The following is a 57,671-nucleotide window of genomic DNA, read 5'->3' as shown; positions in this document are numbered from 1 at the left end:
AGTTGCCGCTGGCATCCACCGTCGCGGTGTACAACTTGCCGCCGAAGGTGATGGTAACGGTCTGGTTTTCTTCCACGTTGGTGGTCGAGCCAGACAGCACCAGATCCGCGCCTTTCTCAGCCGCGTTGATTACGTCGTCCGAGGCAATCGGATTAATGCTGATGGCGACTGCCGCCAGATCCACTTTCACGTCGTGGCTGATGGAAACCGGGTTACCCGCCGCGCTCTGGCCGTCAACGGTCATGGTGATCGTGCCTGCGCTCAGCGCGCCGACGTCCGCCGCCGGAATAGCCGCCGTCCAGGTGCCGTCCGCCAGCACGGTTGCCGCGTAGGTTTTGCCGTTGACGGTGACCGTCAGCGCCGATCCGCTCGCCAGCCCGTCGCTGGAGCCGGTGATAATCAGGTTTTGACCATGTTCGATGCTGTTGATCACATCGTCGCCTGCTACGGTATCCACGCGCAGGCCCGGCAGGCTGGCATCAATCGTGATGTCGCGTTCGCCGGTGCCGGTGTTGCCGTGGCCATTGGTCACGCTCGCAGTTACCGATAGCTGTTAAGACGTCAGACGCCACGTTAACCGACCAGCTCAGGTCGTCCTGAACCGTCGCGGTATAGGTGTTGCCCCCGATACCGATCGTGACAGTGTCACCGCTCGCCGCGCCGCTCACTTTCCCGCTCAGGGTTTGTCCGGAAGCCACTTCCGCCGCGTTAATCACGTCGTCGGTGGCAACCGCATTAATGGTGACCTGCGGCAGCGCGCTGTCGACCAGCACGCTATGGCTGGTATTCGCGCTATTACCCGCGGTATCGGTCACGCTGGCCGTCACGCTGTAGCTCGCTTCGCCCAGTACCGAGACGTTTGCCGCCGGAACGGTGACGCTCCAGTTACCGCTGGCATCGGTGGTGGCGGCGTAACTGATACCGTTCAGGGTTACGGTGATGCGGGTCCCGTCCGGCTGGTTGCTGGTGCCGGAGATCAACAGGTCCTGGCCTTTTTCGGTCGCGTTGATCACGTCGTCAACCGCCAGGGTATTGATGGCAATCACCGGCGCGGTCAGGGAGACGTCAAACGCGTGCGTCGCGCTGGTGCTGTTGCCCGCTTTATCGGTGAGTGTCGCGGAGATCGTCTGATCGCCGTTAGCCAGCGCGCCCACGTCCGTCGCCGGAACGCCCACGCTCCAGTTGCCGGACGCATCCAGCATCGCGGTGTAGTCTTTGCCGTTCAGGGTCAGGGTAATCACATCGCCCGCCTGCGCGCCCGTCACCTTGCCGGTGACAATCAGCGCCTGGCCGTGCTCGGCAATATTAACAATGTCGTCGCCCGCCACAATGTTGAAGGTAATCTGCGGCACGGTAGTGTCGACCAGCACGGACGCCCCCGCGCTGGCCGGGTTGCCCGCTTTATCGGACACGGTCACCGTGACCGCCGCGCTGCCGTCGGCGATCCCCGCCAGATCCGCCGCCGGAACGTCCAGCGTCCAGCTGCCGTTCGCCTGCACCTGGGCGGTGTACTGATTGCCGTTGAAGGTCACGGTGACCGTCTGGCCTGCTTCGGCAGTAGACGTCCCGCTCAGGGTCAGATCCTGCGCCGCCTCTGCCGCATTCAGCATGTTGTCGCCGCTGATGGTGTTGATGGTGACCGCTGGCGCGGCGGTATCGACGCTGAATGCCTGCGAGGAAGAGGCCGCGTTGCCGTTCACGTTGGTGACGCTGACCTGTACGCTGGCGTCGCCGTCCTTCAGGCCGCTCAGATCGGCAGCCGGTACGGTGCAGGTCCAGTCGCCGTTGGCATCGACCGTCGTGGTCCAGGTTTTACCCGCAAAGATAATGGTAACGGTCTGGCCCGCTTCAACGTTCGAGGAGGAGCCGGACAGCACCAGATCCTGGCCTTTTTCTGCCGCGTTAAGCACGTTGTCGTCCGTCACGCTGTTGATGCTTATCGCCACCGGGGCGAGATCGACATCCACAACGGTACCGATATTCACCGGGTTGCCGGAGGTATCCTGCGCGCTGGCGCTGATGATGAGCGACCCGTCCGCCCACCGGGAGACGTCGGCAGCCGGAACCGCAGCCTGCCAGGTGCCATCCGCCAGTACCGAGGCGGAATAACTCTTGCCGTTGATGGTCACGGTGACGGTGCTACCCGCCGCCAGGTCGGTGCTGGTGCCGGAGATAACCAGGTTCTGCGCGTGTTCAATAACGTTAATGACGTCGTCACCGGCGACGGTATCAATGCGCAGGCCGGGCAGCTGGGCGTCAATGGTGACATCCAGGGAAGACGATCCGGTATTGCCGTGCGCGTTCGTCACGCTGGCCGATACGGTCAGGTCGCCGTTGCCGAGCGCGGTTAACTGACTCTGGGTTAACGGCAGGCTCCAGGTGAGATCGTCCTGTACGGTGGCCGTGTATGTCTGCCCGCCGAGGATAATCGTGACGGTATCGCCCGATGCCGCGTTAGAAACCTTTCCGGTCAGGGTTTGCCCTGCGGCCACTTCCGCCGCGTTGACGATATTGTCGCCCGCGAGGGTGTTGATGGTGACCACCGGCAGCGAGCTGTCCACCAGCACATCGTGCGTGGCAGCGGCGCTGTTGCCCACATTATCGGTGACGCTCGCCGTCACGGTGTAATTGGCTTCACCCAGCGCGCTCACCGCAGAGGCGGGGACGGTAACGCTCCAGTTGCCGCTGGCGTCGGTGGTGGCGGTGTAGTTGATACCGTTCAGATTAACGGTGATGGTGGTTCCTTCCGGCTGGTTGCTGGTACCGGAAAGCAGCAGATCTGCGCCCTTCTCTGCCGCATTGATCACGTCATCCGCGGCCAGCGTGTTAATACCGATAACGGGCGTCACAGTATTGACCACCACATCCACTGAACTGCTGCCGGTGTTGCCGGATTGGTCGGTCACGGAGACGTTAATGGTCCAGGTGCCGTCCGTCAGCCCCTGAACGACGGACGCAGGCAGGCCGAGGCTCCAGTTGCCTGCCGCATCCACCACGGTGGTGTAGTCCACGTTATTGATGGTGATGGTGACCAAATCGCCCGCCGCCGCGCCGGTGACGGAGCCGCTCAGGATCTGCGCCTGAGCATGGGCCAGCTGGTTAACGGTGTTGGTGTCGGTGACGAAATCGTTGATGGTCACCTGCGGCACGGTGGCATCCACCAGCCCAACGCGGTCCGCGCTGCTGCTGTTGCCCGCCACGTCACTGACGGTGGCCGTCACGGTGACATTGCCATCGGTCAGCGCGCCTACGTCGGCGGCAGGCACGTTCAGCTGCCAGCGACCGTCCGCCTGTACCGTGGTCTGGTAAGATTTACCGTTCAGCGTCACGGTGACCGTCTGGCCCGCTTCAGCGGTTGTGCTGCCGCTGAGCACCAGATCCTGCTGCGCTTCTGCCGCATTAATGATGTTGTCATCGGTCAGGTTATCAAGCGTAATGGCTGGCGGCTGCGTATCGACGATCACCACGCGTGAGGCGTCCGCGCTGTTGCCGTTGACGTTAGTCACGCTGACGCTCACCTGCGCACGCCCGTCGATCAGCGTTTCCATCGCGCTCGCCGGAACGGTCAGGTGCCAGGAGCCGTCCTGCTGCACCTGTGCAGTAAAGGTTTGATCCGCGAATTTCACCACCACGGTCTGCCCGGCCTCCACGCCCTGCGTCTGACCAGAAAGCGTGACATCCGCGCCTTTTTCCGCCGCGTTGAGCATATCGTCAGTGGTTACGGTATCGATGGTGACGGCCACCGCATTCAGGTCAAGCTCGATCGGGTGTTCAGCCGCCACAGTGTTGCCCCAGGCATCTTCCGCGCTGACGCTGACGGTCATGCCTCCCGCCGTCCATGCCTGAAGGTCCGCCGCCGGCACGCCAATCTGCCAGTTGCCGCTGGCGTTAACCGTGGTGACGTATTCGACATTATTGATGGTAACGGTGATCTGTGTGCCTTCGGCCAGATGAGTGCTGGAGCCGGTTACGGCCAGATCCTGCTGCTGCTCGATGGCGTTAATCACGTCATCGCCAGAGATCGTGTTCACGCGCAGGCCCGGCAGTTCGGCGTTGATGTTGATATCACGTTCGCCGGTGCCGGTATTGCCGTGCGCATTGGTGACAGAGGCGCTGAAGGTTAAATCGCCGTCGCCAAACGCCTGGAGGTCGGCCGATGGGATTGTCACGCTCCATTTCAGGTCGCTGCCAACCGTCGCGGTATAGCTCTTGCCGCCCACGGTGACAGAGACGGTATCGCCCGCCGCCGCGCCGGTGACGCGTCCACTGAGGGTTTGGTCAACCGCCGCTTCGGCGTTATTGACCAGGTTATCCCCGGCAAAGGTGTTGACGATCACCTGCGGCAGCACGGTGTCTACCAGCAGATTCGCCTCGGCGGAGCCGCTGTTACCCACGCTGTCGGTGCCGCTGACGCTGACGGTGTAAAGGGTATTCGCCAGATCCAGCACGTCGGAAACCGGCACCTGAACGGACCAGCGACCGTTCTCAACGGTGGCCTGATAGTTAACGTTGTTCAGCGTCACGGTGACAGCGCTGCCGTTCGGCAGATTACTGGTCCCGCTCAGGCTCAGGGGCTGCATGGCCTCCTGCGCATTCAGGACGTTATCCTGGCTGATGGGGTCAAGGGTAAATTCCGGCGGGTTGCCGCTCAGCGTAATGCCGTGCGTCGCGCTGCCGGTGTTGCCCGCCGCATCGGTCACGGAGACCGAAATGCTGTGGCTACCTTCCCCCAGCGCGCCAATGACGGAGGCAGGCACACCGACGCTCCAGCTGCCGTCCGCCTGGACGGCACCGGTAAAGGTCTTGCCGCCAACGGTCACGGTGACAATGTCGCCCTCCGCCGCGCCGTTCGCCTGGCCGGAAATAATCTGCGCCTGCCCCTGCTCGCTGGTGTTCAGAATGTCGTCGCCCGCGACGGTGTTGATAGTGACCACTGGCGCTGCGGTATCGACCGTGAAATCGGCGGTGGTGGATGACCCGTTACCCGCTTTGTCGCTGACGTTTACCGTCAGGGTGTGCTCGCCGTTAGCCAGCGCCTGTACTTCACTGGCCGGAAGCGTAACGGACCAGCTGCCGTCGCTGCCCACGGTCGCCGTGTGATTTTTGCCGTTCAGCGTGACCGTCACAATCTGGCCCGCTTCCGCATCGGTTTTCCCGGTCAGCGTCAGCGGCTGATTATGTTCAGCCGCGTTGATGATGTTGTCCTGGGCGATCGTGTCGACAGAGATCACTGGCGAGGCGGTATCCACGCCAATCGTCTGGCTGCCGGACACGGTGTTGCCCGCCGCGTCTTTTCCGCTGACGTTGACCGTCCAGGTACCATCGCCCAGCGCCTGTGCGTCGACCGCAGGGACCTTCACGCTCCATGCGCCGTTTGCCCCCACTTCTGCGGTATAGGTTTTACCGTTGAGCGTGACGGTAAGCGCCGTTCCCTGGGCCAGGTTTTTGCTGGTGCCGGACAGTGTAAAGCCAGCGGCCTGCTCGCTGGCGTTGATCACGTTATCGCCCGCCGTGGTGGCGAGCGTCACGCTGGTATCCGCTGTAGAAACGGTTACGGTAATACTGCCCGCAGAGGTCGTTTTACTGCCGTCGATCTGTACGACGGACCAGGTATGTTCCCCGTCGGCCTGGGTCGGGAGTGTTACCGTCCAGGTGCCGTCCTTCGCGACCATGGTGCTGGCGATAGTGCTGCCGCTGCCGTCTTTAACCTGAATGGTCGCGCCCGGCTGCCCGGTACCGCTGAAGGTGGGGGTGTTGTCATCCGTGACCGCTTTTGCACTCAGCACGCCCTGCTTGTCACCCGCGTTGTCCGTCAGCAAAAATGTCGGCGTGGCGCTTTCGACTTCTTTTGTATTATCAATAACTTTGGTTTTGGTTTCACCATCGCCGCCGTGAGCCAGCAGTGCGCCGATCGCACCGCCCCCTAACGCCGCACCGGCAATCCAGCCCCACGGCGCATCGCTTAAGACGCTTCCCTGCTCCAGGAAAGGTTCAATGCTGCTAATGGGTGCAGCCTGGGCGGTTAATTCGGTGGCGGCAACGCCTGATGCTTCCCCGGCATCGGCAAATGAAATATGCGTCAACGCCTGGTTATCGTTAAATACCAGCTCGGAATGATTATGGGTTTCCGTGTCTTCGACAAAATAATTATTGCAGCGGATCACGCTGCCATCTTTCATATAAATGAGGAGGTCATTCCCCTGGCGGACATAACGCACCACGTCCTGAGCAGAACCCTGAATTTCAATCACGCTCGGCGATGAAATAGAGACCGAGAGATTCCCTTCACCGGTTAATTTCGTCTTCTCTGCCGTTTTGCGAATGATGACATCAACAACTTTTGCGGTACTCATATTCTTCTCCTTGCAGGTGCGCGTATTCCTGTGGATATGTCCACCAGAGGGATGTAGCTATCCTTGGGAAAAATCACCCATTATTGTCTGACTTATTTCGCGCAGAAAGGCGCGCCTTTTTTTAACTTAAATCAGGTAATTTCGCGGCAGCGTTTTTCTCTATTCCGATAAGCGGCATGAGATTATCCACCGCGGAGGCGTAATTAATCGCCGCACTCCAGCCATCGTATTCAGCCATTATTTTCGCTGAGGTGGCAGACCAGACATCCTGCTCCACGCTGAGCAGATCGTTAATGCTGCGCTTGCTCAGGGTATATTCATTTTTGTAGACATCGCGGGCGCGCAACGCATTTTCCAGCTGACGCTTCCCGGCTTCCATTCGTCCACGCGCCCCGGTCCAGTCGGCCTGTGCGACGGAGGCTTTTTGCAGGACATCAAAACGGGCCTGATCGACCTGGGACGATGCCATTGCCCTTGCGCCCTCGGCCTGACGGACGCGCGCCGAGACCGCGCCGCCCTGATAAAGCGGTGCGTCAATATTGAGCTGGATCTGATCATCCCAGTACGCGCGATTATCAGACTCATAGCGGGTGCGGCCCCCTTTCAGGCTTAAGGTCGGCCAGTGCTGAGACCTGGCGGTTTCTACGCCGTACTGGGCTGAACGCTCCATGTTCTGCGCGGCCATCACCGTTGGGATCAGTGAATAATCAATCCGATTGAGAGAATCCGGCTCCACGGCCAGACCTCCCGGAACCGGTGAATAGCGTTCAGCCTGTATGCCAGTTAATACCGCCAGCCGCGCGCGGGCGCTGTTCAGAGACGCATTATACTGCTCTACCGTCGCCTGCATCCCGGCGATACGGGTGCGGGTCTGAAGCTCATCAGAGGTGGAGCTTACGCCAGCATCGGCGCGGAGTTTTGCCAGCTGCTCAACGTTTTTAAGCGCCTTCACGTTCTCTTTTGCCGCCTGCAACAGATCACTGTAGCGTTTTACTTCCACATAGCTGAGGGCCGTTTTTTCCGCGACGGCAGACATCGTGCTCATCAGCTGGTAGCGATAGCTGTCACGCTGAGCTGAAGACTGGCTGATGCTGTTATTGGTCTTGCCAAAATCGTACACCAGCTGCGTCAGGCTCAGGCCCCAGGCTGCGGAATTTCGCAACGAGCCGCTTGAATCGGTGGTCTGGCTGTGACCCGTACTCCCGTTCAGGGCTATTTGTGGCATCCAGCCACTGCGCGCTTCGTCTATTTGTGCCTGGCCGATCCCCAGTTGCGCTGCCTGCTGGCTCACTGAGGGGTCGCGATCGAGAGCGAAAAGAATACTTTCTTTCATCGTCATTGCCGCAACGGGAGATATCCCCGCCTGGCCGTTATTTGCATTAGCCGCAGTCACCACCAGCGAAATTAAGGTCAGGGAGACAGATAATCTGAGCAACCTGTTATTGCATTTCATCTTCATAATATCCCCCGACTCCAGGTGATAGCCAAATAAATACCCAGGAAGAGGTACAAATAATCCTTCAGAAATCCCTCACCTCTTCTCGATTAATTTGGGTAATAGTTCCCCAAGCCCATTTCAATTGAGATGAGAGCCGTTCAATCTCCTTTTTTCTTTTAAGAATTTACTTAAATATTTATTGATTCGCAGCATAACAAAATGTGATATGAGCAACCACACCCGCAATGTTAATGCGGTGTTACAAATAAGAAAAAAGATGGGGTTTCTGGACAAAACGTTATAAAAGGCCTTTCAGATGAAACAAATAAACCCCCTGTAATATAAAGAAAATTCTAAAATGCCCTGGTGTACATTTTTGCGTTAATTTCACCCCGAATCAGACACAAAGATTTTCAAAGAAATGTCAACTTAAGTAATACACCGAATAAAATTGAATTATTTTACTTTAAAAATAGAAACCAATAGATATATGCACTAATTTATAATTACAAATTAGCTAAACATTCTGGTTAGAGCCAATAATCCGGCAGCTTAAGCCAAATTTTCAAGTAAAACATAGCGATAACAACATACCTAAAAGATACATACATGTTTTTGATGACTGATTAATGCGATATCAATAATCACATCATTAAACTGTTTTTGGATAACATCCCGCACCTGTCGCGATTCCCTTTCCTGCAAAATGCTGTAAACTGCGATTTATTGCGACATTTTGCAGGATACTGCCCCATGCATAAAACCGCCAGACAGAAATATGTGCTTGATATCATTACTGAGCAAGGCCAGGCCAGCATTACCGAGCTGGCAGAGCGATTGCAGGTTTCGGCGGACACCATCCGTCGCGATCTGACCGACCTGGAAAAACAGGGACTGGCACAAAAAAACCATGGCGGCGCCATCGCGCTGAATCTCTCGACGATGACCCGTGTAAGCAGGAATAGCTTGCTCCCTGAAATTAAGCAGCGGCTGGGTAAACAGGTTGCGCAATGCGTGCCTGCGGGCTCGACGCTTTTTCTGGACGCCGGAAGCACACTGCTGGCCGTTGCCTCTTTCCTTCAGGGGCCGCTGACCATCATCACCCCTTCTCTTGATATCGCCCAGCAGGTTAGCGATCGGGAAGATATTGACCTGATCCTGCTCGGTGGAAAGTGGGATCAGAAACAACGCCTGTTTGCCGGAAGCGCCACCCTTTCCCTGCTCTCTCGCTACCGGGCGGATATTGCCATCCTTGGCGCATGCGCCATCCATGCCGAACTCGGATTGAGCGCCAGTCAGGAGGCGGATGCCGAAGTGAAGCGTGCCATGCTGGCCGCAAGCCAGGCGCACTGGGTAGTCGCCGACCATCTAAAACTCAACCAGTGCGAACCGTATCTGGTGTCAGGGTTATCCGAGATTCATCAACTGTTTTTAGATCGTCCCTGGGCAGAGCTCGGGGACCATAGCGCCTTGCAGGTTACCGTTGGCGCGCATTAACGTGGAGAAGGTCATGAATAAAGTGAAGACAATGAATATTGCGCTGATCGGGTATGGTTTTGTAGGTAAGACGTTCCATGCCCCGCTGATCCAGTCCGTCGAAGGCCTGAAGCTGGCGGTGGTCTCATCCCGGGATGAAGAGAAAGTGAAACGCGACCTGCCGGACGTCCTCGTTGTCGCCACGCCGGAAGAGGCCATTCAGCACCCGGATATCGACCTGGTGGTTATCGCCTCCCCTAACGCGACCCATGCGCCGCTGGCCACCCTGGCGCTCAATGCCGGCAAGCATGTGGTAGTGGATAAGCCGTTTACGCTGGATATGCAGGAAGCGCGAGATCTGATTGCGCTTGCGCAAGAAAAACAGCGCCTGCTCTCGGTCTTCCATAACCGCCGCTGGGATAGCGATTTTCTCGGCATTAAGCAGGTGATTGAGCAAGGCCGTATCGGTAAGGTGAAACATTTTGAGTCGCATATCGATCGTTTCCGTCCGGAGGTTCGCGTGCGCTGGAGAGAGCAAAACGTGCCCGGCAGCGGCCTGTGGTTCGACTTAGGCCCGCATATGATTGACCAGACGCTACAGCTTTTTGGTCTGCCGCAGTCGGTACAGGGCAACATCGCCACCCTGCGTGACGGCGCGGAGATTAACGACTGGGCGCACGTGGTGCTGAATTATCCGGAACACAAAGTGGTCCTCCATTGCAGCATGCTGGTGGCGGGTGGCGTTGCCCGCTTTACCGTCCACGGCGATAAGGCCAGCGTGGTGAAAGCGCACATCGATCAGCAGGAAGCCCAGCTGCTGGCAGGCGTCGTTCCGGGTAGCGAAAGCTGGGGTGAAGACAGCGACGCTATGGTGCTGTTTAATGCCCAGGGTGAAGCCAGCGCTATCCCTGCGCCAAAAGGCGACCAGCGGCAGTACTATATAAACGTGCGCGATGCCCTGAACGGCAAGATTGACAACCCGGTCCATCCGGTGGAAGCCCTGGCGGTGATGGCGGTGCTGGAAGCGGCGGTAAAATCTTCGGAAACGGGTTCAACTCAGGAACTGGACTTAACGGCGCAGGAGCGCGCGCAACTGCAATAAGCCGCAAAAAAATGCCCTGCGGGTTCGCAGGGCATTATCGGTTACTGACGCTTTTTCGGCATCATGCGCAGCAGCGTGTTGTCCTTCCAGAAGTAGTGATGCATCAGCGCGGCAAAGGCGTGCAAACCAATCACGAAGTACCCCAGATTCGCCAGCGTTACGTGCCACTCCTTTAGAGTATCCACCAGGTCAAAATTCCCCTCCGCCGCATGCGGCATCGTCAGGCCAAACGCAAACCAGTCATTTCCCCGGTTATACATCATCACCATACCGATCAGCGGCAGCGCAATGAACAGCAGGTAGATTACCAGATGCCCGAGATGGGACAGCCCGGTGATCATCGCTTTTGGTTTCGGTTGAATAGGCGGAGCCGGGAATTTGAGGCGGATAAGCAGGCGCGCCACCATCAGCACCAGGATGCTGATCCCGCAGGAAACGTGGATCATATTAATAAGCGGACGATCGGTTCTTGGGAACCACCCTCTGAACTCCATGGCGCAATAGGCCATAATGACTAACAGAAAAACCAGCCAGTGAATGCTGATTTGCAGACCCGTATATTTTGTGCGCATGTTGTTTCCCGATAAAGAATCATTATCGCGCCAACATAACCACCTTTCCTGAAAATGTGAACCCCCTCGCATGGAGGGGGCTCCTGATTACGACTGCAAATAGACCACCTGCGTCTGCAAATACTCATTCAGACCGTGTTTGCCATCCGCCCCGCCGATACCGGATTTACGCCAGCCTGCATGGAAGCCCTGCATCGCTTCAAAGTTTTCACGGTTAATGTAGGTCTCGCCGAACTTAAGCCCCTTAATGGCTTTCATCGCGACGTTCAGGTCCTGCGTATAAACAGACGAGGTTAAACCGTAGTCGCTGTCGTTGGCCATGTTCAGCGCCTCTTCCAGAGTGTCGAATGCCACCACTGGCAGCACCGGGCCAAAGGTCTCTTCGTGCATGATGGCCATATCCTGACGTACGTCCAGCAGCAGCGTTGGGGGATAAAAATACCCTTTGCCTTCTGCCGCTTTACCGCCAAGGACCACTTTAGCCCCCTCCTGCACCGCGCGCGCCACCTTCTGCTCCACGCGCTCCAGCGCGGCGGCGTTGATCAGCGGCCCCATGGCAATATCCGTTCGCTCAGCCGGATTGCCAAACTGGACGGCTTTCATTGCCTCGCCCAGACGATTAACAAAGCGGTCGTAGATCCCCTTCTGGACATAGACACGTTCCGCACAGTTACACACCTGTCCGGTATTGATGACGCGTGAATCCACAATGGCCTTCACGGCCAGCTCGAGGTCGGCATCGTCCATCACGATGGCCGGGGCTTTACCGCCCAGCTCCAGCCCCACTTTGGTGATGTTTTTCGCCGCCGCAGCCATGATCTTTTCACCTGCACCGACGCTGCCGGTCATGCTGACCATCGCCACTTTCGGGTTCCCGGCCAGCTCCTGTCCGACGGTTTCACCCCGGCCCAGCACAAGGTTAAAGACGCCTTTCGGCAGGCCAATCTCATCGACGATTTTGGCAAACGCAATGGCGTTGTTTGGGGTAAATTCGCTCGGCTTGATAACGATGGTGTTACCGGCGAGCAGCGCGGGAGCGAGCTTACGGGCAATCAGGAAGAAGGGGAAGTTCCACGGCAGAATGCCGGTGGTGACGCCCAGGGCACGCTTAAACACCAGAATATTTTCGCCCGGACGGTCGCTCTGAATGATTTCCCCTTCATAACGGCGCGCCCACTCGGCCATATAGTCGATATAGTCAGCGGTAAAGTTCACTTCCACTTCCGCCAGCTGCTGGATCTTGCCGCCTTCGGCCACAATCAGCGCACTGATTTCACTGACGCGCTCGCGGATCCCGGCGGAAATTTTGCGTAGCCAGCTGGCGCGTTCAATAGCAGGCAGCGCCTCCCAGCCAGCCTGCGCGCGATCTGCCGCGTCAATGGCCTTGCGGGCGTCCTCGGCGCTGCCATCGGGAATACGGGAAATGACCTCTTCCGTGGCCGGATTGATCACGTCAATCCATGCATCACCCTGCCAGGCAACAAACTGTCCATCAATATACATAGGATGTTGTACGGGTACTGTCATAACCTGCTCCTGTAATCACACTGTTTTTAACAAGTAAACTTAATGTTAAAAACTATAATTACCGGGGCAATTGCCTACTCTATGAGTCTGTTTTTGTGAGATATCTCATAAAAGAAACGGGTCAGCCCGTTTCCAAAATCACAAATCGGCAACACAGGATGCCCGTTTGCGTAAAAGATGGCGCAAACGGGCAGAGCATCACAGCAGGGAACGGCTCACCAGCGCGTCGGTGAGAATGACGTCGTTTCGCAAGATCTGCCACGCGGCGTCCACGTCGGCAGGGATATCGACATGGGCAATGAAATCACGTCCCGCCGGACCGTAGCCGTTGATGTCGTCCCTGAGTCGCGGAAATTCACCCAGCACCAGCGACAAGTAGCGCTCTACCGGCCATAACCCCTCGACCGGGCCGCTAAACACCAGACCGTCGTCGCTGTTTTGCAGCACGGGCGTCAGGCCGGGATGACTCACCCATGCGGGCGATGCGGCCTCGTCGCGGCATACGCGGGCGAACGTAGCCATTGTGCGACGCTGCATCGTCGGGTCCTGCACCACCAGCACCCGGGCGGCGTTCAGTCTGGCTTGTTTCATCAACGCCCGGCTGAAGCGGGCGTTTTCGCCACAGTTGGTCGACTGATCCTCAACGTGAAGATGCTCGGCCGGAATGTTCCAGAATTCACGGGCGATGTCGGCCAGAATAGCCGCCTCAGCACGCCCGGTGGTGGGTATCCTGTTATAGCGGGGGTGTTTCGCAATCGCGGCGTAGAGGAAGGTCGTCGAGTGACCGATCCCGCCGCTGATGATCAGAGGAACACCCTGTTCAGCCGCGATTTTACAGGCAGCATCAATCGCGGGGATCACCGCATTACCCGCCAGAATCACCAGATCAACGGGCTGGTTGTCCTGATAGTCGTCCTGAGCAAGCCACGCCCCAACGGTATTCACGGCGTCGAGGGTTGTGCCAGGCAGACAGGGAAAAAGTGCCATTGTCATCGTTACCTCCTTACAGCATACAGAGCCTTCGATTATCCCCCTTTCTTCGCGTCATGCTATGGCATGAATGCTGAAAAAACGGGCCGGGATGTGCTCAAAAAGCACTCACATTTGATTAACATGAGAAAATCGTATTCACTTGAATTATGATTTGCGTCAGCCTTAGAATCATTAGCCCGCTCACAATTCAACTTTTTGAAAGGTAAACCCCGTTATGCGCCTGCCCCAACGCGACCCTTATGCTCCTCGCGAGTGGCAGCCACACGAGAAACCCGCCCTGCTGGGTTCCCCTTCCACCCCGGAGCATCCGACGTCGAAACGAATCGCCTATGGCGTGGTCGGCCTGCTGGTGTGTCTGACCGGGGCGCTGGGTAACGCGGTCGTCACCGCCAATCTACAAAATCTGCAAGGCACCTTTGGCGCCTGGTCGACTGAAATCGCCTGGTTGCCTGCCGTCTATGTCATGACCAACGTCTCCATCAACCTGCTGCTGGTAAAGTTTCGCCAGCAGTACGGTTTGCGCGCCTTTACGGAAGGCTTCCTGGTGCTGTATGTGCTGGTCACCTTTTTCCACCTGTTTGTGAACGATCTCAGCTCGGCGCTGATGGTACGGGCGGCACACGGGATGGTCGCCGCCGCGCTCAGCTCGCTCGGCATTTATTACCAGATCCAGGCCTGGCCCGCGAAGCACCGGCTGAAGGCGCTGACCATCGGCATAACCGGGTCGTCGCTGGCGATCCCGCTGGCGCGGCTGTTCTCCACCGAGCTGTTACAGCTTGATGAGTGGCGCGGGCTGTACTTCTTCGAGCTGGGTCTGGCCCTGATCTCCCTGGCCTGCGTGATGGCGCTCAAGCTGCCGCCGGGCGATCGACGCAAGGTCTTCGAGAAGAAAGATTTCATCACCTTCTTTTTGCTTGCGCCCGGCATGGCGCTGCTGTGCGCGGTTCTGTCGTTAGGGCGTCTGGACTGGTGGTTTGAAGCGCCGTGGATCGGCTGGGCGCTGGCTCTCTCGCTGGTGCTGATTGTCTCCGCGATCGTGTTTGAACATAACCGCAACAACCCGCTGCTTAATACCCGTTGGCTCTCCAGCGGCAGCATCGTACGCTTGGGGCTGATCATGCTGCTGATCCGCATCGTACTGGCGGAGCAGAACACGGGCGTCATCGGCTGGCTGCAATATGTAGGCTTACAGAATGAACAGATGACCCATCTGGCGTGGGCTATTTTCGCCGGGATCGTCTGCGGTATCGTCACCAGCAGTCTGACGATTAAGCCCACTAAACTGGCCTGGCCGATTATCACCTCGCTGGCGCTGATGATCGTTGCCTCGCTGCTGGACAGCCAGTCCAACAACCTGACCCGGCCGGATCAGCTTATATTCAGCCAGTTCCTGCTGGGCTTCGGCAGCGCGTTCTTCCTTGCGCCTGCGATGCTGGCCGCCATTGGCGGGGTGATCGCCGATCCGCGCAATCTGGTCAGCTTTTCCGTGATGTTTGGCATGAGTCAGAACCTTGGGGGCCTGCTGGGTTCCGCGATCCTCGGCACCTTCCAGACCTGGCGCGAGAAGTACCATTCCAGCCTGCTGGCTGACCAGCTCACCACCCTTAACCCGCTGGTGAACGAACGCATACAGCTTTACACCCAGATGTACAAAAGCCTGGTTGGCGACAGTTCCCTGCTGGGAACCCAGGCCATAACTCAGCTTCAGTCGGTGACGACGCTTGAGGCGAATATTCTGGCTTACAACGATACTTATCTCCTGACGGCGAGCATTGCCACTGCCACGCTGGTCTGGATTTTATGGCGCTTGCTGCGTCTGCGCATCACCGCCCGTATGGCCCTTAAGAACGCCACTGGCAACAAGTAATGACTATTTTTCAGGAGAAGTTATGAGTCAGCAGGATGCCGCCAAAGAGCAGGCCAACACCCGCAAAAATGTGCGTGTCGTTTCCATTTTCACCGCCGCGGCTATCGGCATTGTCGGGGTACTGGTGATCCTTTATGCCTGGCAGCTGCCCCCGTTCACGCGTCATGCCCAGTTTACCGATAACGCCTACGTGCGCGGCCAGACCACGTTCATCAGTCCGCAGGTAAACGGCTACATTACCGAGGTCCATGTTCAGGATTTCGCGCAGGTTAAAAAAGGCGAGCTGCTGTTGCAGATAGATGACCGCATCTATCGCCAGCGCGTCCATCAGGCCGAGGCGCAGCTGGCAATGAAAATTGCAGCCCTGAATAACAACCTGCAACAGCGCAAAAGCGCGGAAGCGGTGATTGCCAAAAACGAGGCGGCGCTGAAAAACGCCCGTGCCCAAAGTCTGAAAACCCAGGCGGATTTGAAACGCGTGAAAGAGCTGACCGCGGACGGTTCCCTCTCCATTCGCGAGCGCGATTCGGCGCTGGCCAGTGCCGCCCAGGGGAGCGCCGATATCGACCAGGCGAAAGCAACGCTTGAGATGTCGCGTCAGGATCTACAAACGGTCATCGTCAATCGCGGTTCGCTGGTAGCGGACGTTGAGAATGCGAAAGCCGCGCTGGAGCTGGCGCAGATCGATCTGCAAAACACCCGGATTGTCGCGCCGCGTGACGGTCAGCTCGGGCAGATTGCGGTGCGTCTGGGGGCGTACGTCACCGCCGGGACGCACCTTACCACGCTGGTCCCGCCGCAGCATTGGGTGATCGCCAATATCAAAGAGACGCAGCTGGCGAATTTACGCGTCGGCCAGCCGGTGAAATTCACCGTCGATGCCTTAAACGATAAAGCCTATCAGGGCCGCGTGGAGAGCATATCCCCGGCCACAGGGGTCGAGTTCAGCGCTATCACCCCGGACAACGCCACGGGCAACTTTGTTAAAATCGCCCAGCGCATCCCGGTACGCATTGAGGTACTCGGTGAGCCGGAGGCGTACCGGCTGCTGCGTCCTGGCATGTCGGTGCAGGTGACCATCGACACGCGGGAGGCGAAACAATGACGCTTCGCCCGATAGCCGGCCTGCTGATAATGACTATCCTGGCGGGATGCCAGTCGGTAGACGTTGAGCCCGCCAAATCGTCCCTGCACATACCGGCCCAGTGGCGCGCGACGTCGGGGCCAGCCAGCCCGACAGAGCAGCTCTGGTGGCGAAATTTTCACGACAGCAATCTGAATCGCTATGTGGATCAGGCGCTGAAGAATAACAGCGACGTGCTGATTGCCCGCGAGCGGATTAACGAGTACCAGGCCCGGGTGTACGCCGCTGACGGCAGCCTGTTCCCGTCGCTTGACGCGGGCGTGACCGGGACGCGCGCGCGCTCGCAGTCCGCCGCCACGGGGCTTCCGGTATACGGTACGTTGTACAAAGGCAGCCTGACCGCCAGCTACGACGTGGATATCTGGGGCGTAAACCGCAGCACCTCCCGTGCCGCTGAAGCGTCGCTGGAGGCACAAAAGGCGGCGGCTGCGGCGGCTGATCTTACCGTCGCATCCTCGGTGGCCTCCGGGTACGTCACCCTGCTGTCGCTGGACGAACAGCTTCGCGTTACCCGGTCCACGCTGAAGTCGCGTGAAGAGGCGTTCAACCTCGCCAAGCGACAGTTTGAGACGGGATACAGCTCTCGCCTTGAGCTGATGCAATCGGATTCTGAGCTGCGCGCCACCCGCGCCCAGGTTCCACTGCTTCAGCACCAGATTGCGCAGCAGGAAAATGCGCTTAGCCTGCTGCTGGGCAGCAACCCGGGTGACGTTGCGCGCGGTGAAAGCTTTGATGCCCTGACGCCGCTGAAACTGCCCTCCCAGCTGCCGTCGACGCTACTGAACCGGCGCCCGGATATCGTCCAGGCTGAACGTCAGCTGATTGCGGCGGACGCGACGCTGGCGGCATCGCGCGCCAGCCTGCTGCCGTCGATCAACCTCACGGCCACGGGATCGGTGCAGGATCGCACGCTGTCGGGATTGCTGGATAACCCGCTACAGCTCTGGAGCGTGGGCGGCAGTATTCTTGCGCCGCTGCTGAACCGTCAGGCGCTGAATGCGCAGGTAGATATCTCTCAGTCCCAGCGGAATCAGGCGCTGTATAGCTACGAAAAAACCGTGCGTAACGCGTTTGCTGAGGTGAATGACAGCCTTGATGCCATCACCCGCTATCAGGAACAGCTTACCGAGCTGCTGGCACAGCAGACGGTCGCGCAGGAGACGCTGAGGATTGCGCAAAACCGCTACCGCAACGGATACTCTTCTTATCTGGATGAGCTCGATGCGCAGCGCACGCTGTTCTCGGTGCAGACCAGCGTGGTACAGGTGAAAAACAACCTGCTGCTGGCGCAAATTGATTTGTATAAAGCGCTGGGCGGCGGCTGGAGCAGTGCCTGAAGACATGCCCGGTGGCGCTGCGCTTACCGGGCCTACATTTCGCACCCGACGATACCCTCCAGGGAGTCAATCTATGCAACAACAGTGGTGTTCAGTAGATACTCACATGATTTCTTCGCTTATTCCTGAGGATGAGGTTCTCCAGAGCGTGCTTGAAAACAACAAACGCGCCGGTTTGCCCGAGCACGATGTTGCCGCTAATCAGGGGCAACTGCTGGCGTTGTTTGTCCGCATGACACAGGCGCGTCGAATACTGGAAATCGGTACGCTGGGTGCGTATAGCTCAATCTGGATGGCGCACGCCCTGCCGCTGGATGGAAAGCTGATTACGCTTGAAGCGGACCCGAAACATGCCGCTGTTGCACGCCAGAACATTCACCTTGCGGGACTCAGCGATCGTATCGAATTGATTGAAGGCCCGGCGCTAAAGTCGCTCGAGAATTTCGGTGACGTCCCTCCCTTCGACCTGATCTTTATTGATGCCGATAAGCCTAACAACCCCGGTTACCTGGAGTGGTCGCTGCACTACTCCCGCCCCGGCACGGTCATTATCGGCGACAACGTGGTACGTGACGGCGAGGTGATTAACGGGCAAAGCGACGATGCACGCGTGCAGGGAGTACGGAAGTATATCGAGATGACTGGAGATAACCCGCGCTTAACCGCCACTGCGCTGCAAACGGTGGGCATTAAGGGATGGGATGGGTTTACGCTGGCGATGGTGAACGGGTGAACAAAAGCCGGGTGGCGGCTACGCCTTACCCGGCCTACATGTTTTACCGTAGACCCGGTAAGCGCAGCGCCACCGGGCAACGGTTTTAGCCGGAAATCTGCTCCATCGCCTGCAAGATACGCTTATCCGAAATGGGATACGGCGTTCCCAGCTGCTGAGCGAAGAAGCTGACGCGCAGCTCCTCGATCATCCAGCGGATCTCCCGCACGTCGTCATCATCGCGACGCGCCGGCGGCAGTTTGTTGAGCCACTGCTGCCACGCCTGCTGCACGTTTTCGACTTTCAGCATCTGCGCACGATCGCGATGCGGATCGACCGCCATTTTCTCCAGACGCTTCTCTATCGCCTGCAAATAACGCAGCGTATCGCCCAGACGCTTAAAGCCATTGCCGGTGACAAAGCCGCGATACACCAGCCCCGCCATCTGCGCCTTGACGTCCGACAGCCCCAGGGCCATGGTCATATTCACCCGCCCCTTCAGGCGCTTGTTGATATTGAACACGGCGGTAAGGATCTGCTCGACCTGTTTGGCAATCTCGACCACGGTGTCGTTCAGCTCCGCGCGCACCTTTTCATGAAGCTGAGCAAAGCCCTCTTCCGTCCAGACCGGACCGCCCGCCTCGTGGATCAGCTTATCCACACCGCAGGAGATGCAGTCGTCGATCAGGTCCAGCACCTTACCGTACGGGTTAAAGTAGAGCCCCAGCTTGGCTTTGTTCGGCAGCTTCTCGTGCAGATACTTAATCGGCGACGGGATATTGAGCAGAAGCAGTCGACGTAGCCCACGCCACATCATCTGCTGTTGCTCCTGCGGATTGTCAAAGAGCTTAATCGCCACGCTGTCGCGCTCATCCACCAGCGCGGGCCAGGCTTTCACCTTGTAGTTCCCGCGCTTCTGCTCGTAGCTTTCCGGAAGCTGACCAAAGCTCCAGATGTGCAGCCCGCTCTGCTCAATGCCGTCATCGGCCACCGCAGAGAGCGTCTCCTGGACTTTACCTTTCAGCGCCTCTTTCAGCTCCGTCAGAGAACGGCCTTCGAGCAGCTTTTTGTTTTTATCGTCCACCACGCGGAATGTGATTTTCAGGTGATCGGGCACCTGATCCCAGTTCCAGTCGTCGCGGTCGATGGTGGTTCCGGTCATGCGGCGGAACTCACGCTCCAGGGCGTCCAGCAGCGGCAGCTCCAGCGGCGTGACGCGGCCTAAAAACGCTTCGGCGTAGTTCGGCGCCGGCACAAAGTTACGCCGCACCGGTTTAGGCAGGGATTTGATTAACGCAATGACCAGCTCGCGGCGCAGGCCGGGGATCTGCCACTCAAACCCGCTCTCTTCCACCTGGTTTAACAGCGGCAGCGGAATGTGCACCGTCACACCATCGGCATCCGCGCCCGGCTCAAACTGATAGGTCAGACGCAGCTTGAGGTTGCCCTGATGCCAGAAGTTCGGATAATCGAGCTTGCTGACCGACTCCGCGCCCTCTTTGATCAGCATGCTCTTTTCGAAGTTGAGCAGGTCCGGGGCCTCTTTGCTGGCTTTCTTCCACCAGCTGTCGAAATGGCGCGCCGAGATCACATCGTGACTGATGCGCTGATCGTAAAACTCAAACAGCGTCTCGTCGTCCACCAGAATGTCGCGACGGCGGGACTTGTGCTCAAGCTCTTCCACCTCGGCGCGCAGCTTCAGGTTTTCGCGGAAGAAGGCATGACGCGTCTGCCAGTCGCCTTCCACCAGCGCGTGGCGGATAAACAGCTCGCGACTCAACGCCGGATCGATCTGGCTGTAGTTAACCTTACGCGCGGCCACCACCGGCAGGCCGTAGACGGTGACTTTTTCCGTCGCCATCACCGCGCCCTGCCCACGCTCCCAGTGCGGCTCGCTGTATGAGCGTTTCAGCAGGTGCTGCGCCACTGGTTCAACCCACTCCGGATCGATACGCGCGGCGATACGCCCCCACAGACGGCTGGTTTCCACCAGCTCGGCGACCATGGTCCACTTCGGCGGCTTCTTAAACAAACCGGAGCCCGGGAAGATGGAGAAACGCGCGTTGCGTGCGCCGGTATATTCCTGCTTATCCGCATCCTTCATCCCGATATGAGACAGCAGGCCGGTCAACAGGGCGATATGGATTTCGCGGTACTCCGCCGGTTCACTGTTCACCGGTATACCCAGCTCTTTCACCACCTGGCGCAGCTGGGTGTAGATATCCTGCCACTCGCGTACGCGCAGATAGTTGAGGAAATCCACCCGGCACTGACGGCGGAACTGGTTCGAGGAGAGCGCTTTTTGCTGCTCGCCAAGGTAGTTCCACAGGTTCACAAAGGCGAGGAAATCGGACTCTTTATCGTGGAAGCGACGGTGTTTTTCATCCGACGCCTGCTGCTTATCCATCGGACGCTCGCGCGGATCCTGAATGGAGAGCGCCGAGGTAATGATCATCGCCTCGCGCACGCAGCCGTGTTTTTGCGCCTCCAGCACCATGCGCGCCAGACGCGGGTCGACCGGCAACTGGCTAAGCTGGCGGCCCAATGGCGTTAGCTTGTAGGCCGTCGCCTGTTCGTCGGTGGTGATGGCCCCCAGCTCTTCCAGCAGCCGCACCCCGTCCTGAATATTCCGCTTATCCGGCGCTTCCACAAACGGGAAGGCGGCGATATCGCCCAGCCCCAGCGCGGTCATTTGCAGGATAACGGATGCCAGGTTGGTCCGTAGGATCTCCGGATCGGTAAACTCCGGGCGCGACAGGAAATCGTCTTCCGAATAGAGACGAATACAGATCCCTTCCGACACGCGGCCGCAGCGGCCCTTACGCTGATTAGCCGACGCCTGCGAAACCGGCTCAATCGGCAGGCGCTGAACTTTGGTGCGGTAGCTGTAGCGGCTGATGCGCGCCGTACCCGGGTCGATCACGTATTTAATGCCCGGTACGGTCAGCGAAGTTTCGGCCACGTTGGTCGCCAGCACGATGCGGCGCCCGCTGTGCGGCTGGAACACGCGGTTCTGCTCGCTGTTCGACAGGCGCGCGTACAGCGGCAGGATCTCGGTATGGCGCAGATCGCGCTTGCTGAGCGCATCGGCGGTATCGCGGATCTCGCGCTCGCCGCTCATGAAGATCAGAATGTCGCCAGAACTCTCGTTGCCCAGCTCGTCGACGGCATCAAAGATGGCCTGAAGCTGGTCGCGCTCGGTATCGTCCGCCTCTTCCACAATCGGGCGATAGCGCACTTCCACCGGATATGTGCGTCCTGACACCTCGATAATCGGCGCATTGTTGAAATGTTTTGAGAAGCGCTCCGGGTCGATGGTCGCGGAGGTGATGATGATTTTCAGATCCGGACGCCGGGGCAGCAGCTCTTTGAGGTAGCCGAGCAGGAAGTCGATGTTCAGGCTGCGCTCGTGCGCTTCATCGATGATGATGGTGTCGTACTGCATCAGCAGACGATCCTGCTGGATTTCCGCCAGCAGGATACCGTCGGTCATCAGCTTAACCATGGTGTTATCGCTGACGTGGTCGCTGAATCGCACCTTGTAGCCGATGCAGCCACCCGGCTCCGTTTGCAGCTCTTCCGCAATACGGTTCGCCACGGTGCGCGCCGCCAGACGACGCGGCTGGGTGTGACCGATCAACCCTTTCACCCCGCGGCCCAGCTCCATGCAGATTTTCGGCAGCTGAGTGGTTTTACCTGAACCGGTTTCCCCCGCGACGATCACCACCTGGTGGTCGCGTACGGCCTCAAGAATGTCCTGTTTCTTCTGGCTGACGGGCAGATTTTCCGGATAGGTAATCTCCGGACGTGCGGCTTCACGCAGCACAACTTTCCCTGCCGCCTGTTCAATCTCGTTGGCCATCTCCTGGTAAATGGCCTGTTGTGCATCAGGATTTTTAACCTTCTTAACGCCGTGCAGACGGCGCGCAAACCGCTGTTTATCGCGCAGCATCAGCGAATCAAGCTTTTGCATCAGCATCGGGAAGGTCAATTTTTGGTGTTCTGTCATAGCGTTAACGGGCAGTGCACTGCCGGATAAAATCTCTTTTTAATGATTGGTATAGAGTACCACATCAGCGCTTTTCGCGCCTTATTCAAAAAATTCGAACATAGGCTTCGATATATTGCGCTATCCCTGTGGCAGGATTGTGAATAAAGTGTCAACAAGCAACGGGGCAACCCCCTCAATCAAATACAAAACAGGAATTTCCCATGAGCAAAGTATTAGTGTTGAAATCCAGTATTCTGGCAGGGTATTCACAGTCTGGTCAGCTGTCTGACTATTTCGTTGAACAGTGGCGTGAACAGCACAGCGCGGATGAAATCACCGTGCGTGACCTGGCGGCAAACCCAATTCCTGTGCTGGACGGCGAGCTGGTTGGCGCGCTGCGTCCGAGCGATGCGCCTCTTACCCCGCGTCAGCAGGAAGCCCTGGCGCTCTCCGACGAGCTGATTGCTGAGTTGCAGGCGCACGACGTTATCGTGATCAACGCCCCAATGTACAACTTCAACATTCCTACCCAGCTGAAGAACTACTTCGACCTGGTGGCGCGTGCTGGCGTAACCTTCCGTTACACCGAGAACGGCCCGGAAGGTCTGGTGAAAGGCAAGCGTGCGGTTGTACTGACCAGCCGCGGCGGTATTCACAAAGATACCCCTACCGACCTGGTCGCACCGTACCTGACGCTGTTCCTGGGCTTCATCGGCATTACCGACGTGAACTTCGTGTTCGCTGAAGGTATCGCTTACGGCCCGGAAGTGGCCACCAAAGCGCAGACCGACGCGAAAGCCGCTATCGACAGCCTGGTCGCTGCCTAAGTTTTCCCCCTCTCACCGCCCGGTGGGAGGGTTTTTCTTTTCCTCCGTATTTCGTTATCATCCGCACCCACTCTCCAGCCCGGCGGCCTGATGTCTGTCATTATCGATACGTTTATTGCACCACCCTGTCACGACGACATTGAGATCCTCTGGCAGGACGAGCATCTGCTGCTGATCAATAAACCTTCCGGTCTGCTCAGCCTGTCGGGGAAAAATCCGCAAAACCTCGATTCCGTCCACCACCGTCTTGTTCAAACCTTTCCCGGCTGCACGCTGGTGCATCGTCTTGATTTTGGCACTTCGGGTCTGATGGTCATTGCGCGTAACAAAGCGATCAACGCCGCGCTTTGCCACCAGTTCAGTCAGCGCGCCGTGAACAAGGTTTACACCGCCCTGTTGTGCGGACATGTGGAACAGGACGAAGGGACCGTGGATGCGCCGATTGCCAAAGATCCGGCGCTGTTTCCGCTGATGACGATCTGTGCCCGCACCGGTAAGCCCGCTCGCTCCCGCTATCGGGTGGTGGAACGTATTTACCAGGATACGACAATGCCGCTGACGCGGGTTGAGCTTACCCCGGAGACCGGGCGCACCCACCAGCTGCGCATTCACTGCCAGCAGTTAGGCCACCCTATTCTGGGGTGCGATCTGTATGGTGGTCTGGAATGGCCGGGGGCGGAAGAAACGCCCCGGCTGATGCTGCATGCAAGCGCTCTGAATTTTATTCATCCGCTGAGCGGCGAGACGATGAACGCCCGTCACGCCGCGCCGTTCTGAGCGGGGATTACCACATTAAATCGTCAGGGATTTTGAAGTCTGCGTACGGATCGTCTTCGTCCTGCTCTTCCTGACTCAGGGCGCTGTTTAGCACAATGCTGTCCGCATCGCGCTGGGCAATTTTATCCGCCACTACCGCCGGGATAATCGCGTAATCACAGTCGCCATTCGCGTTAATCACCAGTCGGGCAATCGCCAGACGGCCGTTGATCAGCTGGGTTTGCGTCTGCTTATCGACCTCGATTTTTTTGATAAGGTTGCCGTCGGTAAAGTTAAAGGTAATGTTGCCCTTCGCCACGGTGATGCGGTTCATCTCAATCAGCTGCTTCACCTGCGCCCTGAACTCTTTTGCCAGCACCGCCTGTTTTTGCTGTTCGCTCAGCTGCTTATCACGCTCCAGCTGGGCTTTCTTGTTCTCTTCAACAGCCTCTCTCGCCTCGCGAGCCTGGACGCGGGATTTTTTCGCCGTGCGCTGGACCTTCGCCATCTTTTTACTGCTGACTAAGCCCGCTTTCAGCATCTGCTCTTGTAGGGTGAGTTTTGTCATGTTCGTTTAAACCGGTTGGAAATGTCGGGGGATTATACCTGAATCGCGCAGTTCATGAAGAACCCTCATGTTGCAGTGAAATTAAGTCACTTCCCCTGCGCCAGTGGCTCAGGCATAAATTATGCATTGATAACGTTCCGGCAACATGAACTTAGGATGCATAACCAAATGAGTCAGGCTTTCACATTTACCCTTAAGCGCAGTTGCTTTGATGAAAATTATAACCCGTCAGAAAACACGCGTACCACCACCAACTTCGCCAACCTGGCGCGTGGCGAGAAGCGTCAGGAGAACCTGCGCAATACGCTGGTGATGATCAACAACCGCTTTAACGCGCTGGCGAGCTGGGATAACCCGAAAGCTGACCGCTATGCCGTCGAGCTGGAGATTATTTCAGTCGATATGAATATCGGCGGCGATTTTACTTTCCCGGCCATCGAAATTCTGCAAACGACGATCGTGGATAAAAAAACCCACGAGCGCATCGAAGGCATCGTCGGAAATAACTTCTCATCGTATGTTCGTGACTATGATTTCAGCATCCTGCTGCTCGAGCATAATAAAGATCGGCCCCGCTTCACCCTCCCTGAAAATTTTGGCGAGCTGCACGGCAATATCTTTAAAAGCTTCGTTCATTCTGCGGAATATCAGGCGAACTTCAAAAAAGCGCCGGTGATCTGCCTGAGCGTCTCCAGCAAAGACACCTATCGTCGTACCGGTAACCACCACCCGGTGCTGGGCTATGAGTACCAGCCGGACGGCGAGTCGCTAACGGAACAGTACTTCGCGAAGATGGGCCTGAAGGTTCGCTATTTCATGCCGGAAAACAGCGTCGCGCCTTTTGCCTTCTTCTTCACCGGCGATTTACTGCGTGATTACACCAATCTGGAACTGATCGGCACCATCAGCACCATGGAGACGTTCCAGAAGATCTATCGACCAGAAATTTACAATGCCAATTCCGCTGCGGGACAGTGCTATCAGCCTGACCTGAATCAGCAGGATCACTCATTAACCAAAATCGTCTATGACCGTGAAGAGCGCAGCCGGCTGGCCATTGAACAGGGTAAATATACCGAAGAGCGGTTTATCAAACCCTATAAAACCCTTCTTGAGCAGTGGTCTCAACACTTCACGCTTTAATTTAATACGGATAAAAGGTTCTTTTATGAAAACATTGCTCCCGACATCAACGGCTGGCAGCCTGCCGAAACCCACCTGGCTTGCACAGCCGGAAACGCTCTGGTCGCCGTGGAAACTCCAGGACGAGGAATTACTGGCAGGGAAACAGGATGCGCTGCGTTTGTCTCTGGATGAACAGATTCGCGCCGGGATTGATATCGTCAGCGACGGGGAACAAACCCGCCAGCATTTTGTCACCACCTTTATTGAACATCTCAGCGGCGTGGATTTTGAGAACCGTCAGACGGTACGCATCCGTAACCGTTACGATGCGAGCGTACCGACCGTGGTAGACGCGGTGGCGCGCCAGAAGCCGGTGTTTGTTGACGACGCTAAATACCTGCGCCAGCTGACTGACAAGCCGATCAAGTGGGCGCTGCCCGGCCCGATGACCATGATCGACACGCTATACGATGCCCACTATAAAAGCCGCGAAAAGCTGGCCTGGGAGTTCGCTAAAATTCTCAATCAGGAGGCCCGCGAGCTGGAAGCGGCCGGCGTCGACATTATTCAGTTCGACGAACCTGCCTTTAACGTCTTTTTCGACGAGGTGAATGACTGGGGTATCGCCGCACTGGAGCGCGCCATTGAAGGGCTGAAATGCGAAACCGCGGTACATATCTGTTACGGGTACGGCATCAAAGCCAATACGGACTGGAAAAAGACGCTCGGCTCCGAGTGGCGCCAGTATGAAGAGGCATTTCCAAAGTTACAGACCTCGAAGATCGATATCATCTCGCTGGAGTGCCACAACTCGCGCGTGCCGATGGATCTGCTGGAGCTTATCCGCGGTAAAAAAGTGATGGTCGGGGCAATTGACGTCGCCACCCAGACCATCGAAACGCCGGAAGAGGTGGCCGATACGCTGCGCAAGGCGTTGCAGTTTGTTGATGCAGACAAGCTCTATCCGTCCACCAACTGCGGTATGGCCCCCCTTTCCCGCCAGGTCGCCAACGGTAAGCTGAAGGCGTTAAGCGCCGGGGCTGACATTATCCGTCGCGAGCTTGCCCGCTAACCTTCAGGTTTGCCAGTACAGTGGCGTACCGAATCGCTCAATATAGTAATCAATCACCGCCCTGACGTTCAGGGGCGGATGACGCGCGTTCGGGTAAATCGCCGCAATTGTCAGTGGCTCCGTATTAATTGAACACTCCATTTCCGGCAGCAGTGCCACCAGCTCACCGCTTTTGAGCCGTTCGCTCACCATCCAGTCCGGGAAAAGCACAACGCCCATGCCGCCCAGCGCCGCAATCAGGAGCGTTTCCGCGTTATTGGAAGTCATCAGCGGTACAATGGGATAGTGAACCCACGCCTCGCCCGGCTGCCGGATCAGCCAGCGGTTAGGCCCGGACGAGCCGCGGTAAACCAGACAGTGGTGACGGCTGAGATCGTCCGGCCCCTCGGGCGCGCCATGTTTTTGCAGATAGTCCGGCGAGGCCGCCAGATGGTAGAACTGCTGCCCGAACACCCGGGCGTGAAACGAGGAGTCCGTCAGCGCGCCGATGCGGAAGATAACGTCCGCGGCGTCACGGTGCGGATCGATAAAATCGTCGGTGAGGGTCAGTTCAATGGAGAGACGAGGGTAACGCGCCAGAAGCCCCGGCAGGCCCGGCGCGATGTGCCTTTGTCCGAAAAAGACCGGGCCATTGATACGCAGCGTGCCCGACGGCTCGCGGGCGCGTTCATCCAGCTCGCGTCGCGCGTCCTCCATATTCCCGGCCATCGCACGGGCATAGCGCACAAAAAGATGCCCGCTCTCTGTGGGCATAATCGCCCGCGTGTTGCGGTAGAAAAGCTGTTGCCCGAGGGCGTCCTCAAGCTGGTGGATCACGCGTGAGACCTGCGACGCAGAAATCCCTTCCCGCCTCGCCACCACGGAAAAATTCTGCGTTTCATAAACGTCGATGAAGATCAGCAGCGCGCGAATGCTGATATGTCCGGCATCCATCATTAATGCATTTCCTGCAAAGGTGTTTCCTGCATTATGGCATTTTTTTCAATGATGTTCAGACGTAATCTTCTCCGCCTGGAAAAAGGAGAAAAAGCGTTATGCACATTATTTTAATTTTACTGGTGATTGCCGGCGGCATGGGGCTGTCCGTGGAAGCCGGGCTGCTGGGGCCGCTGGGCGCAGAGGTGGGCGACCTGTGGGCGGCGTTCAGCATATTCAGCGTGGGAACGGGGCTGACGTTTCTGCTGATGCTGTTTTTCAGCCCCCGCAACAGTCCCTCATTTTTTGCGCAGCCTTCATGGCACCTGTTGGGCGGCGTGCTCGGCCCGGTTTACGTCATCATTCTCACCATTGCCACGCCTGCGATCGGCATTGCCATGACGATGATCGGCATTCTGGCAGGCCAGGTTTTTAAAAGCCTGATTATCGACCACTATGGCCTGCTGGGTACGCCGCACCGCAGGATCGATACAAAACGCATTATTGCGCTGGGATTTATCATCGCCGCGCTCATTCTCGTGGCGCAGGGGTAACGTTATGACAGTGATTATGATTATTCTGGCGGTGATTGGCGGCGCAACGCTGAGCATTCAGGCTGCTATTAACGGGCAATTAGGCAGCAGCGTGGGGGTATTTAAAAGCGCGTTTCTGACGTTTTCCGTCGGCGCGCTGGTGACCGCCCTGCTGATCTTCTTTTTTGAGCCGAAACAGGCGGTCAGCCTGATGGATGTGCCCAAATGGCAGCTTCTGGGGGCCCTGTGCGGCGTGCCCTATATCGTGATTATGGTGCTCGCCGTGCAGCGCATCGGGACCGCCGTTGCCACGGTAGCGGTTATCCTGGGCCAGCTGGCCATGAGCATGCTGATTGATAACTTTGGCTGGCTGAACAATGAAGCCATTCCGTTTTCAGTGAGCCGTTTCGGGGCCGTCGTCTGCCTGAGTATTGCGCTCTTCTTCATCTACTCAAGCAGTAAACCTCAGCCCGAAGAGGATTAACCGCCCTCTTTGCGGGTAAAGAACAGCGTCACCGTGGCGACGGTGACGCCAAATTTCTTCATCTCGGTTTTATTAAACAGACGGGTGCTGTCCTGCAAATACATCCAGTCATCAAAGTGCAGCAGCCAGGTTTTGCCGTCCGCCTTCACGTTCATGCTGTAGCGCCAGTTAAGGGCATTGCCCGCCGCCTGGCCTGTCGCGCCACCTTCTATGTCACCCGCCGTGCCTTCATAGCGATTCTGCCCAACGCGGCGGATATGCCAGACGCGCTGCTGCTTCTCGCCGTCATCGTAGACAAAATGTTCATTCAGGGTCAGCGTATCGCCGATAACATCCCCGGCGATCTCGACGTGAAAACGACGGATCTGCTTACCGCTGCGATCCTGCACCATCCCCCACGCCTCGGTTTTCCCCTGGAAGTAAGTAAAAATATCAAGCCGTGGCTGCTGCTGACGATACTCTGTCACCTCGGTGCTACATCCGGCCACCAGCATCGTCAGGGCAAGCGTCATTAACAGGAAACGTTTCATTGTGGTCCTCCGATTAACTGCTGACGCAGTTCAGGATACTCGCTCAGCCACGCTTCACTCTGCGGCTCCTGCTGCAAAATGCCCTGCGCCTGCCACTGGTCGCGGGTCGCCTCAACCAGGTCGTCACCATCGATGTCCCGGGCATAGGTGATAATCAGCGCATTATCGCCGTCTAACCCTGTATAGCTGCCGTCGGGCGTCAGAAGCTGATAGGTATAAACGGTAAACGGCCCCCAGACGCTCGCCGATCAGGTAGGCCACCGGCCCGCCCAGGGTCGCCAGTACCGTCAGCAACCAGCCCGGCAAGGTGGTCGTGCGGGTCAGTTGCGTCCAGACGGTGGCAAACATTAGCCACAGCGCCACCATCCATAGCGGCATCAGGGACGCGCCCGTGAACGCAATCAGCCCCGTCAGCGCCCAGAGCGCGTCCAGTAGAGGTCAAACCCGATGGCCAACAGAAATACCTGCCCGTAGCGCTTCATACGCGTTCCGCAGTCAGCTGCACCACGCTGATGGTGCGGGCATTAAACCCGGCTTCACAGTAGCCGAGGTAGTACAGCCACATCCGGCGGAAACGGTCATCAAACCCGAGCTTTTCAATCTCCTGCCAGGCGTGAACGAACCGCTGACGCCAGTGCGCCAGCGTGCGGGCGTAGTCCGGCCCCATATCGAAGAGGTTACGCACCACAAAATCGGTATGGCGGGTCATGAGTTCATTCATGGCGGTGATGCTGGGCAAAAAGCCGCCGGGGAAGATGTAGCGCTGAATAAAATCGACGCTTTTGCTGTAGTCGCGATAGCGTTGATCCTGAATGGTGATGGCCTGAATCGCCATCCGCCCGCCTGGACGCAGACGCGCCTGGCAGGTGCGGAAAAATGTTGGCAGGTAGCGTTGACCGACGGCCTCAATCATCTCAACCGACACCAGCTTGTCGTAGACACCGGTTAGATCGCGGTAGTCGCAGAGCAGCACCTCAACGCGATCCTGCAACCCTGCCCGGGCGATGCGCGCGGTGGCCCAGTGGTACTGCTCCTGCGACAGCGTGGTGGTGGTCACCCGGCAGCCGTAATGACGGGCGGCATATTCCGCCATCGCCCCCCAGCCGGTGCCAATCTCCAGCAGATGATCGTTTGCCGTGAGCGCCAGCTGGTCGCACAGCCTCGCCATTTTCGCCTGCTGAGCCGCGGTCAGATCCTGCTCGTCCCCGCTAAACAGCGCGCTGGAGTACAGGAGATGTTCATCAAGGAAATGGGCGTAAAAGGCGTTGCCCAGATCGTAATGGGCGGCAATATTTTCCCGCGCCTGCGCGCGGGAGTTGCGCCGCATCCAGTGCCGCAGCCGCTCCACCGGTTTCCCGAGCAGGCGAAACCCTTTTTCCAGCTTTCCGAGGATTTGGCTATTGCGCGCAATCAGCTCCAGCAGCGGCGTCAGGTGGGGCGTCTCCCAGTCGCCATCCATCCACGCCTGTGCCGCGGCGAGGCTGCCCCCGGTTAAAATGCGCCAGTAGACGCCCGGAGCAAGTACCTGCACCTCAGCGTGAAGCGCGGCGGAGGCGTCGCCGAACTGGAACGTCTGCGCGCCTTCACGCAGCGTCAGCGAGCCACCGTGCAGGCCATTCAGCAGGCGGAAGAGCAACCATCGCGCGACGCGGACGTTGCGCGGGATATCGGGTTCAAGCGCAAAGACGGGATTGGTCATGAGCGTTCACTCCTGCTGAGGGGATGGTTATGCAGCGGCACGCGCTTCAGCCACAGCCTGAGCGCCTGCCAGTAAATGGCGAAAACGGTTTTGAGGGTCATCAACGGGATCCGCACCAGCAGCGAACGCAGCGCCGTGCGCGTCAGCTGCGCCCGGCGTAGCGTCAGGGTGGCATCAAACACCTTCGTCTCCTGATGGTTTTCGATATGCATGCGCAGCGTGCTGTCCGGGCTGTTGAAGCGCCAGTGGTAGATCATATCCATCGGATTAAAGGGCGAGACGTGAAACGCTTTCTCCGTCGGCGGGGCGTCCCGCCCCGCTACCGCGTAGTAATGTCGTTCATTCCACGGCGTGTTACGGACTTCGGCGAGAACCCAGCGCAGGGTGTCTTCCCCGTCATAGCAGTAGTAAAAATTGACCGGGTTGAAATGAAAACCGAAATAGCGCAGCTGAGTCAGAAGCATGACCCGCCCCGCCGGACGTTCGCCGGTCAGATTTTCCAGACGCTCAAGGACACGCGCTTTGAGCGGCGTGCCCAGCGGGTAATCCGCATCATAAAATGCCGCGGGCGCAACGCGGTTACGACGCACGCCGACAGAGGGCAGCGCGTCCAGCTCATCCAGATCGAGCCAGGCCATAAACACGCTGTAGGTAAAGTGGTGCGCTTTCGGCGCAAGCCGACGATGGCGCAATGTACCGTGGTAAAGGCAGCTGTTCATCTTAGTTGCCCTCCCCGGTCGCGATAGCGTTGACCACGTCCAGCGCACTGCGCACGCCATCTTCGTGGAAGCCGTTGTACCAGTACGCGCCGCAGAACCAGCTCCGCTGGCGACCGTTTATTTCGCCGCGCCGGGCCTGAGCTTGCCAGCTTTGCGGGTTAAAAAGCGGATGCTCATAGACAAAGCGGCGCAGCACAAACCGTTCCTCCACCGGCGTTTCCGGGTTGAGGGTGACGCAAAACAGCGGGCTACCCGGCGGCAGTCCCTGCAAGATATTCATGTTGTAGGTGACGCAGGCGCTGGCCTGATCCTGCTCGCTGAGGCGGTAGTTCCAGCTCGCCCACGCGCGTTCGCGCACCGGCAGCCAGCGCGGATCGCGGTGAAGCACCACCTCGTTACGCTGCCAGCCGATATCCCCCAGCACCTCGCGTTCAGCCTGCGTTGGGCTGGCGAGCATCGCCAGCGCCTGAGCGGAGTGGCAGGCGAAGATCACCTGATCAAAAGTGTCTGTTACGCCCTCACGCGCAATATCAACCCCACGATCGTGGCGAATAACCTGCTGCACCGGCGCGTTAAGGTGCAGCGTCAGGCGATCGCCGAGCGTATCCAGCATCGCGCGGATATACTCCCTGGAGCCGCCTGGCACCACGTACCACTGTGGACGATGGGTAATGTCCAGCAGACCGTGGTTTTCAAAAAAGCGTAAAAAGAGCGGCAGCGGAAAGCGTTTCATCTCCTGTAGCGACGACGACCAGATAGCCGCCCCCATTGGCAGGATGTAGTGGCGAGCAAAAAAGGGCGTAAAACGGTGCTGGCGCAGGAACGTTTCCAGCGTGGCGGAACCATCGACTTCGCCCCGGAGCGTCTGTTTCGCCAGCCGGTTAAAGCGCACGATCTCCTTCAGCAGCGTCCAGAAAGCCGGGTTGAGCAGATTACGTCGCTGGGCGAACAGCGACGTCAGCGTGTGCCCGTTGTACTCCAGCCCGCTCTGCGGGTTGTGCACCGAAAAGCTCATCTGCGTTTTTTGCCCGCAGATGCCCAGCTCGCTGAGCAACCCCATGAAGCGCGGATAGGTGCGGTCGTTGTAGACGATAAAACCGGTATCGATGGCAAAGCTGCCCTGCGGCGTGTCGACATCCACCGTTGCGGTATGGCCGCCCGGCGTGGCCTGCGCCTCAAACAGCGTAACCTGGTGATGTCCGGCGAGCCGCCAGGCACAGGTTAACCCGGCGATACCGCTGCCGATAATTGCGATTTTCATGGTCGCACCATCCTGCGCAGCAGTGCGCGCTGAAGTACATCGGGCAGGCCGGAAAGCAGGCGCAGCGCCAGGCTGAACCCGGCGGGAAACGCGATGTGATCCTTCCCTTTTGCCAGACCGCGACGAATAGCGTGGACGGCGTCCCCCACGCTGACCCGGCCCGGCATCGGGAAATCGTTTTTGCGGGTCAGCGGCGTGTCGACAAAACCGGGTGAAACGACCGTGACGGCAATCCCTTTCGGTTCCCAGTCGAGGCGCAGCGTGTCGGCAAACCAGGTTAACGCCGCTTTAGAGGCGCCATACGCTTCGGCTCGCGGGAAGTGAAGCCAGTGCGCCATCGAACTGACCAGCACCACGCGGTTGCCAGATACCAGTTGCGGCTGCAACGCCGCAAGGCAGTTTACCGGCCCGATGAAATTGGTGGTCATGACCCGCGCCACCAGCTCGGCATCCACCTCGCCGCGGTCGAGATACTCGCAGGTTCCGGCGCAGAGAATCACCGTGTCGGCAGTACAGTCCGCCAGCGCCTGGCGACAGGCGTCCCTGTCTGTCATATCGAACAGGCGCACCGTAATGTTGGGGCTGTACTGATGGACGGCTGCCAGACGTTGCGCATCGCGCCCGCAGGCAATCACCCGGTAACCATCGTCGGCAAAAGATTTCGCCAGCCCCGCCCCGATGCCCGAGCTTGCGCCGGTGATCAGAACCGTTTTCATGATTTCACTCTTCGCTTCACGCCGCGCACGGCCCAGCCGAGTATCGGGAGATGTTCGTAAATCATCTCTCCGGCATCGTAGTAATCCCGCTGGCGAACAATGCGATCGTCGCGCATGTCTACCACGGAGCAGCCCGGCAGCTGGCGCATTGCCCCCCCGGCGATACGTGGGTGCGACCAGTGCATCATCCAGGTGACAACAAAGCGATCGCCCTGCTGCAACGGTGCATCGACGGTAAAGCGACAGTGCTGGACGTTAGCCAGCAGATGGGTGAAATAGCGCTGAATCGCGAACACCCCGCTGTGTTCGCCAAAGGGATCGATAAGCGTGGCATCGGCGCGATAAATCCCCGCCAGCGCCGAAGGTGGCTGGGTATCCAGCGTGGCGTAGTAATCAACGAACCGACTGATGACGGACGGCAACGTGCTCATGGGTCACATCCTGGGTGTAAACAACGTAGCGGAATCGCATAATTTAAACTTACACAATTAACTTTATTTGTCTAAGTTTGCGCAGATAAATTTTTTATTCTTATTATTTTTCAGTTACATGGAATATCACCATGCACAACCATTTTGTGAAAAATATGAATTTCGCCGCCAGGCTGCCGTTTTTTTAGGGATAACCTTAAGGCAAAGGTGCCATTTATCTTCCAGACTTATCCTTTTAATTCATAAGGATGTCACGCGATGAAACATTTACTGATGACGCTCTTTTCCAGCCCGGAATCCTTGTTGCAGGTCATGAGTCACCAGGAAATTATCGAAGCCGTAGAGGATGGCGACCGCATCATTATCGATCAGGATGGAAACGCCTCGGTTAACTACAAAAGCCACGAGGTGCGGCAGGACTTTCTGCGCCATGTCAACGCGCTGAAGAGGGCCTGAAATGGGAACGGCAATATTCATGGTATTGATGGTATGCGGGTACTGGTACACCAGCCGCGACCTCTCAACACGGTTTAAAATCAAGCGATCCTTTGGCTGGGACGTCTATTTTCTTGTTGCACTGTATGGCTGTATTTTTGTTCTTCAGGGGGTGATCGCCACCGGCCTGCTGTGGCTGCTGTTGTTCGCCCTCTCCGCCGCCGATAACACGTTCCATTTCACGTCAGCAAAATATGCCGACTGGCAAATTGATTTTATGAACTGGAGCTTCCTGGGGATTCAGGCCCCGGTGGTGGTGATGCTGACCTTCGCGATCCTGTTTTGTCTCTACCGATCGAACTGGGCCGGAAGCGCGCGGCTGGACGGCGATGGCCGGAAAAAATTGTACAAGCGGCTGGCGCAGTCGAGCGGGATTGAACAACTGCTCTATCAGTGCATGGAGGAAGGTGAACTGGCGCACGTCACGCTGAAATCGCGGCGGATCTATATTGGCATGATCCATACCGCCACGCTGGAGTATGAAAAAACGGCCAATATCGTGCTTATTCCGATGCTGAGCGGCTACCGTGACGGGAAGAACATGCAGCTCTGTATCGAACATAACTACAGCAAATGGTATGCCGAGCATGACATTACGCTCGATTCGGAGCCCAAAAGCGCCATGGATTTTCGCAAAGTGATCATGCTGGATCAGATCGAGAGTATTTCGCTGTTCGATCCGGCAAGCGCCAGCGCGCTGGCGATGCGTGAATGAAAAAAATAGCGCCTTATCGTAATAAGGCGCCAGGATTAACCAGGATGAACGCTAAACTTATGGCGTGACAATATTGAACCAGAAGTCAAATGTGTCCATGTAGCTCAGCATCTCTTCCAGCTTCGCTCCGTCTCCGCTCACCTTGACGTCACCCTTGTCCATCGCCTGCTTGAGCGTCTCTTTCTTAAGGATGATGTCATTCAGCGTGGTGCGGTCCAGGGTGATGGTTGCGTCGGCATCCTTCGCCTGCGCGTTGGCGGTATGGTTCAGCACGCCGTTTTCCAGCTCCAGCTTGTATTTGCCGCCATCCTTACCGAGATCGATGTTAAAGACCGCTTTCGCGTTACCGGCCCGCACCCCGTTGATGTGCACGCCCAGGTAGTCGAAGAACATTTCCGGGGTCATCGCCCGCACGGTATCCGGGCTGGCGGTGTTCGGCGTCGGCAGCTTCTTCACGCCATTACGCAGTTCCTGCGCGCCGGTCAGGTAGAAGTTACGCCAGGTGCCCGCTTCCGCCTGGTAACCTAACTGCTCCAGCGCGTCGGCTTCCAGATTACGTGCCGCAGCGTTCTGCGGATCGGCGAAGACAATTTTGCTGGTCACCTGCGCCACCCAGCGGTAGTTGCCCTGCTGATAGTCAGCTTTGGCTTTCTGCATGATGGCATCGGCCCCTCCCATGTATTCCACAAACTTCTTCGCAGCCTGTTCAGGCGGCAGTTCGTCGAGGGTAGCCGGGTTGCCGTCGAACCAGCCGAGATAAAACACGTAGGTGGCTTTGACGTCGTGGCTGACGGAACCGTAATAGCCGCGGCTAGCCCACTGTTTTTCCAGCGATTCCGGCAGTGTAAATTCAGCGGCGATCTCGTCGCGGGTCAGCCCCTTGTTTGCCATACGCAGGGTCTGGTCGTTGATGTAGCGATACATATCGCGCTGGCCTTTCATCAGCTTGACGATATTCTCGTTGCCCCAGGTCGGCCAGTGGTGCTGCGCAATAATCACTTCCGCGTCCGCGCCCCAGCGCTCAATGGCGGCGTTGATGTACTTGGACCAGGCCAGCGGATCGCGGATTTTCGCGCCGCGCAGGGAGTAGGTGTTGTGCAGGGTATGGGTCACGTCCTCTGCGGCTTCGATCATTTTCTTCTCTTTGACATACCACAGCATTTCGGACGGGGCTTCTGAGCCCGGCGCCATCATAAAGTCGTAGGTCAGCCCGTCAATCACTTCCTGCTGGCCGGTATGGGTAATGTAGTTGGTCGGCGGGATCAGGGTCACCGTACCCGCAGAGGTGGTGGTGCCAAGACCCGCCCCCACCTGGCCTTTTGCATCCGGCTTCAGCAGGTTGCCGTACATATAGCTCGCACGGCGGCTCATCGCATTCCCGGCCATAATGTTTTCGGAAACCGCTTCTTTCATAAAGCCTTCCGGGGCGTAGATCTTCACTTTGCCGGACTTCACGTCGGCTTCGTCAACCACACCGCGCAGGCCGCCGTAGTGGTCGACGTGACTGTGGGTGATCACCACAGCGACGACCGGTTTCTTGCCGCGGTTTGCATAGTAGAGATCCAGCGCTTCTTTCGCCGGTTCAGCGCTTAACAGCGGGTCGATAACGGTGATGCCCTTCTCGCCTTCAATGATGGTCATGTTGGAGAGATCGAGATTGCGGATCTGATACACGCCGTCGGTGACCTTAAACAGCCCGCCAATGTTGATCAGCTGTGACTGACGCCACAGGCTCGGGTTTACCGTATCCGGGGCTTTTTCACCCTCTTTCACGAAATCATATTTCGCCGGGTTCCAGATAACGTTCCCCTGCTCGCCTTTAATCATGTTTTGTGGCAGCGGGGCGATAAAACCTTTATGGGCGTTCTCAAAGTCGGTTTTATCGGCAAACGGTAATTTGTTATACAGGGCGTTATTTGCCTGCCGGGTTGTGGCAGTGGCATCCTGCGGCTGCACTTCCGCAAACGCGGAAAGCGACAGCGACGTTAACACACCGGCAAGCGCCAGATGTTTAGCAATTAGGGTTAATTTCATTGAATGGCCTCATAGATTAATTGCGCCGCCTGGATATTTACTGTTGGCGGATAATTTTAATGCGAACTCATTGACGACCATTCTAATCAGAATACTTTCTCATCATAGTCCCATATGGGACTGGTTATTTATCGGTTCGTAATCCGGGGGCTATTGCTGCTATACTCGTTACCACGGCAGACGTTGCGGGGAGAGGCTTAGCGTGAATTTTCAGGATATCCATACCTATTATCAGCAACTCAATATTGGGCAATTCTTTCCGCACATGCTTTGTAAAGGCGAGGCCTTATCCGTTGCCGCAAATAAAAAATTCACCGTCGAGCCTGGCTATATCTATTTTTGCACTGAAGGATCGCTGACAATATTAATGCCTGATGATGGCCTAAATATTGGCAATACTATCGAGTATATGCCGATAGGGTTAATGGAAAGGTATTGTCCACTGGCGAAGTATGAATATCGCAGCAGTGCAAAGGTGAAGCTGGTGAGAATAGCCTGGGCCGACTTCGACCAGCTATTTTTCGGGGGCGGGTGTGAGCGCATGCAGGCGCTGGCCACCATACTGACCTACATGTCCATTTTCACCATCGACCTGCACAATGAACGCAGGCAGGTCACCAGCTACCAGACCATCAAACCGATGCTGTACCGCTATCTCTATCGGCAGGAGACCCACACGGGAGAGAATGAGGGCCTGGCGCTGTTTATCATTAAGCGCACTAACCTGTCACGCACGCATGTCTTTCGCGTGCTGGCAGATCTCAAAGCCGGGGGCTATATCACCATGAAGCGCGGGAAGCTGGTGTCGATTGACCGGCCCCTGCCGGAAGCGTATTAAGCTCATCTTCACGCCTTGAGCAACACGCGGGAACGAACGGCCTTATTTATCCCGGCCAGCCGACTTGGGCCGTAAATTCTCATCGAAGACCAGCCGTTTGCGGCCGGGCTCTTCTTCCCGCAGCGGCTCAACCTGATGCATCGTGAGCTTACAGCGTTCCACCAGCACCTGATACTCTTTTGTGCCCTGCTTCTTCCACGCTATCTCCTGCGCGCTTAACTCACGAATCGCTTTCGCCGGACTGCCAAGAATCAAGTGATTCGCAGGCATCTCCGCTTTGGCCTTCACAAACGCCGCCGCCCCGACGATGCTGTTTTCGCCGATCGTCGCCCCGTCCATCACGACCGCATTCATCCCCACCAGCGCATTACGGCGGATAATGCAGCCGTGCAGGATCGCGCTGTGGCCGATATGCCCGTCCTCTTCCACCACCGTGTCCTGCTCCGGAAAACCGTGCATCACGCAGTTATCCTGGATGTTCGCGCCGTCTTTAACCACGATCCGGCCAAAATCACCGCGCAGGCTGGCGTTAGGGCCAACGTAAACGCCCTTGCCCAGAATCACGTCGCCAATCAGCACCGCGGTCGGGTGTACATAGCTCTCGTCAGGCACGACCGGCGTCAGACCATCAATTTGATAAACAGGCATACCCTCTCCTTATGTGATATTCAGACCACCAAAACGCTGGTGATAAAGCGTGCCGGGAGCGGGCAGCTCGCCCACGGAGGTTTCCCCCTTCTCACTGACAAACGCCAGGGCTCCCGCCGCCACGCGCTGATAGATGTTAATACACAGCTGTCGCGCGCTCTGTCCCGCCCAGTGCGCAGGAAGTAACTCCTCCGGCAACAGCGGATCTTTCAGCACCACGCGACGATAAAAATGAATGAGTAACAGCTGGATCTGGAAGCAGCGTTCCGGGGTCAAATCCTCAGGCGGTGCTTCTTTCAGCAGCGGCAGCAGCGGACGGAACGAGTTGATAAACGTTTCGTACATCGCGTTTTGTTCGGTCAGCTGCCAGCACTCTTCCACCCGCGAACGCAGCGCCGCGCGGGACAGCGCCAGCGGCGAATGGGCCTCAAAGAAGATGACGTTTTCCGCCACGCCCGCGTCGTGGAGCAGCGACTGTACGTCCGCCAGATGCTGCGACGGCGAGGCCATCAGGCTCGGTGCCAATGTGCCAAACCCTTGCCATATCAGCTGTTTTTTCACATCGGCCAGCGTGGTTTTATCCAGCCCTTCTGACAGCAGAAGCAGCCACTTGCCGTCCCAGGCGGGCAGCTCCGCGCGGTAGATTTTGCTTTCCGCACGGCGGGTCAGGCGCAGCCCTTTGTCGCTGAGACGGTAAAAGCTGCGGCGGCCAATGCGGGACACGTCCAGCCAGCCCTCTTTGTTGAGGCGAAACAGCGCGGTGCGCACAAAGCGCTCCCCGAAACCCATCCCTTCCAGCAGGGCCGCCAGGCTGCCGAGCCAGATCTCTCCGCCGCGATGGGAAAGCGCGTCGCCATACAGCGAGGAGATAAGCGACGTTCCGCTGACGGGAACAGAGCTGACTGCGTGCTGGATAAAGGCATCAAGTTTATTCATGTGATTCATTCTGTTGTTATTTTTTTCGTGGATGAATCATAGCATACGAATCTGGGGTGTACCCTCACCCTAACCCTCCCCCAAAGGGAGAGGGAACTTAATACACCCTCTCCCTTTGGGAGAGGGCTGGGGTGAGGGAAATTCAACCGTTGGCTGCCACTTTACGCAAATCAAACACCCGGCAGGCTTTACCCTCGGAGCGCGGAATGCTGCCGCAGTTAACGATCATCACGTCGGTTGAGATCCCCACCATCGATTTAATCCGATGACGCAGCTGATGGCACACCTGACAGCGCTGTTCATGGGTCAGCGTTAAGCTGCTCTGTTTCAGCTCGACCTTCACCGAAAGTGAATCAAGATGCCCGCGGCGGTTCACCTCCAGCTGATAGTGCGGCGAAAGGTGTTCGAACTTAACGATCTCCTCTTCCAGCTGTGACGGGAAGACGTTAACCCCGCGAATGATGAGCATGTCGTCGCTGCGCCCGCTGATGCGATCCATCCGGCGCATGGTGCGTGCGGTGCCCGGCAGCAGGCGCGTCAGATCGCGGGTGCGGTAGCGGATCACCGGCAGCGCCTCTTTGGTCAGCGTGGTGAACAGCAGCTCACCCTGCTCGCCGTCGGCCAGCGGCGTGCCGTCATTCGGGTTGACGATCTCCGGGTAGAAGTGATCTTCCCAGATGGTCGGGCCGTCGGCGGTTTCAAGACACTCCATCGCCACGCCCGGCCCCATCACCTCGGAGAGACCATAGATATCCAGCGCGGTAATGCCCAGCCGTTTTTCAATTTCGCGGCGCATCGCCTGCGTCCACGGCTCAGCGCCAAACACGCCGACGCGCAGGGAACAGGCGCTGGCATCGCCGCCCATCTGACGCTCCAGCTCTTCAATCAGGTTCAGGCAGTAAGACGGCGTCACCATGATCATATCCGGCTGGAAATCGCGGATCAGCTGCGCCTGCTTCTCCGTCTGACCGCCGGACATCGGGATCACCGTCGCTCCCAGACGCTCGGCACCGTAGTGCGCCCCCAGCCCGCCGGTGAAGAGCCCGTAACCGTAGGCGACGTGAATTTTATCCTTCGCGCTGCCCCCGGCGGCGCGCAGGGAACGGGCGACGATATTGGCCCAGTTGTCGATATCATTCTGGGTATACCCCACCACGGTCGGCTTTCCGGTGGTGCCCGACGAAGCGTGGATGCGCACAACTTGCTCCATCGGCACCGCAAAGGTATCAAACGGGTAGTTGTCGCGCAGATCCTGCTTGGTGGTGCACGGGAATTTTTGCAGGTCCGCCAGCTCGGTGAAGTCGTCAGGGTGAACGCCCGCGGCATCAAACTTGCGTTTGTACATCGGAACGTTGTTGTAGGCGTGGTGCAGCGTCCACTTCAGGCGCGCGGTCTGCAACGCCTGCAATTCATCAATGGACGCGGTTTCGATCGGATCAAGCTTTGTTGTATTTATCATCGCAGGGTACTCACATTATTGTTCGCTCAAACACGCTCAAGGATCATGGCAATGCCCTGACCCACACCGATGCACATCGTACACAGCGCGTAGCGCCCGCCGCGTCGGTGCAATTCATTGCTTGCGGCCAGCGCCAGCCTGGCACCGCTCATTCCCAGCGGATGACCTAGCGCGATCGCCCCGCCGTTCGGGTTGACATGCTCCGCGTCATCCGGCAAGCCCAGCTGACGCAGCACGCCCAGCGCCTGTGCGGCGAAGGCTTCATTAAGCTCAATGACGTCCATATCGGTGATACTGAGTCCGGCACGCTCCAGCACCTTGCGGGTGGCGGGCACCGGGCCTAATCCCATCAGGCGCGGCTCGACGCCCGCTGTCGCCATGGCCACAATGCGGGTGCGCGGGGTTAACCCCTGGGCAAGCGCCATCGGCTCGCTGGCGATAATCAGCGCCGCCGCCCCGTCGTTGACGCCAGAGGCGTTCCCCGCCGTCACCACACCGTTCTTACGGAACGGGGCTTTCAGCGCGGCAAGCTGTTCCAGGGTGGTTTCGGCGCGCGGATGCTCGTCCACGCTCACTTCCGTTACCGCACCTTTTTTCCCCGCCACCTGTACCGGGATAATCTCCTGCGCCAGAACGCCATTCTGCTGCGCCCGCGCGGTGCGCTGCTGGCTGCGCAGGGCAAATGCGTCCTGATCGGCACGGCTTATATTTAACAATTCCGCTACATTCTCTGCCGTTTCCGGCATGCTGTCAGTTCCGTATTGCTGATGCATGAGCGGATTCACAAATCGCCAGCCGATGGTGGTGTCGAAGATCTCCGCCTGACGCTGAAACGCCGCCGTGGCTTTGCCCATCACGAACGGCGCACGGGACATGGATTCGACGCCACCGGCGATCAGCAGATCGCCATCCCCGGCCCTGATGGCGCGCGCCGCAAAGCCAATGGCATCCAGACCGGAGCCGCACAGGCGGTTAATGGTGGTGCCGGATACCGTCTGCGGCAGCCCGGCCAGCAGCGCCGACATGCGCGCCACGTTGCGGTTATCCTCTCCGGCCTGGTTCGCGCAGCCGAAGATCACGTCATCTATGCGCTCCAGATCGAGCTGCGGGTAACGCGCCAGCAGCGCACGCAGCGGCACGGCCCCTAAGTCATCGGCGCGCACGCTGGATAATCCTCCGCCGTAGCGACCAACCGGGGTACGCACCCCCTCACAAATAAATACGTCACGCATCAGGCTTCTCCTGTCACACTGCCGCCAGTGCGGTGCGATTTCCCGCGAAAAAGAGCGACGGTTTTCTGGTGTTGGTTCTGAATTTCAATGTCGTAGACGCCGGTCAGTTTGCCCTGATGCTTCACCCGCGCGGTGGCGGTGAGCTTATCTCCGGCAAAGCCCGGACGCAGAAAATCGATGGCGCAGCCTGAGGCCACCGCCGCCAGCCCCTGACTGTTGCAGGCGTAGGCAAAGGCGGTATCGGCCAGCGAGAACAGCTGTCCGCCGTGGCAGGTTTTATGCCCGTTGAGCATCTGCGGGGTGATGGTCATGGTCACCACCGCGTAGCCCTCGCCCATGTCGATAATGTCCATCCCCATCGCCTGCGCGCAGGCGTCCCGTTCGTACATCGCGCGGGCGTTATGCCAGGCGTTATGACTCATAGCTACTCTCCAGAAGCGCACGCTGGCGCAGCAGTGTACAGGGGCGATAGCGTTCCTCGCCGTAGTGACGTTGCAGGTTTTCCAGCAGCGTTAACAGACGCTGCCAGCCAAGGCGCTCGCCCCAGGCGATGGGCCCGCAGGGATAGTTGACCCCTAAGCGCATGGCGGTATCGATGTCTTGCTCGCTGGCGACCCCTTTTTGCAAAGCGTCCAGCGCTTCGTTGGCAATCATCGCTACCGTGCGCCAGACCAGCAGGCCGGGGTAATCGGCAATCTGTACCACCCGTTTCTCCTGATGCTGCAACCAGTAAATGGCTTTCTGTGTGGCGGCGTGCGGGTTGCCCGGTGCGGCGGCTATCACGGCCACATCCCGCTCGATGCGGTCGACCACCACCACCGGGCAGCCGTGGCGCAGCGCCAGCGACTGCGCGGTTTCACCCTGCGTTTCGATCAGCAACAGATCGTCAATTTCCGTGACACCGTCACTTCTTCGCTGTGCGCGCATCGGGCTGAAGCTGTCGCTGACCGGGGCGAGCCAGCTGACGGCGGGTTTCTCCTCCAGCCAGCGGTAAACGCCCTGCCCGCTTTTCTTACCCAGACGCCCCGCCAGCACCAGCTCCTGCTGCACCAGCGACGGCAGAAAACGACGCTCCTGCCAGAAGGCGTTAAACACGGAGCAGGTCACGGCAAAGTTGACGTCCTGACCTATCATGTCCGTCAGCTCAAGCGGCCCCATCGGGAAGCCTCCGCCGTCTCGCAGGGCGGCGTCGATCACCTCGGGCGTTGCCACCTGCTCTTCCAGCGCGCGCCAGGCTTCCGAGTAGAACGGGCGCGCCACGCGGTTGACGATAAACCCCGGCGTGGACTGGCAGCGTACCGGCTGCTTTCCCCAGCTCAGCGCCAGCTCGCACAGTGCATCGGCCACTTCGGGAGAGGTCGCCAGCCCGCTGACCACTTCCACCAGCTTCATCACCGGGGCAGGATTGAAGAAGTGCAGCCCGGCGACGCGTTCAGGGTGGTTTATCTCCGCTGCAATCGCGGTAACGGAAATGGACGAGGTATTGCTGGCAAGCAGCGTCTGCGGCGGGCAGATCTCTGCCAGCTGGGTAAACAGCGCTTTTTTTACCTCAAGCCGCTCGGAGGCCGCCTCGATCACCAGATCGGCTTTCGCCAGAGCACTGATAGTCGTCACCGGCGTCAGGCGGGCGAGGATCTGTTCCCCGGCGTCGGCAGAGAGTTTTCCGCGCGCAACGCGAGAGGAGAGCCGCTGACGAATGCCGTCGATGGCGCGGGAAATCGCCGCTGCATCAATGTCGTACACCAGAACCGGATGACCGTGGCTGGCTGCCACTTCGGCAATCCCGGCGCCCATGGTGCCGCTGCCAATGACGGCGACCGTATGGATATTCACCATCTTATTTCCCCGTAAAGTTCGGCGCGCGTTTTGCCAGGAACGCGCTGACGCCTTCCCGGTAGTCGTCGCTGCGTCCGGCCAGACGTTGATAGTCGCGCTCCAGATCAAGCTGGGCGTCGAGGGTATTGGTTTCGGCGGCGTTAATCGCCTGCTTGATCAAGCCCAGGCCAAAGGTCGGCTGCGAGGCAAAATGCAGCGCCATCTGCTGTGCGGTGGCGGAGAGCTGCTCGTCGTCCACCACCTGCCAGATCATTCCCCAGGCCTGTGCCTGCTCGGCGCTGAGCTTATCACCCAGCAATGCCAGCCCCATGGCGCGGGCGCGTCCGGCCACGCGCGGCAGCAGCCAGGTGCCGCCGCAGTCCGGTACCAGCCCGAGCTTGCTGAAGGCCATCACAAAACTGGCGGAGCGCGCCGCAATCACCATGTCGCAGCCGAGGGCCAGCGTGGCACCCGCCCCCGCCGCCACGCCGTTAACCGCGCAAATCACCGGCTTCGGCAGTTTTGCCAGGCGGCGCACCAGCGGGTTGTAAAAAGTCTCAACGGACATGCCCAGATCGGGCGCGGGGCCGTTCGGGTCCACGTTACGGTCGTTAAGATCCTGCCCGGCGCAGAAACCGCGTCCTGCCCCGGTGATCAGCAGGCAGCGGATGGCGTCATCACGCTCGGCCTGCTTCAGGCATTCGGAAAGCTGCTGGTGCATGACGTCGTTAAAGCTGTTCAGGCGCTCCGGGCGGTTCAGCGTAATGGTCATTACGCCCTGCTCAACATGGCTCAGAATAGATTCCACAATTAGCGTCCTTTAAAGTCTGGGGTGCGTTTTTGTAAAAAGGCGTTGATACCTTCCCGGCGATCGTCGGTGGCCGCGAGCAACGCAAACAGCTGACGCTCCTGCGCCAGCCCGGCCTGAAGCGGGACTTCCTGCGACTGGCGAAGCGCCTGCTTCGCCGCCTGTAGCGCCAGCGGCGAGTGGCGCGCCATCCGCGCCGCCTGCTTCAGGGCGTACTCCAGCGTCAGCGAGGCCGGATAGACGTCGCTGACCAGCCCGGCGCTGTGCGCCTGAACCGCCGTGATGCTTTCGCCCGTCAGCACCATTTTGCTGGCCAGCGATTTACCCACGCTGCGGATCAGCCGCTGGGTGCCGCCTGCGCCCGGCATGATCCCGAGGGTGATTTCCGGCAGGCCAAAACGGGCGTTATCGCCAGCAATCACGACATCGCAGAGCAGCGCCAGCTCACAGCCTGCCCCCAGCGCGAAGCCGTTCACGGCGGCAATCAGCGGTTTGGTGAAGGCGTTGATCCGCGCCCACAGCTGCGGGCGGATATCGTTCAGGGTGGCGGGCAGGTCTTTCTCCGCCATTTCGTTGAGATCGGCCCCGGCGGCAAAGCAGCGTTCGTTGCCGTACACCACGCAGACGGCGATCTCAGCATCCGCGGCGGCGGCCTCAAGCTGCTCCGCGATTTGCAGGAGCAGCGCATTGTTGAGCGCGTTGCGCGCCGCCGGACGGTTAAGCGTCAGCTGCAACACGCGACCGTGACGGGTGACAATCAGTTCACTCATGCCATCCCCTTCGCATCAAAATCGACGATAACATCGGCGGTTAACGGCAGCGCCTGACAGCTCAGCACATAGCCTGCGGCCAGCTCGTCCGGCTCCAGGCTGTAGTTGGTCGCCATATCGACTTTTCCGCGCAGCACTTTGCATTTGCAGGTGGCGCATACGCCGCCCTTGCAGGCGTAAGGCAGATCCGCCCCCTGACGCAGGGCCGCGTCAAGAATGCTCTCGTCGTCCGCAGTCAGGGTGATCTCCCTGTCGCGCCCGTCCTGACGGACGGTGACCTTCTGCCCGTCGGCCTGCACGCTGGCTGTCCGTTTAACGGCGGTACCCGGCGTGTTAAAGCGCTCAAGATGGATCGCTTTTTCCGGCATACCCAGCGCTTGCAGCGCCGCTTCGGCCTCATCCATCATCGCCGACGGGCCGCAGATGAAGGCTTCATCGTACTGACGGAAATTCACCAGCGTTTTTGCCAGCGCCTGGAGCTTTTCCCCGTCAATGCGGCCATGGAGCAGATCGCTGTCGAGCGTCTCCTGGCTGAAGATGGCGATCAGCTGCAAACGCTGCGGGTATTTATCTTTCAGGTCCGCCAGCGCCCGGCGGAACATCATGCTCTGGCTGCTGCGGTTGCCGTAAATCAGGGTGAAGTGGCTGTGGGCTTCAGTGGCCAGCGTAGCGGACATAATCGCCAGCATTGGGGTGATCCCGGACCCGGCGGCAATCGCCAGATAGTGGCCTTCGCGTTCGGCCTGCGGCTGATAGCCAAACTGCCCCTGGGGCACCATCACCTCCAGCGCCATGCCCGGTTTGATCTCGTCCCGGGCATAGCGGGAAAAACGTCCGCCCTCGATGGCTTTGACCGCCACGCTGATCTCACCGCACGCGGTGCTCCGGCAGATGGAGTAGCAGCGGCGCAGTTCATCCCCGCCAGGACTGGCTTTCAGGGTCAGATGCTGACCGGGACGGAAGCGGTACGCCTCCTGTAACGCCTGCGGCACCGCGAAGGTAATGGTCACCGCGTCGCGGGTTTCGGGTTCTACTTTTGCCACTGTTAATGAATGAAACGTTGTCATGGCAGCCTCAAATACATTTGAAATAGTCGAAGGGCTCACGGCAGGTATTGCAGCGATAGAGCGCTTTGCAGGCCGTAGAACCAAATTCACTGATAAGCGAGGTATCGGTGCTCGCACAGCGCGGGCAGCTCACCTCAGCGGGAAGGTGGGCATGGCAGCTATGGCCGACAGGCGGGCTGATGCCATATTCACGCAGGCGCCTGCGGGCATCGTCGGTCATCCAGTCGGTGGTCCAGGCGGGCTCCAGTTGCAGCACAATATGTACCGGGCTAAAGCCGTTTCCGGTCAGGGTTTCGCGGATCGCCCCCAGCAGATGCTCCGTTGCCGGACAGCCCGAATAGGTTGGCGTGAAGCCGATGACCCATCCTTCCCCCTGCGCCTTCACACTGCGCACCATGCCTAAGTCGGTGATGGTCAGCACCGGCACTTCCGGGTCGGGGATCTGGCTTAACAGCGCCCAAATCTGCGGGATTTGTGCAGGCGCGATGTCGACGAGGCGTTGCATGGCGTCCTCCTTTACCACTGCTGGCCGGGGTAAACGCGCTGGAGATACTGCATCTCTGCCAGCATCGGCCCGAGGTGTTCAGTATGTAGCCCCTTCTTGCCGCCCGTGCGATACGCCACCTCTTCGGGCACGCGGAGGGTGGCTTCCGCCAGGCCAGCAAACACTTCGCGCTCCCACGGGTCCCGCAGGTCGCGCGGATCAACCGCCACGCCGTCATCAATTAGCGCCAGCTCGACGTCGTCGGCGTCGAACAGTTCAGCCGTAAAGCGCCACAGGCTATCCACCGCCTGCTGCATTTTTTGTGCGGAGGTTTCTGTTCCGTCCCCCAGCCGCACCAGCCAGCCGCGGCTAAAGCGCAGGTGATAGCGTGCCTCCTTAATGGCTTTTGCCGCGATGGCGGCAAGCTGACTGTCGCTGCTATGGATCAGCCGCTCGTAGAGCGCCACGTTCCACGCATCCATCAGATACTGACGGGCAATGGTGTCAGCGAAGCTGCCGTTTGGTTGTTCCACCAGCAGCAGATTGCGGAACTGACGCTCATCGCGGCCATAGGCCAGGGTGTCTTCATCGCCCTTACCCTCCCGTTCAGCGGCGTAGGTCAGGAAATTGCGCGCCTGCCCGAGCAGATCAAGGCCGATATTGGCGAGCGCCAGGTCAATTTCCAGCTCCGGCGCATGGCCGCACCAGGCGCCCAGCCGCTGTGAGAGCACCAGACCGTTGTCGCCCAGACGCAGGGCATAAGCAGATACGTTGTTCATCCCCAACCTCACATATGCTCGATGCCATCAGGGATGGTGTAAAACGTCGGATGGCGGTAGACCTTGCTTTCCGCCGGATCGAAAAACTCCCCGCTCTCTTCCGGCTGGGAAGCGACGATTTCACTCGCCTTCACCACCCAGATGGAACAGCCTTCGCTGCGGCGGGTATAGGCATCGCGCGCGTTTTCCAGCGCCATGCGGTCGTCGGCAGCGTGAAGGCTGCCCACATGCCGGTGCGACAGCCCCTGCTTCGAACGGACAAAAACTTCGTATAACGGCCAGTAAACATTGCTCATGGTTGATTCCTCTTATGCGGCCTGGCGGGCGCGTTGTTTTTCCGCGTGGGCCAGAGCGGCTTCACGCGCCCATGCGCCGTCGTCCCAGGCTTTACGTTTTGCGGCCAGACGTTCGTGGTTGCAGATCCCGCGCCCGGTGATCACCTCGTCAAATTCCTGCCAGTCGATTTCGCCGAAGCGGTAGTGGCCGCTCGCTTCATCGAAACGCAGGTCGGGGTCCGGCACGGTCATACCGAGCATCTCCACCTGAGGCACCGTGTTGTCCACGAAGCGCTGGCGAAGCTCATCGTTGCCAAAGCGTTTGATCTTCCAGGCCAGACTGCGGGCGCTGTTTGGGGAGTTGTCGTCGTTGGGTCCGAACATCATCAGCGCGGGCCACCAGAAACGGTTGATGGCGTCCTGCAACATTTGCCGCTGGGCTTCGCTGCCCTGCGCCAGCGCCATGCAGGCCTCAAAACCCTGACGCTGGTGGAAGCTCTCTTCTTTACAGATTTTCACCATCGCCCGGGCATACGGACCGTAAGACGTACGACACAGCGCCACCTGGTTCACAATGGCCGCCCCGTCCACCAGCCAGCCAATGACGCCGATATCGGCCCAGCTCAGGGTCGGATAGTTGAAGATGGAGGAGTATTTCATCTTGCCGTCGAGCATCTTTTGATAGATGTCCTCCCGGGCGCAGCCCAGCGTTTCCGCCGCGCTGTAGAGGTACAGGCCGTGTCCGGCTTCGTCCTGCACCTTCGCCAGCAGAATGGCTTTCCGGCGCAGCGTCGGCGCGCGGGTGATCCAGTTTCCTTCCGGCAGCATGCCGACAATCTCAGAGTGGGCGTGCTGTCCAATCTGGCGGATCAGCGTCTTGCGGTAGGCATCCGGCATCCAGTCCTGCGGCTCGATGGCCGTCTCCTGTGCGATGCGTTGCTCAAAGCGTTGTTCTTGCGTCACATAACCACCTTTGTGATTCGTTAAATCACCACAAATAGCAAAATGGTGAATCATTTGGTTTCTTAAAAGTTACACAAAGGTTAAATATAACCCCAAGAAGCGTTTGTTTAATTTGTGACGACGCTCGCAAGCCTTTTCATGAAAGGCCGATAACGCAAGGCTTCTGGGTGGTCAGGTTAAGCAATACAGATCACAGCGTTAACAATTCATTAAAACTAAGCTTGATTTTTATGATTCGCGATCAAACTATTTATAGTGAAATTACGAAACATCTGGAGAGAAGAAATGCAGCAGTTAGCCAGCTTCTTGTCCGGCACCTGGCAATCAGGCCGGGGCCGCGAGCGCACCATCACCCACGCCATCAGCGGGGAAACGCTATTTGAAGTCACCAGCGAAGGGCTGGATATGGCGGCCGCGCGCCGTTACGCCATTGAACACGGCGGAGAAGCGCTCCACGCAATGAGCTTTATCGAGCGCGCCGCCATGCTGAAGGCGGTGGCCAAACATCTGCTGAGCCAGAAGGATCGCTTTTATGCCCTGTCAGCTCAGACCGGCGCGACGAAGGCCGACAGCTGGGTGGATATTGAAGGCGGTATCGGCACCCTCTTCACCTACGCAAGCCTCGGCAGCCGTGAGCTGCCGGACGATACCCTGTGGCCGGAGGATGAACTGATCCCGCTGTCGAAGGAAGGCGGCTTTGCGGCACGTCACGTGTTAACGTCGAAATCCGGCGTGGCGGTGCATATCAACGCGTTCAACTTCCCGTGCTGGGGGATGCTGGAAAAGCTCGCGCCCACCTGGCTTGCCGGGATGCCCGCCATCATCAAGCCCGCCACCGCCACCGCGCAGGTGACTCAGGCGATGGTGAAAGCGATCGTCGAGAGCGGACTGGTGCCCGACGGCGCCATCAGCCTGATCTGCGGTGGCGCGGGCGATCTGCTGAACCAGCTCGACAGCCAGGACGTGGTGACGTTTACCGGATCGGCCAGCACCGGGCAGAGTCTGCGCGTCCACCCGAATATCGTCGCGCATTCCATTCCGTTTACCATGGAAGCAGATTCTCTCAACTGCTGCGTGCTGGGTGAGGACGTGACGCCGGAACACCCGGAGTTTGCGCTGTTTATCCGAGAAGTGGTGCGCGAGATGACTGCCAAAGCCGGGCAAAAATGTACCGCCATCCGCCGCATCATCGTGCCGGAAGCGCAGATTGACGCCGTCAGCCAGGCGCTGATTGCGCGGCTGGAGAAAGTGGTCGTCGGCGATCCGGCCCAGGAAGGGGTGAAGATGGGAGCCCTCGTCAACGGTGAGCAACGTGCTGACGTGCAGGAAAAAGTCGATCATCTCCTTGCCGCGGGCTGTCAGATCCGTCTGGGTGGTAAAGCTGATTTGCAGGCGGCTGGCGCATTCTTCCCGCCCACCCTGCTGTTCTGCCCGCAGCCGGACGAAACCCCGGCCGTCCACGCCATCGAAGCCTTTGGCCCCGTTGCAACCCTGATGCCCTGCCGTAACACCGAACACGCCATGCAGCTGGCGCGGGCGGGCGGCGGCAGCCTGGCGGGAACGCTGGTTACGGCAGATACCCGCGTGGCGCGGCAGTTTATTGCCGGGGCAGCGCGCGCCCACGGACGTATTCAGATCCTCAACCAGGAATCCTCGAAAGAATCCACCGGCCACGGTTCACCGCTGCCGCAGCTGGTGCACGGTGGTCCGGGACGTGCGGGCGGCGGCGAAGAGCTGGGCGGCCTGCGCGCGGTGAAGCACTATCTTCAGCGCACGGCCATTCAGGGCAGCCCGTCCATGCTCGCCGCGATCGGTAAACAGTGGGTCCGTGGCGCGGAGGTGCAGGAAGATCGCGTTCATCCCTTCCGTAAATACTTCGAGGAGTTACAGCCGGGCGACAGCCTGCTGACCCCGCGTCGTACCCTGACGGAAGCGGATATCGTGAATTTTGCCTGCCTGAGCGGGGATCATTTCTACGCCCATATGGACAAAATTGGCGCGGCGGAGTCGATTTTTGGTGAGCGCGTGGTACACGGTTATTTCCTGATTTCCGCCGCGGCGGGGCTGTTTGTCGATGCCGGGGTTGGGCCGGTTATTGCCAACTACGGCATGGAAAACCTGCGCTTTATTGAGCCGGTCAAGCCGGGTGATACCATTCAGGTGCGCCTGACCTGTAAACGTAAAACGCTGAAGAAACAGCGCACTGCCGAGGAAAAACCCACCGGCGTGGTGGAATGGGCGGTGGAGATCTTCAACCAGCACCAGCAGGCCGTGGCGCTCTACTCCATCCTGACGCTGGTGGCGCGCCAGCAGGGTGACTTCTGACGCACCTCTTTCTTGCCGGGTGTCGCTCCGCTTACCCGGCCTACAACTACCTGACCGGGGTGTGATGCACCCCCGCTCTTTTTTTAACCTGGCAAGACTGACAAACAACCTGGCAGATGCAGGCAAACGCTTTTCGTGCGCGCCTGTCAGGATAAGGCTGACACAACACAATAAACACAACAAGATGAGGTCTGCGATGGGAAGCAATTCTTCTTTTTCTGCCCGTAGAACGGCACTGGCCATGGCCGTTGCGCTCTGTTGCGCCTGGCAATCCCCTGTTTACGCTCACGGCAGCGAGGCGCATATGGTCCCGATGGACAAAACGCTTCAGGCGTTTGGCGCGGACGTGCAGTGGGATGATTACGCCCAGATGTTCACCATCGTCAAAGACGGTGCCTTTGTGAAGGTCAAACCCGGCGCAAACACCGCCATCGTTAACGGCAAACCGCTGACGCTCCAGGTGCCCGTGGTGATGAAGAACAATAAGGCGTTTATCCCGGAGACCTTTATCAACGATGTTTTTCAGTCCGGTCTTGATCAGACATTCCAGGTTGAAAAAAGCCCCCACCCGTTAAACGCGCTGACGGCTGATGAAATCAACCAGGCCGTAGCCATTGTGAAAGCCTCTGCGGATTTTAAACCCAATACCCGCTTTACCCAGATTGCGCTGGCGGAGCCAGAAAAGGCCAAAGTCTGGGACTTTGTGCTTAACGGCACGGCGGTGGATGCGCCCCGCCAGGCCAATATCATCATGCTTGATGGTAAACACATCATCGAAAGCCGGGTGGATCTGAAGGACAAAAAGATCCTCCGCTGGGAGCCGATCAAAGACGCGCACGGCATGGTGCTGCTGGATGACTTCAATACCGTGCAGCAGATCATCAATGAAAGCCCGGAGTTTGCCGCCGTGCTGAAAAAGCGCGGCATTACCGACCCGAAGAAAGTGATCACCACTCCGCTTACCGTCGGCTTTTTTGACGGCAAGGATGGGCTGAAACAGGAAGACCGCCTGCTGAAAGTGATCAGCTATCTCGACGTGGGCGACGGTAACTACTGGGCGCACCCGATCGAAAACCTGGTTGCGGTGGTGGATCTCGAGCAGAAGAAAATCCAGAAGATTGAGGAAGGCCCGGTCGTGCCGGTTCCGCTCACGCCGCGCCCTTATGATGGCCGCGACCGCGTTGGAACGGTGAAGAAACCGCTGGAAATTATCGAGCCGGAAGGCAAGAACTACACCATCACCGGGGATAGGGTGCACTGGCAGAACTGGGATTTTCATCTGAGCCTGGACTCACGCGTCGGCCCGATAATCTCCACCGTGACCTATAACGACAATGGCAAAAAGCGACAGGTGATGTATCAGGGATCGCTCGGCGGCATGATTGTGCCGTACGGCGACCCGGATATCGGCTGGTACTTTAAAGCCTATCTGGACTCCGGCGATTACGGCATGGGTACCCTGACCTCCCCGCTGGTGCGCGGCAAGGATGTTCCGTCTAACGCCGTGATGCTCAACGAAACCATCCCGGATTACACCGGCGCGCCAATGGAGATCCCCCGGGCGATCGCCATTTTCGAGCGTTACGCCGGGCCGGAATATAAGCATCAGGAGTTAGGTAAACCCAACGTCAGCACCGAACGCCGCGAGCTGGTGGTGCGCTGGGTCAGCACCGTGGGTAACTACGATTACATCTTCGACTGGGTATTCCACGAAAACGGCACTATCGGCATTGATGCAGGGGCTACGGGCATTGAAGCGGTGAAAGGCGTGCAGACGAAAACCATGCATGATGCCACCGCGAAGGATGACACCCGATACGGAACGCTGATCGACCATAATATTGTCGGAACCACCCACCAGCACATCTACAACTTCCGTCTGGATATGGACGTGGACGGCATCAACAATAAGCTGGTGGCCATGGATCCGGACGTCAAACCGAACACCGCTGGCGGACCGCGCACCAGCACCATGCAGGTTAATCAGTATGATATTGATACCGAAAAGCAGGCGGCGCAGAAGTTTGACCCGGGCACCATCCGCCTGCTGAGCAATACCAGCAAAGAGAACCGCATGGGCAACCCGGTCTCGTATCAAATCATCCCTTACGCGGGCGGTACACACCCGGTAGCGTCCGGCGCGAAGTTTGCCCCGGACGAGTGGATTTATCACCGCCTGAGCTTTATGGATAAACAGCTGTGGGTGACGCGTTACCATCCCGACGAGATGTACCCGGAGGGAAAATACCCGAACCGTTCCACGCACGATACCGGCCTCGGCCAGTACAGCAAAGATAACGAGTCGCTGAACGACCAGGATAACGTCATCTGGATGACCACCGGCACCACCCATGTCGCCCGTGCCGAGGAGTGGCCGATAATGCCGACGGAATGGGTGCACACGTTACTCAAGCCGTGGAATTTCTTTGACGAGACGCCAACGCTCGGCAAGAAAAAAGAGCAGAAATAACCTACCGACCGGGCGTAATGCCCGGTTTTTTATCCGCTTACTTGCTGAATTACTCTCCCCGATTATAGTTATTGTTACCTCGCTTAATCCTTTTGCATTTCTTGACACACTTTCACCAGGATTCGAAGTCCCCACAAACAACGTCACAGTTTACTGAGAGGTTTTAGGATGAGAATCAATGAGATCGTCAGGAGTCTCGCGCTGGCGGGATGTTTTATTTCTGCCAGTTCCGCTGGGCCGCAGAAGCACCTAAGGATGCCACCGCAGCAACGCAACAGGCCAACAACGCACTCTTCAACCAGCTTCCTTTCTCCGATAACACCGATTTTACCAACGCCCACAAAGGGTTTATTGCCCCGCTGCCTCAGGACATTATCAAAGGTGAGCAAGGCAACACCGTCTGGGATCCGCAGCAGTACGCTTTTATCAAAGAAGGCGATAAGGCGCCCGACTCGGTTAACCCGAGCTTATGGCGTCAGTCCCAGCTGATTAACATCAGCGGTCTGTTTGAAGTGACCGAAGGCGTCTACCAGATCCGTAACCTCGACCTGTCAAACATGACCATTATTGAAGGTAAAGAAGGCATTACCGTGGTCGACCCGCTGGTGTCGGCGGAAACGGCCAAAGTCGGGATGGATCTTTACTATAAAAATCGCGGTAACAAGCCTGTTGTCGCCGTAATTTACACCCACAGCCACGTTGACCACTATGGCGGCGTGCGCGGTGTGGTGGACGAAGCAGATGTGAAGTCCGGCAAGGTGAAAGTCTACGCGCCCGCCGGATTTATGGAGGCCGCCGTCGCGGAGAATATCATGGCGGGTAACGTCATGAGCCGCCGCGCCAGCTATATGTACGGCAACCTGCTGAAGCCGGATGCGAAGGGCCAGGTCGGCGCGGGTCTCGGCACCACCACCTCCGCCGGGACGGTGACCCTGATCGCCCCGACCAATATCATCGAGAAAGATGGTCAGAAAGAGGTGATCGACGGCCTGACCTATGATTTTATGCTCGCGCCGGGATCGGAAGCGCCTTCTGAGATGCTCTGGTATATCGAAGAGAAAAAGCTGATCGAGTCTGCGGAAGATGTCACCCATACCCTGCACAACACCTACTCCCTGCGCGGCGCGAAAATTCGTGAACCATTGCCATGGTCGAAATACATCAACCAGGCGATTGTACGCTGGGGTGATAAAGCCGAAATCATTATGGCGCAGCACCACTGGCCGACATGGGGCAACGACAACGTGGTTAACCTGCTGAAAAGCCAGCGCGACCTGTATCGCTACATCAACGACCAGACCCTGCGCATGGCGAACGAAGGGCTGACCCGTGACGAGATTGCCGCCAACTTCAAACTGCCAAACTCCCTGGCCAATACCTGGGCAAACCGTGGCTATTACGGTTCTGTCAGCCATGACGTTAAAGCAACCTACGTGCTCTATTTAGGCTGGTTTGACGGCAACCCGGCGACCCTGGACGAACTGCCGCCTGAAGAAGCCGCGAAGAAATTTGTGGACTATATGGGCGGTGCGGATGCCATCCTGAGCAAAGCGAAAACTGACTTTGACCAGGGGAACTACCGCTGGGTGGCTCAGGTGGTCAGCAAGGTAGTCTTTGCCGATCCAAATAATCAGGCCGCGCGAAACCTGGAAGCGGATGCGCTGGAGCAGCTGGGTTATCAGGCTGAATCAGGCCCGTGGCGTAACTTCTACCTGACCGGCGCCCAGGAGCTGCGTAACGGCGTGGTGAAAGGACCGACCCCGAACACCGCCAGCCCGGATACCGTGCGCGCGATGACGCCAGAAATGTTCTTTGACTATCTGGCGGTGCACATTAACGGTGAAAAAGCGGCGGATGCAAAATCGGTGTTTAACATCGACCTCGGCAGCGACGGCGGCAAATACAAGCTGGAGCTGGAAAATGGCGTACTGAACCACACGGCGAACGCCGAAGCGAAAGACGCTGACGCGACCGTGACCCTCAACCGCGATACGCTGAATAAAATCATCCTGAAAGAAGTGACGCTTAAACAGGCGCAGGATAACGGCGATATCAAAGTGACCGGCGATGCCGCAAAACTTGATGCTATGCTCGGTTACATGGATAAATTTGAATTCTGGTTTAACATTGTGACCCCGTAAAGGCAGCACTCACGGGCGGACGTTCCGCCCGCTCAAGGAAAATTCTCTTCAATGGAAAAAAGACATCCAGCCACACCCGAACCCGCGATATGGCCTACCCGTAAATCAATGGTTGTTCACGGGCTGGCCGTGAACCTGCCGTGGCTCGCCTTTGTGAATGCCAGCTTTGCCCTTATGGTCCTGCTGCGCAATTCGCTGTTCGGCCATATCGATGCCCTCCTGCACATCAGCCCCCCTCTGCGGCAGATGATTGACGCCTCCATGCTGGGCGTGGTGATCCTTTCCGTGGCGCTGGTGATCATGGCCTGGCGCCACATCCGCGGCGTCAGCGCCGTTTTGTTTATGTGCAGCCTGCTGTGGTCTATAAGTTGTTACTGGTTTATCAACGTGTTACAGCTTCCTCATCCCTGGCCTATATTCGTTACCCTGCTGATGGCCGGTATGACCGCGCTCTATTTTCACCCGGTGGCACTGCTCTGCTTCACCGTTCCGCTATGGGTAAGCCTGCCCGTTGCCAGCATGCTGCTGAATCAGGAAATTAATTATCGCTTTGCCGGGCTGTGGGTGGTGTTCACGTTCATTCTCGTGTGCGGGCGCTATATCCTGTTGAGCTGGTTTGAAGAGGCGTGGCGTCGCAACCAGCAGAATCAGCGTTTAATTTCGCGGCTGGATGCGCTGGCCCATCAGGATCCACTGACGAAAACGGCCAACCGCCGGGCGATGGAGCTGGTGCTGGAAAATGCCGTAGAGCAAGGCAAACGCTTCGCGGTGCTGATGCTGGATGTCGATTACTTCAAACTGTATAACGATACCTACGGTCACCAGGCGGGAGATGCGTGCCTCGCGCGGGTGGCAGAGGTGCTGAACACCTCGGTGCGCACGCCAGAGGATGTGGTTTCGCGCTACGGTGGCGAGGAGTTTGTGGTGATCCTCTTTGACTGCGAAGAAAGCATTGCTGAGAAAGTCGCCGCGCGGATCCAGGCTGGCCTGCGAAACGCAGCCATTCCGCACGGCGCGTCGAAGGTGAGTGAATGTGTGACGGCGAGTATGGGCATTGCAGGCTATACCGCAGGGCTGGCCGGCCCGGAAATCATCGCCCGCGCCGATGCGGCGCTGTACAGGGCGAAGGAGGCCGGGCGGAATCGGTGGTCGCTGTAAGTTACGCAGGGTGGCGCTGCGCTTACCCGGCCTACAAAACCAACCTTTTCCTCGATCCCGTAGGCCGGGTAAGGCGTAGCCGCCACCCGGCGTTTTTTTTAATACCGCACA

45 protein-coding genes and 4 pseudogenes (1 of these 49 running past the window's edge) are annotated in these 57,671 nt (G+C 58.2%); 19 read left to right on the top strand and 30 right to left on the bottom strand.

Translation table 11 applies throughout. The annotated features are described in order from the left end of the window. Together ACOTX5_RS10265 and ACOTX5_RS10260 are read right to left on the bottom strand one after the other, a co-directional pair. Window positions 1–6,353, bottom strand: a pseudogene (locus ACOTX5_RS10265) (Ig-like domain-containing protein) (it extends 11,636 nt beyond the left edge of the window). A gap of 121 nt (window positions 6,354–6,474) precedes the next feature. Continuing rightward, a complete protein-coding gene (locus tag ACOTX5_RS10260) occupies window positions 6,475–7,812 on the bottom strand; it encodes a TolC family outer membrane protein (protein ID WP_045911718.1) in 1,338 nt (445 codons plus the stop codon). Window positions 7,813–8,544: 732 nt separating this feature from the next. Between ACOTX5_RS10260 and ACOTX5_RS10255 the strand changes: the two genes are divergently transcribed. Next, the gene (locus ACOTX5_RS10255) at window positions 8,545–9,288 is read left to right on the top strand and encodes a DeoR/GlpR family DNA-binding transcription regulator (RefSeq protein ID WP_015570569.1); all 744 of its coding nucleotides are present in this window, start codon (window positions 8,545–8,547) and stop codon (window positions 9,286–9,288) included. Window positions 9,289–9,301: 13 nt separating this feature from the next. Further along, window positions 9,302–10,369: an oxidoreductase gene (locus ACOTX5_RS10250; protein ID WP_032669925.1), complete on the top strand. Its 1,068-nt coding sequence runs from the start codon at window positions 9,302–9,304 to the stop codon at window positions 10,367–10,369. Between the two features lie 41 nt (window positions 10,370–10,410). On the opposite strand, the gene cybB is transcribed toward ACOTX5_RS10250, so the two are convergent. The 3 genes from cybB to ACOTX5_RS10235 all read right to left on the bottom strand — a co-directional run bounded on the left by cybB (window position 10,411) and on the right by ACOTX5_RS10235 (window position 13,461). After that, window positions 10,411–10,941 (bottom strand): cytochrome b561, encoded by a 531-nt coding sequence (gene cybB / locus ACOTX5_RS10245; protein WP_015570570.1) that lies wholly within the window; start codon window positions 10,939–10,941, stop codon window positions 10,411–10,413. 87 nt (window positions 10,942–11,028) lie between these two features. Further along, the gene (aldA, locus tag ACOTX5_RS10240) at window positions 11,029–12,468 is read right to left on the bottom strand and encodes an aldehyde dehydrogenase (protein WP_045911716.1); all 1,440 of its coding nucleotides are present in this window, start codon (window positions 12,466–12,468) and stop codon (window positions 11,029–11,031) included. Window positions 12,469–12,666: 198 nt separating this feature from the next. Then, a complete protein-coding gene (locus ACOTX5_RS10235; protein ID WP_072204532.1) occupies window positions 12,667–13,461 on the bottom strand; it encodes a YdcF family protein in 795 nt (264 codons plus the stop codon). A 214-nt stretch (window positions 13,462–13,675) separates the two neighbouring features. Between ACOTX5_RS10235 and ACOTX5_RS10230 the strand changes: the two genes are divergently transcribed. The 4 genes from ACOTX5_RS10230 to ACOTX5_RS10215 all read left to right on the top strand — a co-directional run bounded on the left by ACOTX5_RS10230 (window position 13,676) and on the right by ACOTX5_RS10215 (window position 18,542). Next, window positions 13,676–15,328, top strand: coding sequence for an MFS transporter (locus ACOTX5_RS10230; protein WP_045911715.1), 1,653 nt, complete (start codon window positions 13,676–13,678; stop codon window positions 15,326–15,328). Between the two features lie 22 nt (window positions 15,329–15,350). Further along, a complete protein-coding gene (locus ACOTX5_RS10225) occupies window positions 15,351–16,433 on the top strand; it encodes an HlyD family secretion protein (RefSeq protein WP_045911714.1) in 1,083 nt (360 codons plus the stop codon). Continuing rightward, on the top strand, window positions 16,430–17,809 hold the full coding sequence (locus ACOTX5_RS10220; protein ID WP_017693459.1) for an efflux transporter outer membrane subunit: 1,380 nt from the start codon (window positions 16,430–16,432) through the stop codon (window positions 17,807–17,809). The genes ACOTX5_RS10225 and ACOTX5_RS10220 overlap by 4 nt, the downstream gene beginning before the upstream one ends. Window positions 17,810–17,882: 73 nt before the next feature. Further along, window positions 17,883–18,542, top strand: a complete 660-nt coding sequence (locus ACOTX5_RS10215) for an O-methyltransferase (protein WP_045911713.1) — start codon at window positions 17,883–17,885, stop codon at window positions 18,540–18,542. Window positions 18,543–18,627: 85 nt separating this feature from the next. Here the strand turns inward: ACOTX5_RS10215 and hrpA are convergent, their stop codons facing one another. Continuing rightward, window positions 18,628–22,530: an ATP-dependent RNA helicase HrpA gene (gene hrpA / locus ACOTX5_RS10210; protein WP_045911712.1), complete on the bottom strand. Its 3,903-nt coding sequence runs from the start codon at window positions 22,528–22,530 to the stop codon at window positions 18,628–18,630. 203 nt (window positions 22,531–22,733) lie between these two features. Here hrpA and azoR point away from each other — a divergent pair, with 203 nt between their 5' ends. Together azoR and ACOTX5_RS10200 are read left to right on the top strand one after the other, a co-directional pair. Then, window positions 22,734–23,339, top strand: coding sequence for an FMN-dependent NADH-azoreductase (gene azoR / locus ACOTX5_RS10205; RefSeq protein WP_015570577.1), 606 nt, complete (start codon window positions 22,734–22,736; stop codon window positions 23,337–23,339). Between the two features lie 90 nt (window positions 23,340–23,429). Then, window positions 23,430–24,116 carry an RluA family pseudouridine synthase gene (locus ACOTX5_RS10200; protein WP_015570578.1) on the top strand — a complete coding sequence of 229 codons (687 nt, stop codon included), beginning with the start codon at window positions 23,430–23,432 and terminating at the stop codon, window positions 24,114–24,116. A 7-nt stretch (window positions 24,117–24,123) separates the two neighbouring features. Here ACOTX5_RS10200 and ACOTX5_RS10195 read toward each other — a convergent pair whose 3' ends face one another. Beyond that, window positions 24,124–24,663, bottom strand: coding sequence for a DUF2058 domain-containing protein (locus ACOTX5_RS10195; RefSeq protein WP_017384500.1), 540 nt, complete (start codon window positions 24,661–24,663; stop codon window positions 24,124–24,126). Between the two features lie 168 nt (window positions 24,664–24,831). Between ACOTX5_RS10195 and ACOTX5_RS10190 the strand changes: the two genes are divergently transcribed. Beyond that, a complete protein-coding gene (locus ACOTX5_RS10190; protein ID WP_047727118.1) occupies window positions 24,832–25,806 on the top strand; it encodes a DUF1852 domain-containing protein in 975 nt (324 codons plus the stop codon). Window positions 25,807–25,831: 25 nt separating this feature from the next. Next, on the top strand, window positions 25,832–26,860 hold the full coding sequence (locus ACOTX5_RS10185; RefSeq protein WP_003857302.1) for a methionine synthase: 1,029 nt from the start codon (window positions 25,832–25,834) through the stop codon (window positions 26,858–26,860). Window positions 26,861–26,863: 3 nt separating this feature from the next. Here ACOTX5_RS10185 and ACOTX5_RS10180 read toward each other — a convergent pair whose 3' ends face one another. Beyond that, on the bottom strand, window positions 26,864–27,796 hold the full coding sequence (locus tag ACOTX5_RS10180) for a LysR family transcriptional regulator (protein WP_023303693.1): 933 nt from the start codon (window positions 27,794–27,796) through the stop codon (window positions 26,864–26,866). 98 nt (window positions 27,797–27,894) lie between these two features. Here ACOTX5_RS10180 and ACOTX5_RS10175 point away from each other — a divergent pair, with 98 nt between their 5' ends. Both ACOTX5_RS10175 and ACOTX5_RS10170 read left to right on the top strand, forming a co-directional pair. Further along, entirely contained in the window at window positions 27,895–28,329 is a 435-nt protein-coding gene (locus ACOTX5_RS10175) for a DMT family transporter (RefSeq protein ID WP_003857304.1), read from the top strand. Between the two features lie 4 nt (window positions 28,330–28,333). Further along, the gene (locus ACOTX5_RS10170; RefSeq protein WP_003857305.1) at window positions 28,334–28,792 is read left to right on the top strand and encodes a DMT family transporter; all 459 of its coding nucleotides are present in this window, start codon (window positions 28,334–28,336) and stop codon (window positions 28,790–28,792) included. On the opposite strand, the gene ACOTX5_RS10165 is transcribed toward ACOTX5_RS10170, so the two are convergent. The 8 genes and pseudogenes from ACOTX5_RS10165 to ACOTX5_RS10130 form a co-directional block, all read right to left on the bottom strand. Beyond that, the gene (locus ACOTX5_RS10165; RefSeq protein WP_045911711.1) at window positions 28,789–29,322 is read right to left on the bottom strand and encodes a DUF3833 domain-containing protein; all 534 of its coding nucleotides are present in this window, start codon (window positions 29,320–29,322) and stop codon (window positions 28,789–28,791) included. The genes ACOTX5_RS10170 and ACOTX5_RS10165 overlap by 4 nt on opposite strands. 23 nt (window positions 29,323–29,345) lie before the next feature. Next, window positions 29,346–29,558: pseudogene (locus tag ACOTX5_RS10160) on the bottom strand (hypothetical protein); the annotation flags it as partial. Beyond that, window positions 29,548–29,757: pseudogene (locus tag ACOTX5_RS10155) on the bottom strand (DUF2878 family protein); the annotation flags it as partial. The pseudogenes ACOTX5_RS10160 and ACOTX5_RS10155, both read right to left, overlap by 11 nt. A 43-nt stretch (window positions 29,758–29,800) precedes the next feature. Continuing rightward, entirely contained in the window at window positions 29,801–31,021 is a 1,221-nt protein-coding gene (locus ACOTX5_RS10150; RefSeq protein WP_045141532.1) for an SAM-dependent methyltransferase, read from the bottom strand. Beyond that, complete coding sequence (locus ACOTX5_RS10145; RefSeq protein WP_045334821.1) at window positions 31,018–31,740, bottom strand: DUF1365 domain-containing protein; 723 nt, start codon at window positions 31,738–31,740, stop codon at window positions 31,018–31,020. Before ACOTX5_RS10145 ends, ACOTX5_RS10150 begins: the two co-directional genes overlap by 4 nt. Before the next feature lies 1 nt (window position 31,741). Continuing rightward, window positions 31,742–33,001, bottom strand: coding sequence for an NAD(P)/FAD-dependent oxidoreductase (locus tag ACOTX5_RS10140; protein WP_023303690.1), 1,260 nt, complete (start codon window positions 32,999–33,001; stop codon window positions 31,742–31,744). Further along, window positions 32,998–33,717 (bottom strand): SDR family NAD(P)-dependent oxidoreductase, encoded by a 720-nt coding sequence (locus tag ACOTX5_RS10135; protein WP_017384506.1) that lies wholly within the window; start codon window positions 33,715–33,717, stop codon window positions 32,998–33,000. Before ACOTX5_RS10135 ends, ACOTX5_RS10140 begins: the two co-directional genes overlap by 4 nt. Next, window positions 33,714–34,148, bottom strand: a complete 435-nt coding sequence (locus ACOTX5_RS10130) for a nuclear transport factor 2 family protein (protein WP_017384507.1) — start codon at window positions 34,146–34,148, stop codon at window positions 33,714–33,716. The genes ACOTX5_RS10135 and ACOTX5_RS10130 overlap by 4 nt, the downstream gene beginning before the upstream one ends. Before the next feature lie 258 nt (window positions 34,149–34,406). Here ACOTX5_RS10130 and ACOTX5_RS10125 point away from each other — a divergent pair, with 258 nt between their 5' ends. Together ACOTX5_RS10125 and ACOTX5_RS10120 are read left to right on the top strand one after the other, a co-directional pair. Further along, a complete protein-coding gene (locus tag ACOTX5_RS10125) occupies window positions 34,407–34,604 on the top strand; it encodes a hypothetical protein (RefSeq protein ID WP_003857318.1) in 198 nt (65 codons plus the stop codon). A 1-nt stretch (window position 34,605) separates the two neighbouring features. Further along, window positions 34,606–35,358, top strand: a complete 753-nt coding sequence (locus ACOTX5_RS10120) for a hypothetical protein (protein ID WP_017384508.1) — start codon at window positions 34,606–34,608, stop codon at window positions 35,356–35,358. A gap of 57 nt (window positions 35,359–35,415) precedes the next feature. Here ACOTX5_RS10120 and ACOTX5_RS10115 read toward each other — a convergent pair whose 3' ends face one another. Continuing rightward, entirely contained in the window at window positions 35,416–37,392 is a 1,977-nt protein-coding gene (locus tag ACOTX5_RS10115; RefSeq protein ID WP_017693471.1) for an alkyl/aryl-sulfatase, read from the bottom strand. Between the two features lie 202 nt (window positions 37,393–37,594). On the opposite strand from ACOTX5_RS10115, the gene ACOTX5_RS10110 reads away from it, so the two are divergent. Continuing rightward, complete coding sequence (locus tag ACOTX5_RS10110; protein ID WP_017693472.1) at window positions 37,595–38,230, top strand: helix-turn-helix domain-containing protein; 636 nt, start codon at window positions 37,595–37,597, stop codon at window positions 38,228–38,230. 42 nt (window positions 38,231–38,272) lie between these two features. Here the strand turns inward: ACOTX5_RS10110 and paaY are convergent, their stop codons facing one another. The 13 genes from paaY to paaA all read right to left on the bottom strand — a co-directional run bounded on the left by paaY (window position 38,273) and on the right by paaA (window position 49,466). Beyond that, window positions 38,273–38,878 (bottom strand): phenylacetic acid degradation protein PaaY, encoded by a 606-nt coding sequence (gene paaY, locus ACOTX5_RS10105; protein WP_039270815.1) that lies wholly within the window; start codon window positions 38,876–38,878, stop codon window positions 38,273–38,275. Between the two features lie 9 nt (window positions 38,879–38,887). Continuing rightward, the gene (gene paaX, locus ACOTX5_RS10100) at window positions 38,888–39,823 is read right to left on the bottom strand and encodes a phenylacetic acid degradation operon negative regulatory protein PaaX (RefSeq protein ID WP_039270818.1); all 936 of its coding nucleotides are present in this window, start codon (window positions 39,821–39,823) and stop codon (window positions 38,888–38,890) included. Between the two features lie 133 nt (window positions 39,824–39,956). Beyond that, a complete protein-coding gene (gene paaK, locus ACOTX5_RS10095) occupies window positions 39,957–41,273 on the bottom strand; it encodes a phenylacetate--CoA ligase PaaK (protein ID WP_017384511.1) in 1,317 nt (438 codons plus the stop codon). Window positions 41,274–41,299: 26 nt separating this feature from the next. Beyond that, a complete protein-coding gene (pcaF, locus tag ACOTX5_RS10090) occupies window positions 41,300–42,505 on the bottom strand; it encodes a 3-oxoadipyl-CoA thiolase (RefSeq protein ID WP_047727103.1) in 1,206 nt (401 codons plus the stop codon). Continuing rightward, window positions 42,505–42,927: a hydroxyphenylacetyl-CoA thioesterase PaaI gene (gene paaI, locus ACOTX5_RS10085; protein WP_017693477.1), complete on the bottom strand. Its 423-nt coding sequence runs from the start codon at window positions 42,925–42,927 to the stop codon at window positions 42,505–42,507. Before paaI ends, pcaF begins: the two co-directional genes overlap by 1 nt. Then, window positions 42,917–44,341 (bottom strand): 3-hydroxyacyl-CoA dehydrogenase PaaH, encoded by a 1,425-nt coding sequence (gene paaH, locus ACOTX5_RS10080; RefSeq protein ID WP_045911710.1) that lies wholly within the window; start codon window positions 44,339–44,341, stop codon window positions 42,917–42,919. Before paaH ends, paaI begins: the two co-directional genes overlap by 11 nt. 1 nt (window position 44,342) lies before the next feature. Next, window positions 44,343–45,131, bottom strand: a complete 789-nt coding sequence (gene paaG / locus ACOTX5_RS10075) for a 2-(1,2-epoxy-1,2-dihydrophenyl)acetyl-CoA isomerase PaaG (protein WP_026080707.1) — start codon at window positions 45,129–45,131, stop codon at window positions 44,343–44,345. Next, a complete protein-coding gene (gene paaF / locus ACOTX5_RS10070) occupies window positions 45,131–45,898 on the bottom strand; it encodes a 2,3-dehydroadipyl-CoA hydratase PaaF (protein WP_015570595.1) in 768 nt (255 codons plus the stop codon). Before paaF ends, paaG begins: the two co-directional genes overlap by 1 nt. Beyond that, on the bottom strand, window positions 45,895–46,965 hold the full coding sequence (gene paaE, locus ACOTX5_RS10065) for a 1,2-phenylacetyl-CoA epoxidase subunit PaaE (protein WP_033486769.1): 1,071 nt from the start codon (window positions 46,963–46,965) through the stop codon (window positions 45,895–45,897). The genes paaF and paaE overlap by 4 nt, the downstream gene beginning before the upstream one ends. Window positions 46,966–46,972: 7 nt before the next feature. After that, window positions 46,973–47,470: a 1,2-phenylacetyl-CoA epoxidase subunit PaaD gene (paaD, locus tag ACOTX5_RS10060; protein ID WP_033486768.1), complete on the bottom strand. Its 498-nt coding sequence runs from the start codon at window positions 47,468–47,470 to the stop codon at window positions 46,973–46,975. Between the two features lie 11 nt (window positions 47,471–47,481). Then, window positions 47,482–48,228 carry a 1,2-phenylacetyl-CoA epoxidase subunit PaaC gene (gene paaC / locus ACOTX5_RS10055; protein ID WP_015570597.1) on the bottom strand — a complete coding sequence of 249 codons (747 nt, stop codon included), beginning with the start codon at window positions 48,226–48,228 and terminating at the stop codon, window positions 47,482–47,484. A gap of 8 nt (window positions 48,229–48,236) precedes the next feature. Further along, entirely contained in the window at window positions 48,237–48,524 is a 288-nt protein-coding gene (gene paaB, locus ACOTX5_RS10050) for a 1,2-phenylacetyl-CoA epoxidase subunit PaaB (RefSeq protein WP_003857353.1), read from the bottom strand. A 12-nt stretch (window positions 48,525–48,536) separates the two neighbouring features. Then, window positions 48,537–49,466: a 1,2-phenylacetyl-CoA epoxidase subunit PaaA gene (gene paaA, locus ACOTX5_RS10045; RefSeq protein ID WP_045911827.1), complete on the bottom strand. Its 930-nt coding sequence runs from the start codon at window positions 49,464–49,466 to the stop codon at window positions 48,537–48,539. A 285-nt stretch (window positions 49,467–49,751) separates the two neighbouring features. Here paaA and paaZ point away from each other — a divergent pair, with 285 nt between their 5' ends. From paaZ to ACOTX5_RS10025, 4 genes and pseudogenes are all read left to right on the top strand, one after another. Continuing rightward, window positions 49,752–51,791 (top strand): phenylacetic acid degradation bifunctional protein PaaZ, encoded by a 2,040-nt coding sequence (paaZ, locus tag ACOTX5_RS10040; protein WP_040117607.1) that lies wholly within the window; start codon window positions 49,752–49,754, stop codon window positions 51,789–51,791. 196 nt (window positions 51,792–51,987) lie between these two features. After that, on the top strand, window positions 51,988–54,261 hold the full coding sequence (gene tynA / locus ACOTX5_RS10035; protein WP_058686975.1) for a primary-amine oxidase: 2,274 nt from the start codon (window positions 51,988–51,990) through the stop codon (window positions 54,259–54,261). A 168-nt stretch (window positions 54,262–54,429) separates the two neighbouring features. After that, window positions 54,430–56,402 (top strand): annotated as a pseudogene (locus tag ACOTX5_RS10030) (alkyl/aryl-sulfatase). A 51-nt stretch (window positions 56,403–56,453) separates the two neighbouring features. Continuing rightward, window positions 56,454–57,560, top strand: coding sequence for a GGDEF domain-containing protein (locus tag ACOTX5_RS10025; protein WP_047727106.1), 1,107 nt, complete (start codon window positions 56,454–56,456; stop codon window positions 57,558–57,560). The last annotated feature ends 111 nt before the right edge of the window (window positions 57,561–57,671 follow it).

The sequence above is a fragment of the Enterobacter cloacae complex sp. IR5441 genome (genome assembly GCF_049238215.1).
Lineage (GTDB): Bacteria > Pseudomonadota > Gammaproteobacteria > Enterobacterales > Enterobacteriaceae > Enterobacter > Enterobacter hormaechei_C.
This window is presented reverse-complemented; position numbering and strand designations above follow the sequence as displayed.

Bases quoted from the DNA above. Each gene is read 5' to 3' on its own strand.
- paaZ (WP_040117607.1), top strand. From the start codon at position 49,752: ATGCAGCAGTTAGCCAGCTTCTTGTCCGGCACCTGGCAATCAGGCCGG.
- ACOTX5_RS10165 (WP_045911711.1), bottom strand. From the start codon at position 29,322: ATGAAACGTTTCCTGTTAATGACGCTTGCCCTGACGATGCTGGTGGCC.
- paaD (WP_033486768.1), bottom strand. From the start codon at position 47,470: ATGCAACGCCTCGTCGACATCGCGCCTGCACAAATCCCGCAGATTTGG.
- paaY (WP_039270815.1), bottom strand. From the start codon at position 38,878: ATGCCTGTTTATCAAATTGATGGTCTGACGCCGGTCGTGCCTGACGAG.
- paaB (WP_003857353.1), bottom strand. From the start codon at position 48,524: ATGAGCAATGTTTACTGGCCGTTATACGAAGTTTTTGTCCGTTCGAAG.
- ACOTX5_RS10180 (WP_023303693.1), bottom strand. From the start codon at position 27,796: ATGATGGATGCCGGACATATCAGCATTCGCGCGCTGCTGATCTTCATC.
- paaI (WP_017693477.1), bottom strand. From the start codon at position 42,927: ATGAGTCATAACGCCTGGCATAACGCCCGCGCGATGTACGAACGGGAC.
- ACOTX5_RS10260 (WP_045911718.1), bottom strand. From the start codon at position 7,812: ATGAAGATGAAATGCAATAACAGGTTGCTCAGATTATCTGTCTCCCTG.
- ACOTX5_RS10200 (WP_015570578.1), top strand. From the start codon at position 23,430: ATGTCTGTCATTATCGATACGTTTATTGCACCACCCTGTCACGACGAC.
- ACOTX5_RS10150 (WP_045141532.1), bottom strand. From the start codon at position 31,021: ATGACCAATCCCGTCTTTGCGCTTGAACCCGATATCCCGCGCAACGTC.
- cybB (WP_015570570.1), bottom strand. From the start codon at position 10,941: ATGCGCACAAAATATACGGGTCTGCAAATCAGCATTCACTGGCTGGTT.
- ACOTX5_RS10190 (WP_047727118.1), top strand. From the start codon at position 24,832: ATGAGTCAGGCTTTCACATTTACCCTTAAGCGCAGTTGCTTTGATGAA.
- ACOTX5_RS10220 (WP_017693459.1), top strand. From the start codon at position 16,430: ATGACGCTTCGCCCGATAGCCGGCCTGCTGATAATGACTATCCTGGCG.
- ACOTX5_RS10225 (WP_045911714.1), top strand. From the start codon at position 15,351: ATGAGTCAGCAGGATGCCGCCAAAGAGCAGGCCAACACCCGCAAAAAT.
- paaF (WP_015570595.1), bottom strand. From the start codon at position 45,898: ATGAGTGAACTGATTGTCACCCGTCACGGTCGCGTGTTGCAGCTGACG.
- ACOTX5_RS10215 (WP_045911713.1), top strand. From the start codon at position 17,883: ATGCAACAACAGTGGTGTTCAGTAGATACTCACATGATTTCTTCGCTT.
- paaC (WP_015570597.1), bottom strand. From the start codon at position 48,228: ATGAACAACGTATCTGCTTATGCCCTGCGTCTGGGCGACAACGGTCTG.
- ACOTX5_RS10185 (WP_003857302.1), top strand. From the start codon at position 25,832: ATGAAAACATTGCTCCCGACATCAACGGCTGGCAGCCTGCCGAAACCC.
- ACOTX5_RS10175 (WP_003857304.1), top strand. From the start codon at position 27,895: ATGCACATTATTTTAATTTTACTGGTGATTGCCGGCGGCATGGGGCTG.
- ACOTX5_RS10195 (WP_017384500.1), bottom strand. From the start codon at position 24,663: ATGACAAAACTCACCCTACAAGAGCAGATGCTGAAAGCGGGCTTAGTC.
- ACOTX5_RS10130 (WP_017384507.1), bottom strand. From the start codon at position 34,148: ATGAGCACGTTGCCGTCCGTCATCAGTCGGTTCGTTGATTACTACGCC.
- ACOTX5_RS10135 (WP_017384506.1), bottom strand. From the start codon at position 33,717: ATGAAAACGGTTCTGATCACCGGCGCAAGCTCGGGCATCGGGGCGGGG.
- hrpA (WP_045911712.1), bottom strand. From the start codon at position 22,530: ATGACAGAACACCAAAAATTGACCTTCCCGATGCTGATGCAAAAGCTT.
- paaH (WP_045911710.1), bottom strand. From the start codon at position 44,341: ATGGTGAATATCCATACGGTCGCCGTCATTGGCAGCGGCACCATGGGC.
- ACOTX5_RS10250 (WP_032669925.1), top strand. From the start codon at position 9,302: ATGAATAAAGTGAAGACAATGAATATTGCGCTGATCGGGTATGGTTTT.
- ACOTX5_RS10115 (WP_017693471.1), bottom strand. From the start codon at position 37,392: ATGAAATTAACCCTAATTGCTAAACATCTGGCGCTTGCCGGTGTGTTA.
- paaE (WP_033486769.1), bottom strand. From the start codon at position 46,965: ATGACAACGTTTCATTCATTAACAGTGGCAAAAGTAGAACCCGAAACC.
- ACOTX5_RS10170 (WP_003857305.1), top strand. From the start codon at position 28,334: ATGACAGTGATTATGATTATTCTGGCGGTGATTGGCGGCGCAACGCTG.
- paaX (WP_039270818.1), bottom strand. From the start codon at position 39,823: ATGAATCACATGAATAAACTTGATGCCTTTATCCAGCACGCAGTCAGC.
- pcaF (WP_047727103.1), bottom strand. From the start codon at position 42,505: ATGCGTGACGTATTTATTTGTGAGGGGGTGCGTACCCCGGTTGGTCGC.
- ACOTX5_RS10230 (WP_045911715.1), top strand. From the start codon at position 13,676: ATGCGCCTGCCCCAACGCGACCCTTATGCTCCTCGCGAGTGGCAGCCA.
- ACOTX5_RS10255 (WP_015570569.1), top strand. From the start codon at position 8,545: ATGCATAAAACCGCCAGACAGAAATATGTGCTTGATATCATTACTGAG.
- ACOTX5_RS10025 (WP_047727106.1), top strand. From the start codon at position 56,454: ATGGAAAAAAGACATCCAGCCACACCCGAACCCGCGATATGGCCTACC.
- paaK (WP_017384511.1), bottom strand. From the start codon at position 41,273: ATGATAAATACAACAAAGCTTGATCCGATCGAAACCGCGTCCATTGAT.
- ACOTX5_RS10125 (WP_003857318.1), top strand. From the start codon at position 34,407: ATGAAACATTTACTGATGACGCTCTTTTCCAGCCCGGAATCCTTGTTG.
- tynA (WP_058686975.1), top strand. From the start codon at position 51,988: ATGGGAAGCAATTCTTCTTTTTCTGCCCGTAGAACGGCACTGGCCATG.
- azoR (WP_015570577.1), top strand. From the start codon at position 22,734: ATGAGCAAAGTATTAGTGTTGAAATCCAGTATTCTGGCAGGGTATTCA.
- ACOTX5_RS10235 (WP_072204532.1), bottom strand. From the start codon at position 13,461: ATGACAATGGCACTTTTTCCCTGTCTGCCTGGCACAACCCTCGACGCC.
- ACOTX5_RS10140 (WP_023303690.1), bottom strand. From the start codon at position 33,001: ATGAAAATCGCAATTATCGGCAGCGGTATCGCCGGGTTAACCTGTGCC.
- aldA (WP_045911716.1), bottom strand. From the start codon at position 12,468: ATGACAGTACCCGTACAACATCCTATGTATATTGATGGACAGTTTGTT.
- ACOTX5_RS10145 (WP_045334821.1), bottom strand. From the start codon at position 31,740: ATGAACAGCTGCCTTTACCACGGTACATTGCGCCATCGTCGGCTTGCG.
- ACOTX5_RS10120 (WP_017384508.1), top strand. From the start codon at position 34,606: ATGGGAACGGCAATATTCATGGTATTGATGGTATGCGGGTACTGGTAC.